This is a genomic window from Labrys neptuniae (assembly GCF_040797145.1).
Classification (GTDB): Bacteria; Pseudomonadota; Alphaproteobacteria; order Rhizobiales; family Labraceae; genus Labrys; species Labrys neptuniae.
Map to the genome: position 1 here is coordinate 57,061 of NZ_JBFNQD010000011.1, position 56,785 is coordinate 113,845.

Annotated in this window: 52 protein-coding genes and 1 pseudogene (2 of these 53 running past the window's edge); 38 read left to right on the forward strand and 15 right to left on the reverse strand. The window is 62.6% G+C overall.

Features of this window, described 5'->3' with window-relative positions; translation table 11 throughout:
- Together ABXS05_RS25465 and ABXS05_RS25470 are read right to left on the reverse strand one after the other, a co-directional pair.
- Positions 1-589 carry the 5' portion of a DeoR/GlpR family DNA-binding transcription regulator gene (locus ABXS05_RS25465; RefSeq protein WP_367625786.1) on the reverse strand. It extends 209 nt beyond the left edge of the window, so only the first 589 of its 798 coding nucleotides appear in the window; its start codon is at positions 587-589; the stop codon falls past the left edge of the window.
- 286 nt (positions 590-875) lie between these two features.
- Complete coding sequence (locus ABXS05_RS25470; RefSeq protein WP_367625787.1) at positions 876-1,757, reverse strand: helix-turn-helix domain-containing protein; 882 nt, start codon at positions 1,755-1,757, stop codon at positions 876-878.
- Between the two features lie 159 nt (positions 1,758-1,916).
- Between ABXS05_RS25470 and ABXS05_RS25475 the strand changes: the two genes are divergently transcribed.
- A complete protein-coding gene (locus ABXS05_RS25475; RefSeq protein WP_367625788.1) occupies positions 1,917-3,233 on the forward strand; it encodes an alpha-glucosidase/alpha-galactosidase in 1,317 nt (438 codons plus the stop codon).
- A gap of 101 nt (positions 3,234-3,334) precedes the next feature.
- On the opposite strand, the gene ABXS05_RS25480 is transcribed toward ABXS05_RS25475, so the two are convergent.
- On the reverse strand, positions 3,335-4,105 hold the full coding sequence (locus ABXS05_RS25480; protein WP_367625789.1) for a FadR/GntR family transcriptional regulator: 771 nt from the start codon (positions 4,103-4,105) through the stop codon (positions 3,335-3,337).
- Positions 4,106-4,376: 271 nt separating this feature from the next.
- On the opposite strand from ABXS05_RS25480, the gene ABXS05_RS25485 reads away from it, so the two are divergent.
- The 8 genes and pseudogenes from ABXS05_RS25485 to ABXS05_RS25520 all read left to right on the forward strand — a co-directional run.
- Positions 4,377-5,357, forward strand: coding sequence for a substrate-binding domain-containing protein (locus ABXS05_RS25485; protein WP_068281742.1), 981 nt, complete (start codon positions 4,377-4,379; stop codon positions 5,355-5,357).
- A 147-nt stretch (positions 5,358-5,504) separates the two neighbouring features.
- Positions 5,505-7,034 carry a sugar ABC transporter ATP-binding protein gene (locus ABXS05_RS25490; protein WP_367625790.1) on the forward strand — a complete coding sequence of 510 codons (1,530 nt, stop codon included), beginning with the start codon at positions 5,505-5,507 and terminating at the stop codon, positions 7,032-7,034.
- A gap of 12 nt (positions 7,035-7,046) precedes the next feature.
- Complete coding sequence (locus ABXS05_RS25495) at positions 7,047-8,054, forward strand: ABC transporter permease (RefSeq protein WP_367625791.1); 1,008 nt, start codon at positions 7,047-7,049, stop codon at positions 8,052-8,054.
- Between the two features lie 3 nt (positions 8,055-8,057).
- A complete protein-coding gene (locus ABXS05_RS25500; protein ID WP_367625792.1) occupies positions 8,058-8,993 on the forward strand; it encodes an aldose 1-epimerase in 936 nt (311 codons plus the stop codon).
- Between the two features lie 15 nt (positions 8,994-9,008).
- Positions 9,009-10,640 (forward strand): GMC family oxidoreductase, encoded by a 1,632-nt coding sequence (locus tag ABXS05_RS25505; RefSeq protein WP_367625793.1) that lies wholly within the window; start codon positions 9,009-9,011, stop codon positions 10,638-10,640.
- 63 nt (positions 10,641-10,703) lie between these two features.
- The gene (gene dgoD / locus ABXS05_RS25510; RefSeq protein ID WP_311939682.1) at positions 10,704-11,852 is read left to right on the forward strand and encodes a galactonate dehydratase; all 1,149 of its coding nucleotides are present in this window, start codon (positions 10,704-10,706) and stop codon (positions 11,850-11,852) included.
- Between the two features lie 14 nt (positions 11,853-11,866).
- Positions 11,867-12,643 carry an SDR family oxidoreductase gene (locus ABXS05_RS25515; RefSeq protein ID WP_367625794.1) on the forward strand — a complete coding sequence of 259 codons (777 nt, stop codon included), beginning with the start codon at positions 11,867-11,869 and terminating at the stop codon, positions 12,641-12,643.
- Positions 12,644-12,731: 88 nt separating this feature from the next.
- A pseudogene (locus ABXS05_RS25520) lies at positions 12,732-12,878 on the forward strand (transposase); the annotation flags it as partial.
- Between the two features lie 21 nt (positions 12,879-12,899).
- On the opposite strand, the gene ABXS05_RS25525 reads toward ABXS05_RS25520, so the two are convergent.
- The 3 genes from ABXS05_RS25525 to ABXS05_RS25535 form a co-directional block, all read right to left on the reverse strand.
- Positions 12,900-13,994, reverse strand: a complete 1,095-nt coding sequence (locus tag ABXS05_RS25525) for a nickel/cobalt efflux transporter (RefSeq protein ID WP_311939678.1) — start codon at positions 13,992-13,994, stop codon at positions 12,900-12,902.
- Positions 13,995-14,006: 12 nt separating this feature from the next.
- Positions 14,007-14,279: a metal/formaldehyde-sensitive transcriptional repressor gene (locus tag ABXS05_RS25530; RefSeq protein ID WP_311939677.1), complete on the reverse strand. Its 273-nt coding sequence runs from the start codon at positions 14,277-14,279 to the stop codon at positions 14,007-14,009.
- A gap of 117 nt (positions 14,280-14,396) precedes the next feature.
- Positions 14,397-14,561 (reverse strand): hypothetical protein, encoded by a 165-nt coding sequence (locus ABXS05_RS25535; RefSeq protein ID WP_367625795.1) that lies wholly within the window; start codon positions 14,559-14,561, stop codon positions 14,397-14,399.
- 266 nt (positions 14,562-14,827) lie between these two features.
- Here ABXS05_RS25535 and ABXS05_RS25540 point away from each other — a divergent pair, with 266 nt between their 5' ends.
- Positions 14,828-15,316, forward strand: a complete 489-nt coding sequence (locus ABXS05_RS25540) for a DUF2721 domain-containing protein (RefSeq protein WP_367625796.1) — start codon at positions 14,828-14,830, stop codon at positions 15,314-15,316.
- A gap of 550 nt (positions 15,317-15,866) precedes the next feature.
- Here the strand turns inward: ABXS05_RS25540 and ABXS05_RS25545 are convergent.
- Positions 15,867-16,793 carry a sugar-binding transcriptional regulator gene (locus ABXS05_RS25545; protein WP_311939673.1) on the reverse strand — a complete coding sequence of 309 codons (927 nt, stop codon included), beginning with the start codon at positions 16,791-16,793 and terminating at the stop codon, positions 15,867-15,869.
- Positions 16,794-17,024: 231 nt separating this feature from the next.
- On the opposite strand from ABXS05_RS25545, the gene ABXS05_RS25550 reads away from it, so the two are divergent.
- Genes ABXS05_RS25550 through ABXS05_RS25560 form a run of 3 tightly spaced genes read left to right on the forward strand, consistent with a single transcriptional unit; the run spans position 17,025 to position 19,368 of the window.
- Positions 17,025-17,939, forward strand: a complete 915-nt coding sequence (locus ABXS05_RS25550) for a tagatose-bisphosphate aldolase (RefSeq protein ID WP_311939671.1) — start codon at positions 17,025-17,027, stop codon at positions 17,937-17,939.
- A gap of 14 nt (positions 17,940-17,953) precedes the next feature.
- Positions 17,954-18,841: an ROK family protein gene (locus ABXS05_RS25555; RefSeq protein WP_311939670.1), complete on the forward strand. Its 888-nt coding sequence runs from the start codon at positions 17,954-17,956 to the stop codon at positions 18,839-18,841.
- An 11-nt stretch (positions 18,842-18,852) separates the two neighbouring features.
- Positions 18,853-19,368, forward strand: coding sequence for a P-loop nucleotide/nucleoside kinase family protein (locus ABXS05_RS25560; RefSeq protein ID WP_367625797.1), 516 nt, complete (start codon positions 18,853-18,855; stop codon positions 19,366-19,368).
- A 4-nt stretch (positions 19,369-19,372) separates the two neighbouring features.
- Here ABXS05_RS25560 and ABXS05_RS25565 read toward each other — a convergent pair whose 3' ends face one another.
- The 5 genes from ABXS05_RS25565 to ABXS05_RS25585 all read right to left on the reverse strand — a co-directional run bounded on the left by ABXS05_RS25565 (position 19,373) and on the right by ABXS05_RS25585 (position 24,421).
- On the reverse strand, positions 19,373-20,146 hold the full coding sequence (locus ABXS05_RS25565) for an SDR family NAD(P)-dependent oxidoreductase (RefSeq protein ID WP_367625798.1): 774 nt from the start codon (positions 20,144-20,146) through the stop codon (positions 19,373-19,375).
- A gap of 38 nt (positions 20,147-20,184) precedes the next feature.
- Entirely contained in the window at positions 20,185-21,288 is a 1,104-nt protein-coding gene (locus ABXS05_RS25570) for an ABC transporter ATP-binding protein (protein WP_367625799.1), read from the reverse strand.
- 29 nt (positions 21,289-21,317) lie between these two features.
- Positions 21,318-22,142, reverse strand: a complete 825-nt coding sequence (locus ABXS05_RS25575; protein WP_367625800.1) for a carbohydrate ABC transporter permease — start codon at positions 22,140-22,142, stop codon at positions 21,318-21,320.
- A 2-nt stretch (positions 22,143-22,144) separates the two neighbouring features.
- Positions 22,145-23,026, reverse strand: a complete 882-nt coding sequence (locus tag ABXS05_RS25580) for a carbohydrate ABC transporter permease (RefSeq protein WP_367625801.1) — start codon at positions 23,024-23,026, stop codon at positions 22,145-22,147.
- Positions 23,027-23,110: 84 nt separating this feature from the next.
- A complete protein-coding gene (locus tag ABXS05_RS25585; RefSeq protein WP_311939659.1) occupies positions 23,111-24,421 on the reverse strand; it encodes an ABC transporter substrate-binding protein in 1,311 nt (436 codons plus the stop codon).
- Positions 24,422-25,202: 781 nt separating this feature from the next.
- Here ABXS05_RS25585 and ABXS05_RS25590 point away from each other — a divergent pair.
- Entirely contained in the window at positions 25,203-25,931 is a 729-nt protein-coding gene (locus ABXS05_RS25590; protein ID WP_367625802.1) for an SDR family oxidoreductase, read from the forward strand.
- Between the two features lie 332 nt (positions 25,932-26,263).
- Here the strand turns inward: ABXS05_RS25590 and ABXS05_RS25595 are convergent, their stop codons facing one another.
- Positions 26,264-26,854, reverse strand: coding sequence for an amino acid synthesis family protein (locus ABXS05_RS25595; RefSeq protein ID WP_367625803.1), 591 nt, complete (start codon positions 26,852-26,854; stop codon positions 26,264-26,266).
- Between the two features lie 192 nt (positions 26,855-27,046).
- On the opposite strand from ABXS05_RS25595, the gene ABXS05_RS25600 reads away from it, so the two are divergent.
- From ABXS05_RS25600 to ABXS05_RS25630, 7 genes are all read left to right on the forward strand, one after another.
- The gene (locus tag ABXS05_RS25600) at positions 27,047-28,852 is read left to right on the forward strand and encodes a helix-turn-helix domain-containing protein (RefSeq protein WP_367625804.1); all 1,806 of its coding nucleotides are present in this window, start codon (positions 27,047-27,049) and stop codon (positions 28,850-28,852) included.
- Positions 28,853-28,961: 109 nt separating this feature from the next.
- On the forward strand, positions 28,962-29,975 hold the full coding sequence (locus ABXS05_RS25605) for a flavin reductase (protein ID WP_367625805.1): 1,014 nt from the start codon (positions 28,962-28,964) through the stop codon (positions 29,973-29,975).
- 4 nt (positions 29,976-29,979) lie between these two features.
- Positions 29,980-31,491 (forward strand): aldehyde dehydrogenase, encoded by a 1,512-nt coding sequence (locus tag ABXS05_RS25610; RefSeq protein ID WP_367625806.1) that lies wholly within the window; start codon positions 29,980-29,982, stop codon positions 31,489-31,491.
- A 48-nt stretch (positions 31,492-31,539) separates the two neighbouring features.
- On the forward strand, positions 31,540-32,622 hold the full coding sequence (locus tag ABXS05_RS25615) for an LLM class flavin-dependent oxidoreductase (RefSeq protein ID WP_311939649.1): 1,083 nt from the start codon (positions 31,540-31,542) through the stop codon (positions 32,620-32,622).
- Complete coding sequence (locus tag ABXS05_RS25620) at positions 32,619-33,431, forward strand: alpha/beta fold hydrolase (RefSeq protein WP_367625807.1); 813 nt, start codon at positions 32,619-32,621, stop codon at positions 33,429-33,431. Before ABXS05_RS25615 ends, ABXS05_RS25620 begins: the two co-directional genes overlap by 4 nt.
- Positions 33,432-33,448: 17 nt before the next feature.
- Positions 33,449-33,853, forward strand: coding sequence for a carboxymuconolactone decarboxylase family protein (locus tag ABXS05_RS25625; RefSeq protein WP_311939645.1), 405 nt, complete (start codon positions 33,449-33,451; stop codon positions 33,851-33,853).
- On the forward strand, positions 33,850-34,164 hold the full coding sequence (locus tag ABXS05_RS25630; protein WP_367625808.1) for an NIPSNAP family protein: 315 nt from the start codon (positions 33,850-33,852) through the stop codon (positions 34,162-34,164). The genes ABXS05_RS25625 and ABXS05_RS25630 overlap by 4 nt, the downstream gene beginning before the upstream one ends.
- A gap of 17 nt (positions 34,165-34,181) precedes the next feature.
- On the opposite strand, the gene ABXS05_RS25635 is transcribed toward ABXS05_RS25630, so the two are convergent.
- Entirely contained in the window at positions 34,182-34,817 is a 636-nt protein-coding gene (locus tag ABXS05_RS25635; protein ID WP_311939640.1) for a cysteine hydrolase family protein, read from the reverse strand.
- Between the two features lie 203 nt (positions 34,818-35,020).
- Between ABXS05_RS25635 and ABXS05_RS25640 the strand changes: the two genes are divergently transcribed.
- Genes ABXS05_RS25640 through proX form a run of 3 tightly spaced genes read left to right on the forward strand, consistent with a single transcriptional unit; the run spans position 35,021 to position 38,248 of the window.
- Positions 35,021-36,217 (forward strand): quaternary amine ABC transporter ATP-binding protein, encoded by a 1,197-nt coding sequence (locus ABXS05_RS25640; RefSeq protein ID WP_311939639.1) that lies wholly within the window; start codon positions 35,021-35,023, stop codon positions 36,215-36,217.
- 4 nt (positions 36,218-36,221) lie between these two features.
- Complete coding sequence (locus ABXS05_RS25645) at positions 36,222-37,214, forward strand: ABC transporter permease (protein ID WP_367625809.1); 993 nt, start codon at positions 36,222-36,224, stop codon at positions 37,212-37,214.
- A complete protein-coding gene (proX, locus tag ABXS05_RS25650; protein WP_311939634.1) occupies positions 37,211-38,248 on the forward strand; it encodes a glycine betaine/L-proline ABC transporter substrate-binding protein ProX in 1,038 nt (345 codons plus the stop codon). Before ABXS05_RS25645 ends, proX begins: the two co-directional genes overlap by 4 nt.
- A gap of 272 nt (positions 38,249-38,520) precedes the next feature.
- On the opposite strand, the gene ABXS05_RS25655 is transcribed toward proX, so the two are convergent.
- The gene (locus ABXS05_RS25655) at positions 38,521-39,324 is read right to left on the reverse strand and encodes an IclR family transcriptional regulator (RefSeq protein WP_149250228.1); all 804 of its coding nucleotides are present in this window, start codon (positions 39,322-39,324) and stop codon (positions 38,521-38,523) included.
- 120 nt (positions 39,325-39,444) lie between these two features.
- Between ABXS05_RS25655 and ABXS05_RS25660 the strand changes: the two genes are divergently transcribed.
- The 14 genes from ABXS05_RS25660 to urtD form a co-directional block, all read left to right on the forward strand.
- Positions 39,445-40,536 carry a succinylglutamate desuccinylase/aspartoacylase family protein gene (locus ABXS05_RS25660; protein ID WP_367625810.1) on the forward strand — a complete coding sequence of 364 codons (1,092 nt, stop codon included), beginning with the start codon at positions 39,445-39,447 and terminating at the stop codon, positions 40,534-40,536.
- Positions 40,526-41,464, forward strand: a complete 939-nt coding sequence (locus tag ABXS05_RS25665; protein WP_367625811.1) for a threonine ammonia-lyase — start codon at positions 40,526-40,528, stop codon at positions 41,462-41,464. The genes ABXS05_RS25660 and ABXS05_RS25665 overlap by 11 nt, the downstream gene beginning before the upstream one ends.
- A 179-nt stretch (positions 41,465-41,643) precedes the next feature.
- Entirely contained in the window at positions 41,644-42,669 is a 1,026-nt protein-coding gene (locus ABXS05_RS25670) for a sugar ABC transporter substrate-binding protein (RefSeq protein ID WP_367625812.1), read from the forward strand.
- A gap of 164 nt (positions 42,670-42,833) precedes the next feature.
- On the forward strand, positions 42,834-45,329 hold the full coding sequence (locus ABXS05_RS25675) for an ATP-binding cassette domain-containing protein (RefSeq protein WP_367625813.1): 2,496 nt from the start codon (positions 42,834-42,836) through the stop codon (positions 45,327-45,329).
- Positions 45,330-45,338: 9 nt separating this feature from the next.
- Positions 45,339-46,316, forward strand: a complete 978-nt coding sequence (locus ABXS05_RS25680) for an ABC transporter permease (RefSeq protein ID WP_367625814.1) — start codon at positions 45,339-45,341, stop codon at positions 46,314-46,316.
- Complete coding sequence (locus ABXS05_RS25685; protein WP_367625815.1) at positions 46,313-47,122, forward strand: creatininase family protein; 810 nt, start codon at positions 46,313-46,315, stop codon at positions 47,120-47,122. Before ABXS05_RS25680 ends, ABXS05_RS25685 begins: the two co-directional genes overlap by 4 nt.
- A complete protein-coding gene (locus tag ABXS05_RS25690; protein WP_367625816.1) occupies positions 47,116-48,645 on the forward strand; it encodes an aldehyde dehydrogenase family protein in 1,530 nt (509 codons plus the stop codon). The genes ABXS05_RS25685 and ABXS05_RS25690 overlap by 7 nt, the downstream gene beginning before the upstream one ends.
- 34 nt (positions 48,646-48,679) lie before the next feature.
- Positions 48,680-50,395 carry a GMC family oxidoreductase gene (locus tag ABXS05_RS25695; RefSeq protein WP_367625817.1) on the forward strand — a complete coding sequence of 572 codons (1,716 nt, stop codon included), beginning with the start codon at positions 48,680-48,682 and terminating at the stop codon, positions 50,393-50,395.
- A 266-nt stretch (positions 50,396-50,661) separates the two neighbouring features.
- On the forward strand, positions 50,662-51,816 hold the full coding sequence (locus tag ABXS05_RS25700) for a transporter substrate-binding domain-containing protein (RefSeq protein ID WP_311939615.1): 1,155 nt from the start codon (positions 50,662-50,664) through the stop codon (positions 51,814-51,816).
- A gap of 12 nt (positions 51,817-51,828) precedes the next feature.
- The gene (locus ABXS05_RS25705) at positions 51,829-52,437 is read left to right on the forward strand and encodes an ANTAR domain-containing response regulator (RefSeq protein ID WP_068290287.1); all 609 of its coding nucleotides are present in this window, start codon (positions 51,829-51,831) and stop codon (positions 52,435-52,437) included.
- A 464-nt stretch (positions 52,438-52,901) separates the two neighbouring features.
- Positions 52,902-54,149 (forward strand): transporter substrate-binding domain-containing protein, encoded by a 1,248-nt coding sequence (locus ABXS05_RS25710; RefSeq protein ID WP_367625818.1) that lies wholly within the window; start codon positions 52,902-52,904, stop codon positions 54,147-54,149.
- 71 nt (positions 54,150-54,220) lie between these two features.
- A complete protein-coding gene (gene urtB, locus ABXS05_RS25715) occupies positions 54,221-55,111 on the forward strand; it encodes an urea ABC transporter permease subunit UrtB (RefSeq protein WP_367625819.1) in 891 nt (296 codons plus the stop codon).
- Positions 55,112-55,136: 25 nt separating this feature from the next.
- A complete protein-coding gene (gene urtC / locus ABXS05_RS25720; protein ID WP_311939607.1) occupies positions 55,137-56,231 on the forward strand; it encodes an urea ABC transporter permease subunit UrtC in 1,095 nt (364 codons plus the stop codon).
- Positions 56,228-56,785, forward strand: the 5' portion of a protein-coding gene (urtD, locus tag ABXS05_RS25725; protein WP_367625820.1) for an urea ABC transporter ATP-binding protein UrtD. The gene runs 240 nt beyond the window's last position; the window shows 558 of its 798 coding nt (coding positions 1-558); its start codon is at positions 56,228-56,230; its stop codon lies beyond the right edge, outside the window. The genes urtC and urtD overlap by 4 nt, the downstream gene beginning before the upstream one ends.

The following is a 56,785-nucleotide window of genomic DNA, read 5'->3' on the forward strand; positions in this document are numbered from 1 at the left end:
GGCTCGCCTCGGCGCTGTCGACACTGTAGATCGTGGCATCCGGGCCGATGGCGCTGACGCCGAGGAAGAGCTGGTCGAACCACAGCCGCTCCAGCATCGCCTCTGCTTCCGGTCCGACCAGGGACGCATTCTCGTTGCGCAACTGACCGCCGATCACGACCACGCGCAGCTTGGGCACATCCAGCAGTTCCTGGGCCACCAGGAGGCCATTGGTGAACACGGTCATCGGTATCGGATTGATGCGCAGGAGCCTTGCGAGCTGGCGCACCGTGGTGCCGGCATCCAGGAAGATGGTCGCGTGCGGGGCGAGTTTTTCATAAGCGGCTGCGGCAAGCGCCCGCTTGGCTGCCAGGTTCCGGCCCTCGCGCGCACTGAAGGCAACCTCGACGCTCGACCCCTCCGCAATGCGGGCTCCGCCATGAGCCCGGTCGATGATGCCCTGCTCCTCGAGGATCTGCAGGTCACGGCGGATGGTGGCGAGCGAGGCGCCAGCGGCATCGGCCAGGGCCTGAATCGTGGAGGGGCCATGCGTGTAGAGATGGCCGCGGATCGCATCGAGGCGTTCCAGTTTGCTCGACCCCTGAGACATGCATTCCCCGCTGCGATGGCAGGTCAAAACCCGCTCTGATAAAATCAATGAATGCCAATAAAACGACAGAGTCAATCATGATTATGATTTTTTATGATTTTATCGAGTCCTGATGGCAATGATCGAAAGCGCTCGGCAACGCTTCTTCGCAGGGCAGGAGCCGTGGCAAGCTTGCTCGGGCCGGTCGTGGAACGCCTCGATCGATGGCGGGAAAGCAGTCGAACGCCGCGGGGTCCGGGCCTCGGCCTGTCGCTCCATGGCTCGGATGGGCTCTTTAGCGTTTTCGTCAGCGCGGGGAGAGCTGGCTGCGGAACTGGCGGGGCGTCACCCCGGTACGGAGCTTGAAGACGTCATAGAACCGGCTGGCCGAGCCGAAGCCGCAGGCATAGGCCACGTCCAGGATCGGCTGGTCCGTGTCGGCCAGCAGATGCAGGGCCCGGCTGAGGCGAAAGCGGACGATATATTCGTTGATGGACATGCCCAGGACCCGTCGGAACGCCGCTGTGGCGGTGGTCTGATGGATTCCGAGCTCTGCGGCGATCGCGGCGATGGAGAGCTCTTCGCCAAAGCGCAGATTGATGATCTCGATCATCCGCTCGGCGTGATCGAGCGACGGAGAGCGGCCTTCGCGGCGCTCGCCGCCCCCGTCGCGCAGGGCGGAATCATCGGCTTCGAGTGGATCGAGCGCCAGGCGGCGCACGCGCAGGCAGGCCTCGTCCAGGAGCAGGCGCTGGCGGGCGGAGTCGGCGGCGGGCCATTCGTCGACCCAGCGCTGGAATGTGGCCGTGTCCGTTGGATCGATCTGCGCTGCTCTCAGGAAGGCACCATGCATGACGGCTTTCCGGATCGAGCCTGCGATGGGCAGCGCCATGAAGTCCTGGAAGGGGATGTAAAGGCAGATCAGCCTGGAGCCCGGCGCGACCTCGATGGCCCGGTGCGGGATCGCGGCCCAAAAGAGCGCAAGCCGCCGCGCTTCCACGGTTTCCTGCCGTCCCTGGAAGAGATAGGTCATTCGTCCTTCCAGCAGCAGGTTGAGCTCCACATGATCGTGCCAATGCGCCGCCGCCATCGCGCCGGCGACATGGCTCTCGACATGGAAGGAGCTGCCGTCGAACAGGTCGGCCCAACCGGCGTGCTCGTCTTGAAAGGCTGGTGATTGCCTCGCCATGGCTCGCGAACTCGATGCTTTGATTCCGGAATAAGTCGTCCGAAAGCCGGAAGACATCCTGTTTTCATGAATGGAATAAAGGCCGCCTTCCAGTCAACCGGCAAGCAGGATCTGCCCTGTGCGTCCCGGTGATGTCCCAACCAGCAAGGATGCCCTCCCTTGACCAAGATCTGTCTCGTCGGTGCCGGAAGCACGGTCTTTGCCCAATCGATCCTGAGTGACGTGCTCAGCAACGGTGTGTTTGCCGATTGCGTGATCAGCCTGCACGACATCGACGGCGAGCGCCTGAAGACCTCCGAGATCGTCGCCCGGCGCATCTGCGAGGGGCTGGACCTGCCGCGCGTGCGCATCGAGGCCACGACCGAGCGGCGCGTCGCGCTCGCCGGCGCGAATTTCGTCATCCTGATGATGCAGGTCGGGGGCTATCGACCCGCGACGGTGGTCGATTTCGACATTCCCAAGCGCTATGGCCTGCGCCAGACCATTGCCGACACGCTGGGCATCGGTGGGATCTTCCGCGGCCTTCGTACCATTCCGGTCCTGGAGGAGATCTGCCGCGACATCGAGGATCTGTGCCCCGATGCGCTCCTGATGAACTATGTCAACCCGATGGCGATCAATTGCTGGGCGATCGGCGAGATCGCGCCGGAGCTGCGCACGGTCGGGCTATGCCACAGCGTGCAGCACACCTCGGCGCATCTCGCCCGCTGCCTCGGCGAGGATATCGGCGATATCGACTATGTCTCAGCCGGCATCAACCATGTCGCCTTCTTCCTGAAATTCAACAAGCGCCACCGGGACGGCAGCACCGAAGATCTCTATCCCCGCCTCAAGGCGCTGGCGGCGGATGGCAAGGTGCCGCCGGACGATCGCATCCGCTTCGACGCGCTGCGGCGCCTCGGCTATTTCGTCACCGAGTCCTCCGAGCATTTCTCTGAATATACGTCGTGGTACATCAAGCGCGGCCGCGACGATCTGATCGAGCGCTACGGCATCCCCCTCGACGAATATATCACCCGCTGCGAGGATCAGATCGCCGGCTGGAACAAGCTGCGCGCCGAGCTCGAGGGTGGAGCGCCCGTGGAGATCTGCCGCAGCAACGAATATGCTGCCGGCATCATCCATGCATTGGTGACGGGCCAGCCCGGGCTGATCTACGGCAATGTCCGCAATCGGGGACTCATCGACAATCTACCGCCCGACTGCGTGGTCGAGGTGCCCTGCCATGTCGACCGCAACGGCATCCAGCCGATCAAGGTCGGTTCTCTCCCACGCCAGCTCGCGGCCGTGATCAGGTTGAGTACCAATGTGCAGGAATTGACGGTGCATGCCGCCCTGGAACGCCGGCGCGAGGCGGTCTACCAGGCCGCATTGCTGGATCCACATACCTCCGCGGAACTGTCGCCGGACCAGATCTGGCATCTGGTCGACGATCTCTTCGCGGCGCATGGCAATCTGCTGCCGGCCTATCGCTGATGTCGAGTCCCCGGAGGAGCCGCCCGACCGGGCTTCACCACCAAGCCCATCAATTCGGTTCTGCCGCCGTTTCCGCGGAGCGCGTCGGAACGTAAACCTTCTTAGGTTGGCGTCTTGGACTTGCGCAGCGCTTCGGTGATCTCGTCACGAGCCACGTCGATCAGCCGCATCATCGCCTGCCGGGCCGCCTCGGGCTCGCGCAACCGGATGGCATCGAACACGGCTCGATGCTTCGTGATGGCATTCTCGTGGGACTGGCTCGCCCGGTTCGTCAGGCGGAAGCTTGCCAGCAGGGCGGCGCGAATGGCGGTGGCGAACTGGCGATAGACCCAGTTGCCGCTGGCATTGATGATGGCGGTGTGGAAATCGAGATCGGCCCGGCTCCAGGCTTCGTTGTCGCGGGAATTGGCCTCGACCATTTCCTCCAGGGCATTGGAAATATGCAGCAAGTCCCGGGCGCCCGCATGGGCGGCTGCGAGCGCCGCGGCCGCCGGCTCCAGCAATTGGCGCGCCTCGATCAGGGAGACGTAGAACCGCTCGTCCGTGCCGAATTTCAGCACGGCGTCGAGCACGAGCGGATCGAGATAGTTCCAGTTCTCGCGCGGCAGCACCGTGGTGCCGGCCCGGGTCCGCGAGCGGATCATGCCCAGGGCGGACAGATACTGCATGGTCTCGCGCAGGCTCGTGCGGCTCACGCCCAACTGCTGTGTCAATTCGGCTTCGTTGGGCAGGGTCGCGTTCTCGGCAAACTCGCCTGAAACGATCTTCTCGACGAATTGCCGCAACAGGGCTTCCCGGACGCTGCGCTTGCCGTGGGCGGCGATCGGATTGCCATTGTCGGTCAGTGCCGAGCCGATCCTGATGTCAGTCACTTCCAGTTCCCCCCACGCCGCGGCTTCGGCACCGGCAAGGCTATGCGAGGCGAGCTGGAAAACAAAATCGCGCCAGACGCAACGCGGCTCGCCTCATCAAGGCCATCCGGCCACACATTTCTGCGCGTCCCGATGCGAGTCGAAAATAAATAGTATTTATCTTGACAATAATACGATTATTTTTATGGTGCCGCAACCAGGCATGCCGCGGCTTGCAGGCTCGATCCGGCGTTGCGGGGCTGGTCAATGATCAAAAGACGGGGAGGAACCGATGAAGCTCTCGAAATTCGCCGCGATGACGACCATTGCTGCCTCCATCTGCGCTGCGGCGGGCAGCGCGATGGCTGAAGGCAAGGATCTGAAGGTTGGCGCCATCTATATGGATGCGCAGGGTTTTTACGCCGGCGTGCGCAAGGGTATTCAGACCGGCGGCGCCGACGCCGGGCGCAAGCTCGACATCATCGAGACCAATGCCCAGGGCGACGTGACCAAGGAAGCCTCTTTCATCGACTCGCTGATTTCGGCCGGCGTCCAGGCCATCATCGTCTCCCCGGTGTCGGCCGATGGTTCCTATCGTGCGATCCGCCGGGCACACGATGCCGGCGTTCCCGTGGTCTGCTACAACACCTGCCTGAACGAGGCCGACATGAAGGAATATGTCTCGGCCTATGCCGTCGGCGATCCCTATGATTTCGGGCACAAGCTGGGCGAGGTCGCGGGCGACTATTTCATCGCGCAGAAGAAGGATGCTCCCAAGATCGCGGTGCTCAACTGCGAATTCGTCGAGGTCTGCGTCACGCGTCGCAAGGGCTTCGAAGAAGCCCTCAAGGCCAAGGTGCCCGGCGCCCAGATCGTGGCCAACCAGGAAGGCGCGATCCTCGACAAGGCCGTCTCGGTCGCGAGCACCATGCTGTCCTCCCATCCCGATCTCGACGCCTTCTTCGGCGAGGCGGGCGGGGCTACGCTCGGCGCTGCGCGCGCGGTCAAGAGCCAGGGGCGCGTCGGCAAGACCGTGGTGTTCGGGGGCGACATGACCACCGAGATCGCCCAGGAACTGGCCGACAACTCCGTCATCAAGGGTGTCGTCGACATTTCCGGCCAGGGGTTGGGCAAGCTCGCCCTCGCCCAGGCGATCAAGTCGATCGACGGCCAGCCGCCGGCGGGCATCAAGGTCGCCTACGACATCGATGTCTACAAGAGCGCAGCGGACGGCCAGGCCTGGCTCAAGGCGCATGCCGACGGCATCCCCTAAAGCGTTTTGCGATTTGGTGGAATCACCAAGAAACGCAAAGACGCGTCAGAACAAGGAGTTAGAGCAATTAAGCGTTCACGCTTGAATGCGCTTTGCTCTAGGGATCGCCTGAGGTCTTCCCGGTTGCGGCCAGGCAAGGATAGCGACATGACGCCAGCCATTTCCCCAGGCCCGTTGGCCGATGCCGAACGGGTTGCCTCCATCCGCAATTGCACCAAGCGCTATCCCGGCGTGCTGGCGCTCGACGACGTCACCTTCGAGGTGGCGGCCGGTGAGGTGAGGGCCCTGCTGGGCAAGAATGGTGCCGGCAAGTCGACTCTGATCCGCTTGCTTACCGGCGCCGAGCTGCCCGACAGCGGCGCGGTCGAGATTGCCGGCCAGGCACTCGGCCAGACCGGCTCCGCCCGCGCGCAGGCCGCCTTTGCCAGCGGTGTGCGTGTGGTCTATCAGGAGCTCAGCCTGGTGCCCGGGATGTCGCTGGCCGAGAATTTGTTCCTCGGCCACTGGCCACGCCAGGGCGGTGTCATCCAGTCGGCGCGGATGGAGGCCGAGGCCGCCGAGGCCATGGCAAGGCTCGGGCTGGACCTGTCGCCCAGGCGGCTCGTCGCCAGCCTTTCGCCGGCCGAGAGGCAATTGCTGGAAATCGCACGCGTGCTGATCGGCAAGCCCCGGCTGGTGATCCTGGACGAACCGACCAGCTCGCTTGCGGCCGCCGAGGCCGAGCGGGTGATGGCGGCGGTGACACGCATCGCGGCGGAAGGCATCGCCGTGATCTATGTCAGCCACCGCATGAACGAAATCCGCCGGGTTGCGCACAGCGCCACGGTGATGCGCGATGGACGGGTGATCGATACCGTCGACGTGAAGGGGGCGGACACGCGCCAGATCGTTCGCCTCATGCTCGGCTCGGAAAGCGGGCCGGCCGCACAGCTGGAGAACCGGGTCGCGGACAACACCCTGCTCGAAGTGACGGATCTCGCTTTGGCGCCGAAACTGTCATCCGTGTCCTTTCGCCTGCGGCAGGGCGAGGTCCTCGGCATTGCCGGGCTCCTGGGATCGGGGCGCACCGAACTGCTGCAGGCCATCATGGGCGTGCGCAGGGCCGACCGCGGCGAGATCCGCGTGGACGGCAAGCCGGTGACGGGCGCGCGCTATCGCCAGATGGTCGAGCGCGGCTTCGGCTACACGCCCGAAAGCCGCAAGGAGGAAGGTATCGTTCCCTTGCTCGGCGTCGACGAAAATACGCTGGTGACGGATCTTGCCGCCGTCAGCCGTCGCGGCGTGCTGTCCTCCAGCCTGATGGCGCAGGCGACCCGCCGGATCATCGAGCATCTCCATGTGAAGACCGCCCGCACCGACACCCCAATCGGCACTTTGTCGGGCGGAAACCAGCAGAAGGTGGTGATCGGCCGCTGGGTGCATGCGCGCAGCCGCGTGCTGCTGCTCGACGAGCCTACCCGCGGCGTGGACGTGGAAGCCAAGTCGCAGATCTACGCCATCATCCGGCAGCTTGCGGCTGAGGGCTGCGGCATCGTTTTCGTCTCCAGCGAGATCGAGGAACTGCCGCTGGTCTGCGATCGCGTCCTCGTGCTGCGCGAGGGCCGGCTCGCCGAAGAATTCACTGCGCCCGAGATCGATCAGGATGCCGTCATGGCCGCCTGCCTCACCGGACACTGACGAGGATACCCGATGTCACAGGACAGAACCGCAGGGGCTGCCGCTTCGAACCGAAGTGCCCGCGCAGGCTTCGATTTCTCTCGCCATATGAACGAACTGAGCCTGTTCGTCGCCATCATCGTGCTCTATGTGGTGTTCACGGCCAGCGCTACGGGCTTCCTGTCGTTCAACAACCAGATCAACATCCTGCGGGATGCCGCGACGATCGGCATTGCCGCCTGGGCTGCGACGCTGATCATCATCGCGGGTGAGATCGATGTGAGCGTCGGCCCGATGGTGGCCTTCGTCTCGGTGGTCCTGGCCTATTTCCTGCAGTGGGGCGTGCCGACAGTGCTGGCCTTCGCCCTGGCCATCGTGGTCGGCGGGCTCCTGGGCTCGATCGCCGGTGTGCTGAGGGCATTCTTCGACGTGCCCTCCTTCGTGGCCACGCTCGGCCTGTGGAGTGCACTGCGCGGCATCGCCCTGTTCATCACCGATGCCCTGCCGGTGTCGATCGGACGCAACGACATCGTCGACGCGCTCGACCGGCCGGTCTTGGGGATTCCGCCCGCCGCGATCATCATGCTCGTGCTCTTCGGCGTCTTCGCCTTCGTCAGCCGCAAGACCGCCTTCGGCCGCAGCGTCTTCACCATTGGCGGCAATGCGCAGGCTGCCTTCCTCAGCGGCATCAATGTCACACGCATCCGCGTCATGCTGTTTGCCATCGGCGGTGCCATGGCCGCGGTGACCGGCATCCTCCTGGTTTCGCGGCTGGGCTCAGGCAATGCCACCGCCGCGAGCGGCCTGGAGTTCGACGTCATTGCCGCCGTCGTCGTGGGCGGTACGTCGCTCTCCGGCGGGCGCGGCTCGATGCTCGGCACGCTGCTGGGCGTGCTCGTCATCACCCTGATCGGCAACGGCCTGGTGCTGCTGGGGATCAATCCCTTCTTCCAGCAGGTGGTGCGCGGCTTGATCATCGTCGTCGCGGTGCTGGCCAATATCCAGGCCATCAAGCGCTCCATGGCGCGAAACAAGGGCTAGAGCATGCCGGTTGTCGATCTCCAGCACGGCTCCCTGCGCGCGCAATTGTCGACCGTGGGCGGGCTCATACTCGGCCTGTGTTGGGAAGAGGAAGGCGTGCGCATTCCTCTCCTGCGCCCGGCGCCCTCGTCGGACGCCGACGCCCTGTCCTCGGCCTGTTACCCGCTGGTGCCCTTCGGCAATCGCGTCAAGGACAACCGCTTTCGCTTCGAGGGACAGGACCATGTCTTGGAACCGAACACGGATTGGGACAGGCATTATCTGCATGGGGAGGGCTGGCAGGCCGATTGGCACATCACCGCGCAGGGGCCGACGAGCCTTGCCATGGTGTTCTCGCATGCAGGAAAGGGCACGCCCTACGCCTACCAGGCCGAGCAGCGTTTCGCCCTCGTCGACGGCGCCTTCGAGATGCGGTTGGCGGTGACCAATCGCGGCAGCGCCCCTCTGCCTTATGGACTGGGATGGCACCCCTATTTCCCCCTGACGCCGGCCACGACGCTGATGGCGAAGGTGAAGGCGCTGTGGACGGAAGTGGAGGAGTGGCTCCCCGGTGAGCCCGTCGCCATTCCCGAGGAGCTCGACTTTTCTGCCCCTCGTGCCATTCCGGATCGGTGGGCCAATAATGGCCTGCAGGGCTGGAACGGCCTTGCCGTGATCACCTGGCCGGAACGGGACATGCAGCTCCGACTCGAGGCCGACCCGGTGTTCAGGCATGCCTTCCTCTTCGTCTCCGATACGCAATTCGATTCCTCCTTCCGGCGGGACTATTTCTGCTTCGAGCCGATGTCGCACCTGGCCAATGGCCATAACCTGCCTGACCTGGGAGATCTGACGGTTCTCGGGCCCGGAGAGACATTGGCCGGTAGCGTCCGGCTTCGACCGCAACGTCCTTCCGGCCGGCCGCTTCAGCGCGGCGATCATTCCCGTCAACGGGCCTGAGTCCTGGAGTCTGCAATGTCCGACAAGGGGCAGTTCGATTTCATCATCGTCGGGGGTGGCAGCGCGGCCTGTGTCGTCGCCTCCCATCTCGTTGGGCAGGCCAAGGCGCGCGTGCTGCTGATCGAGCGCGGACCGGCGAAGGCCAGCCCGATCATCGACTTTCCGGCCGGCTACATGAAGTTCCTGGCCAAGGATACCTATCTGGCCATGCACAAGACCGCGCCGCAGCCCCAGCTCGACGGGCGCGGGCCGATCGTGCCGCAAGGGCGTGTGCTCGGGGGCGGCAGCACCGTCAACGCCATGGTCTATATGCGCGGCCAACCCGGCGACTATGCGCGCTGGAACGCAGCCGTGACCGCGCCGGGCGCTGTCAATGACGGTGCCTGGTCTTATGAGGACATGCTGGCCTATTTCAAGGCGCAGGAGGACAATGACCATCTGGCCGGTGCCTTCCATGGTGTCGGCGGCCCGCTCAAGGTCTCGCATCTCGGCCATACCAGCCCGATGACTCGGACCTATGTGAAGACGTTGCAGGGCATGGGCATTCCCTACAATCCGGATTTCAACGGCGCTTCCCAGTTCGGTGTCGGCTTCATGCAGCACACCATCGACTGGGCGACCCGCCGTCGCTGCAGCGCCGTGACGGCCTTTCTTGCCCCGGTGATGCGTGATCCCCGCCTGACCATCGTGACCGATGCGACGGTGACAGGGCTCCGCATCGAGCAGGGCCGTGCGGTCGGCGTCGACTATCTGCAGGGCGGGAGCCACCACAAGGCCGACGCCGGTACCGAAGTGATCTTGGCGGCGGGGGCCTACCAGACGCCGAAACTGCTGATGCTTTCGGGCATCGGTCCCGAGGACGAGCTCTCCCGCCATGGCATTGCTGCCAAAGTGGTGCTGCCCGGCGTTGGACGCAATCTCCAGGACCATTACGAGTGTCCGGTCGTCGCCACCACCCGCGGGAGCTTTGGTTATTACCAGCAGGACCGGGGCTGGCCGATGATCAAGGCCGGCCTGCAATATCTGCTGTTCGGCACGGGGCCGGCCTCGACCACCGGCGTGGAAACCTGCGCCTTCTTCGATCCGACCGGGAGCAGTGCCGAACCGACCATCCAGATGTTCTGCGTGCCGACAGTCTATCTCGACAGGGACGTGATGGGCACCGACCCCGGCGATGGTGTCACCATCAATTCGCTGCTGCTGCGTCCCAGGGCGCGCGGCCGCGTGACGCTCGCCAGCGCCGATCCTCTCACGGACCCCATCATCGACACTCAGATCTTCGGCCATCCCGAGGACTTGGCCACGACGATGGCAGGATTCCGCTTTGCGCGGCAGGTGCTGGCCGCCGCCCCGCTGCGCGACTTGATCGACAAGGAGATCTTTCCGGGCCCTGCCGTGACGAGCGACGAGGCGATAGCGGCGCATTGCCGGCGCACGGTCAAGACCGGATATCACCCCGTCGGCACCTGCAGGATGGGCCACGATGCCGATCCCGAGGCGGTTCTCACGCCGGATCTGCGGGTGCGCGGAGTCGCGGGCCTCAGGGTCGTCGACGCCTCGATCATGCCGACCATCGTCAGCGGCAACACCAATGCCGCCGTACTCGCCGCCGCGGGGAAGGCTGCGGACCTCATCCTTCATTCATGACTTACGGCGGGCGGCCGGGGGCGAGGCCCGGGGCCGATCCCATAGAGATCATTGGATAGTGCCATGAAGATCACCAAGCTGACCACCTTCATCGTCCCGCCGCGCTGGATGTTCGTGAAGGTCGAGACCGATGAGGGCCTGTCAGGCTGGGGGGAGGCCGTCGTGGAAGGGCGCGCTCTGACGGTGGAGGCGGCCGTGCACGAATTGGCCGACTACATCGTCGGCAAGGATCCCATGCTGATCGAAGACCATTGGAACGTGCTTTATCGCGGCGGCTTCTATCGCGGCGGCGCGGTTCACATGAGCGCGCTCGCCGGCATCGACCAGGCCTTGTGGGACATCAAGGGGAGAGCGCTGGGACAGCCGATCCATGCGCTGCTGGGCGGCCAATGCCGCGACAAGATCAAGGTCTATTCCTGGATCGGCGGCGACCGCCCGGCTGACATCGCCCGCAATGCCAGGGAAGCGGTGGCACGCGGTTTCAAGGCGATCAAGCTCAACGGTTCGGAAGAGATGCAGATCGTCGACACGCATGACAAGATCGACCGGGCGGTGGCGACCATCGCCACCGTGCGCGAGGCGATCGGGCCCCATATCGGCATCGGCGTCGATTTCCATGGCCGCGTCCATCGCCCGATGGCCAAGGTGCTGGCCAAGGAGCTTGACCCCTACAAGCTCCTGTTCATCGAGGAGCCCGTGCTGTCCGAACACAAGGAGGCTCTCAAGGAGATCGCCAATCATTGTTCCACCCCGATCGCACTCGGTGAACGGCTCTATTCGCGTTGGGACTTCAAGGGCGTGCTGGCGGACGGCTATGTCGACATTCTCCAGCCCGACCTGTCGCATGCGGGAGGCATCAGCGAGTGCCGCAAGATCGCAACCATGGCGGAGGCCTATGACGTGGCGCTTGCGCCGCACTGCCCGCTGGGTCCGATCGCACTCGCGGCCTGCCTGCAGGTCGATGCCGTCAGCTACAATGCCTTCATCCAGGAGCAGAGCCTTGGCATCCATTACAACCAGGGCAACGACATTCTCGACTACATCTCCAACAAGGAGGTGTTCCATTATGAGGACGGCTTCGTCTCCATCCCGCAGGGGCCGGGCCTGGGGGTCGACGTCAACGAGGACTATGTGATCGAGCGGGCCCGGGAGGGGCATCGCTGGCGCAACCCAGTCTGGCGCCATGAGGATGGCAGCCTGGCCGAATGGTAGGGGGCATGGGCGGGATGACGGGTCGGCTTACAGGCAAGCGTATTCTGGTGACGGGTGCCGCCCAGGGCATCGGGTTGGCGATGGTCCGGGCTTTCCTGGACGAAGGGGCAGGCGTTTTCCTGATCGATCGGGACGAGGCGCTTCTTGCCGGTGTCGGTAACGAATTGACGGGGCAGGGCGCGCCGATCGCTCACCGGGCCGTGGATATCACCGACGAGCAGGGTATTGCGCGTGCCGTTTCACAGGCCGCCTCGACGATCGGCGAGATCAACGCCCTCGTCAACAATGCCGGCATCAATGTTTTTGCCGAGCCGTTGCAGACGACGGACGAAGAGTGGCAGCAATGCTTCGACATCAACCTCAAGGGAGCCTGGAACTGCTGCAAGGCGGTCCTGCCAGGGATGATTGCAGGCGATGGCGGCGTCATTCTGAACATTGCCTCGACGCACGCCTTCACCATCATTCCCCATACCTTCCCCTATCCCCTGGCCAAGCACGCCTTGCTCGGCATGACCAAGTCGCTGGCGCTGGAATATGCCGGGCGCAACGTGCGGGTGAACGCGCTCGCGCCTGGCTATGTCTCCACCCAGAAAGTGATCGACTACTGGAACAGCTTCCCCGATCCCGAGGCCGCCAAGGCGCAGACGCTGAAGCTGCATCCGGGTGGGCGTATCGCCACGCCTGAGGAAATCGCGCTTGCCGCGGTGTTCATGATCTCGGACGAATGCCCGTTCATGAACGCAGCCTGCCTGACCATCGATGGCGGCCTCAGCGTCCAGCAGCATCCCTGAGCAAAGAGCTTCCAACGGTATCGTTTGGGTTCCGGTGAGGGCGCATCCCTGCGGCTGATCTACTCCCAGGAAACAGGACCGTTTTGAGCTGGAGTTTTCCGCGGCCGAATCCCTAGGCTGGGAGGAGCGGAGGACAACGAAGGCAAGCAGGTTTTCGGAGACCCAGAAGGCGTTCATTCTCAAGCAGGGTACCGATGGTGTGACGGTGGCGGAGATCTGCCGTCGGGCTGGGATCAGAAGACAGATCCGCTTGGATTCACGCCGGCAAAGCGTGCAAGCCCGACCAGGCCATGTAGAGACCCACACAGAATATCACGGCGGCCGAGGCATAAGGTGCGCGCGTGGCAAAGGCCGAGAACCCGGACCAGCGCTTTTCGACATGCCGGATGCTCAGCGCTGCCAGCACACCGGCGGAAACCATGGTGACGGCGAGCCCGATGCTGAAGCAAAGGACCAGCAGGAAGCCCAGGGAGAGCTGCTTGAGCTGAATACACAGCAGCAACACGGTGATGGCAGCCGGGCAGGGGATGAGCCCGCCTGTCAGGCCAAACATCACGATTTGCCCCGTGGTTACAGTACGACCGGCGAAGCGACGACGAATATCCTCGGCATGGGCGCGCGCATGGGCGTCCTCCTCTGCGCCAAGATCCGTGTGCTCATGCCCATGGTCATGCTCATGCTCGGTGAATTCCAGGGGAAAGCTGTGCAGGTGATCCCCATGCCCCAGATTGAGGGCGGCGGAAAAGGCGTGCGGCTCCGGGATTTCCTCGGTGCTTTCGAGATAGGCGCCGCGATCGGCCATTTGAAAGACCTGGCGCGCACCATCCGGACGGATGGTTTCGACGGAGACCTCATGGGCGGGAAATCGCTCGCCCTTTTCGAAGCTCAGCCGCCAGCGCGGCGGCACGCCGTCCTCGAACACCTCGAGGGTGACCGTGCCATGGCCGATGTTGATGTGCCGCACCTCCTCACCATGGTGGTGATGATCGTGATCGTGGCTATGGTGCTGCTCGCGCCAGGTGCGCCAGAACATCCAGGCGGCGATGAGGACGATCAGGATCGCCGAAGCCACCTGGAAATAGGGCTCCGTTGCCTCGCTGCTCCAATTGCGCCCGAAATATTGTCCGAGCAGCGCGACCGCCCAGACGACGGCGGTATGGGAGATTGTCGCCGACAGGCCGAGCAAGACAGCCTGAGTCACGGTACCTCCGACCGCAATGATGAAAGCCGCCATCATCGTCTTGGAATGTCCCGGCTCTAGGCCGTGCAACGCTCCCAGAAGGATGGCACTGGGGATGAACAGCCAAAGGTTCGTGGAACCTTGCTGAAGCATGTCGGAGATCGAAACCACGTTCGGGTCTTTCTATTTGATATAGGTCCGCAAGACCTCGATCAATTCGGCCGCTCCCTGCGCCTGGCTGGAGTTTTCCTTGTCCGGATCCACGATGTGATGGCGGATATGGTCTTCCATGACCTCGGCGGTCAGACCATTCACCGCGCCACGCATGGATGCGACCAGCATCAGCACATCCGCGCAGCCCAGTTCCTGTTCGAGCGCTCGTTCGAGCGCCTCAGCCTGGCCCTTGATACGGCGAACCCTGGCGATGAGCCGGGTTTTTTCCTTGATCGTATGCATGGCGAACCCCAGCAAAAATATGATAGGGGGGTACCCTATAAGAGAGCCCAACGCAAGCCCGGTGTTGAGCAAGACGGGCTGGCACCGTCCAAAGGCGCCCACGCCCGAGTAGGGCAGTCACTTGTCGAACCTCGCTGCGGCAGCGATGGCATGGCTGTTGTCCTGATGCTGGCGCCTGCGGAAGAGCTCGCAGCTCCACCAGCCCGTATACCCGGCGGCCTTATCCGCATCGACCCCGCCTTTTAGATCGAGAATGCTGCTTCCCGTGCGAACATCGCCCAAGGCGGTTTCATTCAGGATGTTGGCGGCATAGGGCAGGGGAATCGCATGGATGCACGCCGTAGATGAGATCCTTGTCCAGCCGGGCGATCCGATCCGGGAGGCGCCTGCAGTGAAGACATGCCAGAAAGGAGCAAAAAGCCTCGGTCAGGCGGATTCGAAGGAAGTGATTGAGGCAGCAATAGACCTATTATCGATTGCTGCGTAGTTTGCCAAAGTCCGCCTTTCGCGACCTTGGGACATTTTACTTCAGAACAGGATGCAGAGCTATGTCGTCGGATTTCTATATATGGCTTAGCGACGCTGCATTGAGAATCACTAGCGTACGCTTCTCCCTGATCGCGCCACAGGCGTTGGCACCGGCTTTTCTACTGCTTGCAGTTGCCGCCTTTCTGACTCTTTTGATGAACCGCCTTTGGCGTGTCAGCGATCGCATCCGTGAGCTCGAGGAAAAGAAGCTGGCGCATCTCGACGGGCAGGATCGCGCTCTCCTGGCCAAGTGGCTGGCCCGGCGGGGGCGCCTGCTTTATCGCGGCATCCGCTCGATCGTCGCTGCTGGCATCTGTGTGGCAACAGTGATTCTGATCGTATTCTTCAACGCCCTGGTTGGTATGCAGCGCGAATGGGGGGCTTCCCTCCTGTTCGTCATATCGATCGTGCTGTTTGCGCACGCACTGATATGCCTGTTCCGCGAAATCAACGTCGCCATCAAGGATTTCGACAGACGTTACCGACATTCGGCGTTTTTCGAATCTTAGAATTGTCTCCCCCGAGACCAAGCTCCGATGATCGGAACTTCATTATTTACGATCATGAATTGCATCGAGCTCATATTACATGAGATTTGGCTCAAATTATTTCACAAATTCTTGTAATAAATGCAACTTGATCGAAGTATTTGCGACTCACGGCCGCCTCTTTGCGAAAAAGAAGCTCCCTGCTTCGGGGAAGGGAGCTCGAGCCGGGTCGCCTCGCAGAGGCATCTGCATCACAGGCCATGGTTCGGACCGAAAGCGACGTCGGTAGCAATGCTGCCTCTTGGCAGCTTCGTGGCCGTCCGCGCCGCTCTCGGTTTTCTCGCCGGCCAGCCATTGCTCCAGAAGTTCCGGATTTTCGTGGATACGCTTCTTGGCCGCACCTATAGGTTCCGCGCCACCCGCCTCTATTTAGGACCGGAAATCGACCCCGGTGTTCCCTGGACCTGGCAATGGGAGAAGCGGAGCCGATAGCTCCGGCCCATCGTTAAGAAAAAGAAGCCAAGCTTCCGCTGCAATAGCGTGCTTCTAGGCTCGTGGGGTTTCCTCTCCTTCATGCTTGCAGTTCGCCGAGGATGGCCTCGGCGGTGGCTACATCCGTGACGACTGCATTGATCAGTTTTGCTCTGACCGCGCCGATGACTGCCTTCGCCTTTGCGGGTGATACGGCAACGCCGATGACGAGTGGCACGGCCCGCATTTGGGCCGGCGAAACGGCGATCAGGCTGTTGTTGCCATCCCATGGCAATATGGTGCCGTCCTCGTCGAAATAATGCCGGATGACATCCCCCGCGACATGGGTGAGGGCCCGTTCGCTGGACGTAACGGTGCCGGCATGGATGGGGTCGACGGTATGCGGCAGTCCAACCCCCACCAGGGCAACGTCGATATGGTCCCAAAGGGTAATGAGCTCGCGGACGGCAGGATCGCTCACAAAGGCATCGCGATACTGAGGGGCCGGCAAATAGGGCGCAAAGATGAATTTTGGTTCGCCACCAAGCTGTTCGGCCGCCTGGCGCACGAACTCGTTGATCTGGAAATGTGGCGCTGCTTGCTGGATACCGCCCGTTGCAGGCACCGTGATCACGCCGGGAATACGCGGCAGACCGGCTCGGATCACGCCGCGCACCGCTCGGCCCCAACCAATGGCGAGAACAGAGCCATCCTTCAGCCCCGCTTCCTTGAGAAGCGTGCCGACCGGCTGGGCAAGCGAATCCAGCAAGCCAATTTCAACGGTGTCCACCACGGCGGCTTGCTTGAGGCCGAGAGCGTTAATCAAGTCGCGCCTGATCTCCTCTGGCGCAACGAAGTCGCGAATCTCGATGCGCACGATCCCTTCCTCCCGCGCTCTTCGAAGCAAGCGGGAGATGGTGGCGGTCGAGAGTTGCAGGCGCCGTGCGATCTCGACTTGTGAGAGATCCGATTCATAGTGCAGGCGCGCCACCAGATGCAGCGTCTTACGCGTGGCCGACCCATCCATGGAAGCATTCTCAGACAGGTTGCAATTCCTTTCAGAAATATGTTACACGTCACTTTGTGAAACAAGAGGCATCGCGTTCTTTCAGGCAGGACACGAGCCGTGCAGCATATTTGCGTCTTGTTCAACGCAAATCGATCAGAGCCGCAGGTCTCTTACGTCGTTGCAAGCGTAAGGGCATGGTCAAACGCGTCCGGCGCTCGGCCGTGAGCACAGATATTAGGAGAGGGTCTCATGACCAGGATGACGACGTCGGAGCTTCGCGGTTACCAGCAGATCTGCGCCCCCAATGGAATGATGATGGTTATTGCCTGCGACCAGCGTGGCGGCATGCGCTCCTTGTTGGCGAACGACCCGGCCGAACAGGCCAAGATCAGTGACGCGACGCTGGGCGAAACCAAATCCGACATCGTCCAATATCTGGCGAGTGCGGCTTCCTGCGTGCTGCTCGATCCGATCTGTGCCGTCCCCAAGGTGGTGGATGACGGCGTACTTGCCCGCGATGTGGCCCTCCTGATCGGCCTCGATGCGTCTGGGTTCGACAAGACGCCGGAAGGCTATCGCTTGTCGCGCCTGGTTCCTGGAATCGATGCCCGCCATGTGCGCGCGATGGGGGGCACGGGCGGCAAGATCATGGTGTATCTTCGTGCGGATCGGCCCGAGGCCAATATCCATAACATCGACATTCTGCGCCGTTGCATTGAGGACTTCGCGCGTGAAGATCTCCTGCTGGTGGTCGAATTCCTGACCTATGAACTGCCGGGTGAAAGCCGCGAGGACTATGTCGCCAAGGTGCCCGAACTGGTTCTGGAGGGAACCAGGATCTGTCTGGACTGCGGCTCGAAGGTCTTGAAGCTGCCCTATCCGGGCACGGCGGAAGCTTGTGCCGGCGTCACTCGTCTCGCCGGTGCGGTACCATGGGCGGTTTTGTCGGCAGGCGTCGATCACTCGACCTTCCTTGGTCAAGTCGAGACGGCCATGAGAAACGGGGCTTCGGGAGTCATTGCCGGTCGTGCCCTGTGGAAGGACTGCATCTCGCTCGACCGCAAGGAGACGGCCGACCGTCTCTCGACAATTGCGGTCCCGCGCCTGCGCGAAATTCAGGCTGTGGTCGCCCGCTACGCCGGCAAAGCCGCGCAAGCTGCCTGACGGGCCAGCCTGTCATGCATAAGCCCCCTTTGGCGATCGGCATCGATATTGGCGGAACCAATGTGCGGGCTGCTTGCATCGATGCATCCGGACAGATCCTGGAGCGCCTCGTTGAAAGGACATTGCGAGATCCGACGGCGCTGACCTCCCGCCTCATTGCCCTGATTAGGGCCCTCGACAGGCCTGGCATTACAGCGGTTGGCATCGGTGTTCCCGGGCGAGTCGATGCGCGCCGCAATCAGGTGCTCTCGGGCGGATATGTCGACCTGTCCACCATACCGCTTGCCGAAGCGATCGAGCGCGAGACCGGCAAAAGCGCCTTCATCGACAATGATTGCAACATGGCGCTTGTCGGCGAGATTGCCGCGGGCGCCGCCCGCGACTGTCGCCATGTGGCGATGCTGACGATTGGCACCGGTATCGGCGGCGCAGTGGTGCTGGACGGGACCGTGATGCGGGGGCAGCGCAGCGCCGGCCAACTTGGCCATGTGACAGTCGATCTTGGCGGCACCGTCTGCAATTGTGGCCGGATCGGTTGCGTCGAGACCACCAGTTCCGGCACGGCTCTCGGCCGCCATATCGCCGCCGCCGGACTCGCGGTTGGAACGAGCGCGGACGAGGTTCTTGCTCTCGCGCGCAGCGGAGACGCGAGGGCAACAGGGGTGATCGAGGCTTGGGCGGTGCCGCTCAGGGCTGCGATCGACAGCATTGTCGCCAGCGTGGATCCCGAACTCTTCCTGCTCGGCGGCGGGTTGGGCGCAACGGCATGCGCGGCATTGGAATGGGCCCCGGCCCTGTCGCCATGGTATCAATGCCCGGTCAGGCCTGCCGTTTTGGGCGATGACGCCGGTGTCATTGGTGCAGCATTGGCTGGAATGAAGGATGATCTGTTTTCGCCATGAAGAAGGCTATCTTGGTCAATGGCGTGCCGGCGACCGGCAAGAGTAGCGTTGCCCGCTTTGTAGCGGACGCACGCGGATGGCCAATCCTTGCGCTGGATAGCGTGAAGGAGCCTTTTTTCGACCATCTCGGCGTCGGGGATCGCGAGTTCAATCGCAAGTTGGGACGAGCGAGCTATCAGGCGATATGGTCGATCGTGAGAGATGCTCCCGATGGCATGATCTTCATCGTCGATGCCTGGTTCGGTTTTCAGCCCCGCGATGTGCTGGAGGCCCATCTTGTTCGCGCAGGGGTCGGCAGCACGGCGGAAGTATGGTGCCATGCACCGCCGGAAATCCTCGTCGAACGCTATCGCCAACGGCTCGATATGCGCCATGCTGGACATCCGGGCGAAGCCTTCCTGCCCGAACTTGATGCGCTTGCCAGGCGGGCGGAGCCATTGCAGCGCGGCCCGATCTTCGACGTCGATACCACGCAACCGCTCGATCACGAACGGCTGCTTGGCTGGATTGACGAAGTCGTCGGGTGAAGCATCACCAGATCGTGTAGCCACAATCCACCACGAGGGTCGTTCCCGTGATGGCACTGGAGGCGTCCGAAGCAAGAAACAGGATGGCCGAGGCGATTTCGTCCGGTCTTGCCACGCGCTTCATCGGCGTCATTTCCATCCAGGTCGGAAAGCGCTCGGGGTCAGTGAAGCTGGTGTTCGACATCGGCGTGTCGACATAAGTTGGTGCAACGGAATTCACGCGTACGCCCCGCTCGGCCCATTCACCGCCAAGGGACTTGGATAGATGATGCACGGCCGCTTTGGCTGCGTTGTAATGGGCCTGCCGCTGGGGCTTGTTGGAGATCAGGCCCGACATCGAGCCCAGCGTGACGATCGAGCCAAAGCCCCGCTCGAGCATCGGCTTGGCGAATTCCCGGCATGACCAGTAGACGCCATTGAGATCGACGTCGATGATCCGGTTCCAGATCTCGTCCGGAATGGCTTCGCCGGGCGTGTCAGGCCAGGCAATGCCTGCATTGGCGATGAGAATGTCGACACCGCCATGCTTGCTGTTGGCTTGGGCTGCTGCTTGGGCGACCTCGCCAGGCTTGGTGACGTCCAAGACCACGCAGTCAACCTTGTGTCCGGCTTCGTCGAGATGGGCGCGAGCACTGGCCAGCAGCTCTGCATTGTAATCGGAGATCACCACCGTCGCTCCGGCTTCCAGCAAGGCTTCGGCCGACGCCAGGCCAATGCCGCGGCCGCCGCCGGTGATGAAAGCGGTCCGGCCTTCGAGGCCGTATTTATCAAGGTACATCAGTGCATTCCTGAGAGCATGGGGATCATCACCCCACCCTATGCGGCGAGGGGATTTCTGCGCAGTGAAGGCAGCGCGGTGCCGTCCTGCCGAAAAAGATGGGCCGTGGCAGGCTTAAAAGTGATTGCAACGCGGTCATGTACCCTCGAGGTATCGGCACCATCGGCTTGAACGATGAAGAGGTTGTCGGGTGTGACCTGAACGTAGAGGAAGGTTTGGCCGCCCAGACGCTCGACAACCATCACCTCACCAGAGAGCTGTCCGCCCTCCGATCTTGTTAGATGTTCGGGTCTGATACCGAGCGTTAGCGTCTCGCCGCTGGCAACACTGCCGCCCGAGGCGGGCACGGTGAGGGCCGCGCCGCCCGGCAACGCCACTTTGACGCCGTCTGCCGAGACGCCGTCGACCGCTACCTCGATGAAATTCATCGTGGGCGAACCGATGAAACCGGCCACGAAGCGATTATGTGGGTGATGGTAGAGTTCCAGCGGCGTGCCTACCTGCTCGATCACACCGTCACGCAACACGACGATCTTGTCGGCCAAAGTCATGGCCTCTACCTGGTCATGGGTCACATAGATCATGGTGACGCCGAGGTCTTCATGCAGGCGCGCCAATTCGATGCGCATCTGTACCCGAAGGGCTGCGTCGAGGTTCGAAAGTGGCTCGTCGAACAGGAAGACCTTGGGCTGGCGCACCATGGCGCGGCCGATGGCGACCCGTTGGCGCTGACCGCCGGAGAGCTGGCGCGGCTTGCGGTCGAGAAGGTGGTCGAGATGCAGGAGGCGAGCCACGGCAAGGACCTTGGCATCCCGCTCGGTCTTGGCAACGCCGGCCAGGCGCAGCGCAAAATCCATGTTCTCGCGAACATTCATGTGCGGATAAAGGGCGTAGGTCTGGAAGACCATGGCGAGACCGCGCTCATCCGGCGGCACATCGTTGACGCGTGCTCCATCGATGGACAGGTCGCCGGCGGAAATCTCCTCCAGCCCGGCAATCAGGCGGAGCAGGGTTGACTTGCCGCACCCGGACGGCCCGACGAACACGCAGAATTCCTTGTCGGCGATATGAAGGTCGACGCCCTTGATGACGTCGACGGCGCCGAAGGACTTCCGGATGCCCTTGAGGCGGAGTTCTGCCATGTCGTGTCCTCACAAAGGGAAATTGGGGGTCATTTCACGGCGCCGAAGGTGAGGCCGCGAACAAGCTGGCGCTGCGTCATCCAGCCGAAGATCAGAATTGGCGCCACCGCCAGGGTCGAGGCTGCCGATAGCTTGGCCCAGAACAGGCCTTCGGGGCTGGAGAAGGAGGCGATGAAGGCGGTCAGCGGCCCCGCCTGCGAGGCGGTGAGATTGAGGCTCCAGAATGCCTCGTTCCAGCACAGGATGATCGAGAGAAGAGCGGTGGAAGCAATGCCGGGCAGGGTCAGCGGTAGAAGGAGATGGCGGATCTGCGCGCCGACACGAGCGCCGTCCATGCGGCCCGCTTCCAGGATCTCATGCGGCACGTCCTTGAAGAAGGAATAGAGCATCCACACCACGATGGGCAGGTTCGACAGGGTGAAGAGGATGACGAGGCCTATGCGGGTGTCGAGCAGGCCGGTGTCGCGAAAGAGCAGATACATCGGCACCAGCACGCCGACTGCGGGCATCATTTTCGTCGACAGCATCCAGAGCAGGAGGTCCTTGGTCCGACTGGTTGGAAAAAAGGCGGCTGCATAGGCTGCCGGCACGGCCAGCGCGAGAGAGATTGCCGTAGCGCCGAGTGATTCCAGGATGCTGTTGAGCGCGTAGGCGAAGTAGTTCGCGCGTGCATTGACCTCGACGAAATTCTCGAGCGTCGGCCGGAAGAACAATTCGGGTGGGCCGACGGCGTCGATCTCCGTCTTGAAGGCCGCCAGCAGCATCCAGAAGATCGGGAAGAACATCACGAGTGCCCCGAGCCAGCCGACGATGCCGGCCAGCACCACCCGCCTTCTTGATCCACGCATTGCCATGCTCAGGTCTCCAGGTTGCGGGCGACGGTGCGCACCAGGAAGGCGGCGACGATGTTGGCGAGCACGATGGCGATGACGCCACCGGCGGAGGCACCGCCCACATCCCATTGCAGCAAGGCCTTGAGATAGATGAAGTAGGTCAGATTGGTGGTCGCATTGCCCGGCCCGCCCGAGGTGGTGACCAAAATCTCGGCAAAGACGGACAGCAGGAAGATCGTCTCGATCATCACCACCACCGAGATCGGTCTCAAAAGGTGCGGCAGGACGATGAACCAGAACATGGTGGGGCCCTTGGCCCCGTCCATCCGCGCTGCTTCCATCTGTTCGCGGTCGAGCGACTGCATGGCCGTGATGAGGATGAGGGTGGCAAAGGGAATCCATTGCCAGGCTACAATCATGATGACGGACAGCATCGGAACCTGGCTGAACCAGTCCATCACGCCAAGCCCGAGTGATCGCGTGATCCAGGCGAACAACCCGTTGACGGGATGCATCAGCAGGTTTTTCCAGATCAGTGCCGCCACGGTTGGCATGACGAAAAAGGGAGCGATGACCAGGAGGCGGGCGATATTGCGTCCCGGGAACTCGACATCATAGACGACGGCGAAAAGCACGCCGAAGATCACGGTCGCCGCCAGCACCGAGCCGACCAGGATGATCGTGTTGACGATCGAGATCCAAAGCGTCTTGTTCAGCAGCAGGAACTTGTAGTTGTTGATGCCGGCAAAGCCTGTGATCAGCGGGTTTTGCAGGTTGTAGCGCTGGAAGGAAAACCACAGCGTCATCACCAGCGGGACGATCATCCAGAGCAGCAGGACACTGACTGCCGGAGCCAGGAGAGGGCCGGTGCGCACAGCCCGCCGGCTTGTGGATGTCTGGAACATGGGCCCTCGTGGCTTTGGTTGAAGGCATGCGGATAGAAGGGCTCCGGGCGGGGAGAGCGCCCGGAGCCCTGGCAGGACAGGCGGTTACTGGATGTAGCCGGCCTGTTGCATGGTTTGAGTGACCTCGTCCTGTGCTGCACCCAGGGCAGCATCTTCCGTCTGCTGTCCGGCGAGGATGGACGCGATGGCCTGGCCGACCGAGGTGCCGATGGCCTGGAACTCAGGGATCGCAACGAACTGGATTCCCTTGTACGGAACCGGTTCCTTGGTGGCATTCGTGGGATCGGCGGTCAGGATCGCCTTGAGGACCATGCCGGCGAAGGGCGCAGCCTTCTTGTACTCCGGATTGTCGTAGGTCGACTGGCGGGTGCCGGGCGGTGCGGCAACCCAGCCGGCGGTCTCGCCGACCCGCTTCACATACTCCTTGGACGTCGCCCATTTCACGAAGGATTTGGCCGTGTCGAGGTTCTTGGTGGAAGAAGGAACGGCCAACGACCAGGCCCAGAACCAGCCATTGCCTTTTGGCGATACGTTGACGGGCGGCTGGGCGAAGGCCAGGACATCCCCGACCTTGGATGTCGCCTTGTTGTAGAGTCGTCCGGCCGCCGACGTCGCATCGACCCAGATTGCGCATTTTCCGCTTGCGAACAGGGCCTGGTTTTCGTTGAATCCATTGGATGTCGCGCCGGGCGGGCCGTCGCGCTTCAGAAGATCCACATAGAAGCCGATCGCCTTCTTCCATGGATCGGATGTCAGCTGCGGCTTCCACTCCATGTCGAACCAGCGACCGCCGAAGGTGTTCACGATGGTCGTGATCAGGCCCATATTCTCGCCCCAGCCGGGCTTGCCGCGAAGGCAAATACCATACTGCTCTTTCGACTTGTCGGTGAGCTTGTCGGCGAATTGTGCGATCTGGTCCCAGGTCGGCTGCTCGGGCATCGTCAGCCCGGCTTTTTCGAACAGGTCCTTGCGGTAGAGTGTGAAAGAACTCTCCGCATAGAAGGGCAGGGCGTAAAGCTTGCCATCGACCGACAAGCCATTGCGCAACGGCTCGAACACGTCCTTGTAGTCATAGTCGTCGCCAAGATCGTTCAATGATGCGAGCCAGCCGGCCTTGCCCCAGATCGGCGTCTCATAGGCACCGATGGTGACGATATCGAATTGGCCTGCCTTGGTGGCGATGTCCGTGGTCACGCGCTGGCGCAGCACGTTTTCTTCCAGCACAACCCAGTTGACCTTGTTGCCTGTGGCCTTCTCCCACTCAGACGACAGTTTTTGCATGATGATCATGTCGTCATTATTGACGGTTGCAACCGTGATGGTTTCAGCCCGCGCGGCAACACCCGCCAGCAAGAGCGCTGTTAGCGACAGGCCGATCTTGGCCAAGAATCTCATGGGTTCCTCCATTGGCGACAATCTGTTTGATTGTTGTTGTCGTGTAGCGCGCGTCGGGCCTCTCGGTCGGCGTCGGTCGCACCGCTACGATCACGTCCGAGCGTGATGGCCCCTTTTGGGGACATCACGGCTTGCACTGCGTTCGCAGTTGAGCAGTCGTTGCGAACGCAGGATATGTAACATATTTCCGAAATAAATTGCAACGAGCAAGATTCATAAGATCGCCTCCGATGGCGCCGGCCTGACGACCTGGCTCTGGCCCGCCATCTGTCTCTTCAGAGAAGCCAGCCGAGCGGGCCGATGTTTCCTGGTGTCGGGCTGGCGCTTGCCCAGTCAGCGGTCAGGACGGCAGCCGGTCTAAATCAACGCTCCAAGCATGCCCGTGCTTCCCAGGCGCAGGCGATCTGTGTAATGTGTTGCTGAAAAAAATTTCATAGACTATTTGGACTTTGGGAGCCCTCTTGATTGTCGTGCAGGACCCGTCCCGATGCGGATCGCCGGATCGAATGGGTCCGTCACGTAGCTGGGAGTTTCAATTATGAAGGACCTGGATAAAGGGCAATTTTTCTTCGCTGGAACCGTGTTAATCGCAAGTGGAGTCAATGTAGAGTATGAAGATTTATGTCTTGATCGGAAAGATTTCGAATATCTTCCTTTGATCCTGTCCTGAAAACATTCGTAATGCCGTCGATGGGCCTGATCTTCAAGAGGTGGTGAGCCGCATCGAGCAAGCGCCCAGCACTTTTCTAAAAATAAACTATCCGCTCTCCAGGAGGTAACATTGTCTATTGAACTGCAAGGAAAGACGGCTGTCGTCACGGGTGCTGCTTCGGGCATCGGGCTGGCGACATGCGAAGCTCTGATGAAGGCGGGCGTCACAGTGGTCATGGTCGATCGCAACGCCGCAGCGCTGGATAAGTTGGTGGCAAGTTCGAATGGAAAGGCCATTGCCCAGGTAACAGATCTTCTGGACGCCGCCAGTTGTGCCGCGATGATTCCGGAAGTCATCGCCAAAGTTGGCAGGATCGACATCCTCTATTGCAATGCAGGTACTTATATCGGCGGCGATCTGGTGGACACCGATGCATTGACCATCGACAGAATGCTCAATCTCAACGTGAATGCCGTGATGAAGAACGTTCATGCTGTCCTGCCGCATATGATCGAACAGGGCGGTGGCGATATCATCGTGACGTCGTCGCTAGCAGGGCACTCCGCGATCAAGCACGAGCCGGTCTATTCGGCCTCCAAATGGGCAATCACATGCTTTACCCAGACCGTGCGGCGACAGGTCAACAAGCACGGCATTCGAGTATCGCAGGTTTCGCCAGGACCGGTGATCTCGGCATTGCTGTCGGATTGGGAGCCGGATCGGCTGCAGGCCGCAAAAGACGCCGGTGCGTTGATCGAGCCTTCCGAAGTGGCAGAGGCGGTTGTCTATATACTCAGCCGCCCCCGCAACGTCACAATTCATGACATGATAGTGTTGCCGACAAACGTTGATGCCTAGAGTAAAAGGGCTTTTCTTCGAAGCGCCATTTTACTCTAACTCTTTGTTCCGTCGCGTGTTCTTAATCGAAAAGTCTGTCAACTTTTCTGGAAAACGCTTTGGGTATCCAAGGCTGCCTTGGATCAATGGAGGGTGGCTCTTCCACGACATGGAAGCACACCTTCAAACCGGCTTCTTGGCTCTTGAGGCAGCGATTAGACGCTGAATTGCTGCTTCAAGCGTTGCCGACGGCTCGCTGTGCCGCCACGGCATTGGGCGGATGTCTCAACGAGCTCGAGCGGTGACTTGTTGCCGGATCGAGCCATGGGCCCGAATTCCGCGACATCCCATCCTTACGATTTCGGCGGCGTGACCCCCATCTCCTCCATGTCCTTGAAGCGGTCGCCGATCCGTGGATGCATGCGGCCGCCATCGGCGGCGCCGATCGCAATCAGGATCTCGCCGCGGTCCGGCGCGTCGCTGACCGAGAAATTCAGGGTGATGAAGTGCGAACGCTGGCCCACCGTTGTCTTATGGGTCATGGGCAGGGACACCTGGGCGCCGGCCGGTCCACGCGTGTTGGTGAAGCTCAGATAGCTGGTCCCGCCGGCCGCTTCACGGAAGACGTTGCCGAAGCGCAGCGTATGGATCAGGGCCGAGCCATGCTCGATCTCACCGGCCAGGCCGACGATGGCCGACTTGCCATAAGCCTCGATCCGGTCTTTGGGGCACAATTCGAGCAGGCGAGGAACCAGCGCACCCGCCAGCTTCGGTGCCACGTCGAGGACCACCGGGCGCAGATCCTCCACGAATTCAAGTCCTTCCCAGGGGTTCTTGATGATGGCTGCCACTGCGCTCGCCAATATCGGCCTGGGGCCGGCCTTGCCACCTTCGATGAACACCTCTTCGGCGTGGCGAACGATCTTTCGGATTTCCAGACTCATGATATTCCTTCGTCACTCGGCTCTGGCCGGAGGGCTTTGCATCACGGCAGCCGCCTCCGGCATGGCACAGGACGCTACAGGCTTGTTCAAGAGCTCTCCTCCTATGAAGCGGAGGAGATTGCCGCATTGAAATCCTTCGACAGTGATGATGGGGTCCGCTAGTTGAGCCTCAACGGAACTCGGGAGGGTCTGATGAACGTCATCGATCGGCCGCTGTCGCGCACGCTCAGGGATATCGCCAGCCTGATCAATTCCGGTGGTGATCTCGGCACCACGCTGCTGCATCTCGTCAAGGCGGGCTGCTACAATACCGTCTGGTCCATGGGCGGTGTCATGAGTGTCGACGAAGGCAGTGGTGACGCCGTTGTCCTAGCCCGGCACGATCCCAATCGGCTCGGCACGCTGTATCGCGACCGCTGGACCCTCGCCACCAGCCCCTCCCTCATCGCACTGACCACCAACGAGCCCGTGATCATCCGTGATGCGCAGGTGGCATCGGAGTTTCCGGGATATCAGGAGGAGGCCATTGAGCGTGGCTACCATACCGTCGTGGTGCTGCCGCTCGGCTGCCGCGACATGGAGGGGCGGGCCATGGTCCTGTCGGTCAAGTCGCGCAGCATCGTCGAGCCCTCGGATGCAGACCTCGCCTTTCTGGAGACGATTGCCCATCTCGGTGCCATCGCCGTCGATCGATCCAACCGGCTGCAGGCCGAGCGCCGCGCCGCTGAACGTCTGCAGAATGTGCTCGCCGCCCATTCTGCCCTGATGCAGAAGGTCCTGTCGGACGGATCGGTTGCTTCGGCGGCTGCTCTGGTCGAGACCTTCATGCACCATCCCACGGTCGTGGTCGACCTGACGGCAAATCTCGTCGTCACGGGACGTTCGCCCAAGCCCGAGACATTCGACGACGAACGGTGGCGCGAGGAGGTGAATGCCGGGGTCAATCGCCAGCTCCTGCGCATTGCCCGCGAAGTCGCCGGTAACACGCGCTCCGAACATGCCAAGCTCTATCTCAATGTCTGCGGGCAGCATCTCAACCTGCCGGCCATGGTCGAACCGCTCAGGGTCGATGAGAGAATGGTTGGCGCCTTGGTCGTCTTTTCTCGCGGTGCCGATTTCGGCGATCTCGATCATCTGCTGCTCGAGAGCGCTAAATCAGCCTTGAGCGTGCAGATGATGCGCAGCCATCTGCGCTTCCAGACGGAGTCGAAGACGGCCAGCGAACTGTTCGCCGAGATCGTCTCCGGCGACTGGCGCAATCCGGATGATCTGGTTGCTCGTGCCCGCCGCCTCGACATCGACATGGCGGCGCCGGCCAGGCTCATCGCCATCGGCCTGCCTCGCCAGGCCGGCATGGACGACGGCGCGCTGGAGGAACTGCATCGCTCCATTGCCAGGCTGGCAGCGCAACAGGGCCAAACCGCCACGGTGGCCAATCTCGACGGCATTATCCTGTGCCGCGTGCCGGGCGGAGCCCGCGACAGTGAGAACACTGCCAAGTTGCTGGTGCGCAAAATCATCGATGAAACCCAGTGGCTGCTGGGCTGCAAGCCGATCGTGGTGATCGGCAGGACCTGCAGCGGCCTGCAGGAACATCGGCAGATCTGGCAGGAATGCGCGCGCATGATCCGGCTCGGGATACGATTCAACCGCACCGGTTTGTTGGCTTCCCAGGACTTTGGTCCCTTCCCGTTGTTGCTCTCGGCCGCCGACACCGACGAGGTTCGCGCGTTTCTCAATGTCACCATCGGTGCCGTATCCCGTCATGATGCCGAGCATGGCACCGGATACATCCCGACCCTGGCTGCCTATCTGGAGAGCGGCTGTCGCAGCCAGGCATGCGCCGATGCGATGGGCCTTCACGTGACCACGCTGCGCTATCGCCTCGGCCGCATCCAGGAACTGTTCGGAATCGAAATCGACACACCCGAGCGGCGATTTGCGCTGGAACTGGCCCTGCGGCTGAACGAGACCCTGTCGCAGGATGCGCTCATGTGACCCGCTGCTTCTTCACCTAGGAGGATGAGGGAACTCTCTCCTGCGGAACGCAGGAAGAAGCCCTCGCCCGCCGTCCCTATCCTTTCCGGAAGCTGGAAAGGCAGGGCGCATGGTGACCACGACTGAACAAGAGCAAAGCCCGATCGATCCCGTCGAATTGCGCAGGGCATTCGGCACCTTCGTGACCGGTGTGACGGTCGTGACGACGCGCGAGGCGGATGGAACGCCGCGCGGCATGACCGCCAACTCCTTCACCTCGGTGTCGCTCGATCCGCCGCTCTTGCTCGTATGCATAGGAAAGAAAGCGAGCAGCTTTCCCGTCTTCAGCGACGCCGAGCATTTCGCGGTCAACGTCCTGCACGAGCACCAGAAGGATGTCGCGAGCGTTTTCGCTTCGAAGTCGGCGACCAAATTCGACGCGATCAACCACGATACAGTCCATACCGGTACGCCGGTCCTCACCGACAGTCTCACCTGGTTCGACTGCACCGTTCACGATCGCGTCGATGCCGGCGATCACATGATCCTGATCGGACATGTGCGCGCCTTCGGCACCAGCCCGGTCGCGCCGCTTGGTTTCTGCCGGGGCAGCTATGTCACCGTCGAGCACCCGATGCCCCAGGGCTGGACACCCTCGCATCGCATGATGATCGGCTATCTCGTCGAGCATGAGGGGCGCATCCTGCTGCGCGATGACGGCAGGGGCGGCTGGGAACTCCCAACGGCCAGGTACCGCAAGCCGGGCAACGAAGTCGCCCTTGACGACAAGGGGGCCGTCGCCCTCCTGACCGAGGAGGCATTCCTCTATTCGGTGTTCGATGTCGCCGACCGTGAGCCGGGCTACATCGTCTACCGGGGTGAATTGGCCGCCACCCTGCGGACGCTGCCCGAACTGCCGCAGTCGCTGACGTTCTTCGCCGCGGAAGATCTTCCCTGGGATCGGATCCCGGTGCGGCAGATCAGGGCCATGCTGCGCCGCTATCTGCAGGAGCGCAGCGAGGCCCGCTTCGGCATCTATGTCGACTCCAGCGCCGGAGGCCGCGTGGCGATGATCGACGGCGCGCCGCGCCCCTGGCGTGCGCCGAACGGCGTGACCGCCGATACCCTGATCACGAAAGGCTGATACGATGGAACTGACGCTGAAGGCGATCGAAGGGTCGCGCCAGGACCTGTATATCGCAGGCGAGCGTGTGGCACCGAGTTCGGGCCGCTACCTACCAAGCTATGATCCGACCACGGCCGAGCCCTGGTACATGGCAGCCGACGGTAACGCCGAGGATGTCGACGCCGCAGTCCAGGCCGCGAAGAAGGCCTTCAGGGATCCGGCCTGGCGCCGCATCACCCAAACCGAGCGTGGCAGGATGCTGCGCAGGCTTGCAGACCTCATCGCCGAGAACGCCGACGAACTGGCGGCGATCGAGATGCGCGACAATGGCAAGCTGCTCAAGGAAATGCGCGCCCAGATGCGCGCAGCACCCGACACTTATCTCTACTTTGCCGGCATGGCCGACAAGCTGCATGGCGAGACAATTCCCGTCAACAAGCTCGACATGCTGAATTTCACGCTGCGCGAGCCGATCGGCGTGATTGGCATGATCTCGCCCTGGAACTCGCCGCTCATGCTGCTGAGCGGTACTTTGGCGCCGTGCCTGGCGATCGGCAACACCATCGTCGCCAAGCCTTCCGAGCATACGTCGGCTTCGACATTGGCGCTGGCCGAACTGATCGACCGCGCCGGCTTTCCCCCCGGTGTCTTCAACGTGGTGACAGGCGGTGGTGCCACCGCGGGCGAGGCCCTGACCCTGCATCCCGACGTCGCCAAGATCACCTTCACCGGAAGCACCGCGACGGGACGGCGCATCGCCGCCAATGCCGCAGGCCGGCTTGTCTCCACCCAGATGGAACTCGGCGGCAAATCACCCCATGTCGTGTTCGGCGACGTCGATCTCGACCGGACCGTCAACGGCGTGGTCGCCGGCGTCTTTGCCGCGGCGGGCCAGACCTGCATCGCCGGATCGCGCTGCTTCGTGGAGGCAGCTATCTATGATGAGTTCCTCGAGCGGCTTGTCGAGCGGACGTCGCGCATCCGCATCGGCAACCCGGCCGTGGAGGACACCGAACTCGGGCCCTTGGCGCTGGAGGCCCAGCTTGCCAAGGTCGAGCAATATGTCGGCTATGGCGTCGCGGATGGGGCCCGCCTGGCGATCGGCGGTCGTCGTCCTCAGGACGAAGCACTTGCCAAGGGCTGGTACTACGAACCCACGGTGCTGGCAGAGGCCCGCAACGACATGCGCTTCATGCGCGACGAAATCTTCGGCCCGGTCGTCGGCGTCGTGCCGTTCCGCGACGAGGCCGAACTGCTCGCGCTCGCCAACGACACCAATTACGGCCTCGCAGCGGGCATCTGGACGCGCGATATCGATCGAGCCATGCGCTTTGCCCGCAATGTCGATGCCGGCACGGTGTGGATCAATACCTATCGCTCCGCTGCTTACATGTCGCCCTCCGGCGGCTTCAAGGAAAGCGGCTACGGCAAGCGCGGCGGCTTCGAGGTCATGCGCGAGTTCTCCCGCCTGAAGAACGTCGTCCTCGATTATTCCGGCGCCACCCAGGACCCGTTTGTCATCCGCCTGCGCTGACGGCCTTCGCGCATCGACGCGGCCGCATTATCTGAAGAGGTATTCGTCATGAAGTTTTCCATCGCCCTGGCCATGGAGCGGTTCAGCCCCGACAAGCCCATGCAGCAAGTGGTCAACGAGACACTCGAGCTCGTGCGCATGGCCGATGCCGGGGGCTTCGAGACGGTCTGGTCCGCCGAGCATCACACGATCGAGTTCACGATTGCTCCCAATCCATTCCAGATCCTGACCTGGTGGGGCGCCCATACCGAGCGGATTCGCCTGGGAACGGCTACTGTGGTGGCGCCATATTGGAACCCTCTGCGCCTGGCCGGCGAGGCGGCGCTCTGCGATCACCTCACGGGAGGCAGGCTGGAATTCGGCATTGCCCGCGGCGCCTATCAGTATGAGTTCGACCGCATGGCCGGTGGCATTCCCCAGCAGGAAGGGGTTGCCTACATGCAGGAGCTCTTGCCGGCGGTACAAAAGCTATGGGCGGGCGACTATGCCCATGAGGGCAAGTACTACAAGTTCCCGCTTGCGACCTCCGTGCCCAAGCCTTTGCAGCAGCCGTCTCCCCCGATCTGGGTGGCTGCGCGCGACCCCGGCACCTTCGACTGGGCCGTGCGCAACGGCTATAACATCCTGTCGACGCCGCTGTCGCGGCCGATGGCCGAGGTTGGTATCCTGGCCGACAAGTTCAACAAGGCCGTCTCCGACCATTCGAATGTGGCGCGTCCCCGTTTCATGATGTTGCGCCGGAGCTGTGTTTACGCTCGCCCGGAGGAGTGGGAAGTGCCGGTGCGTGCCAGCATCGACTATGGCCGCGCCTTCGAAAACCTGTTCCAGAATATCGGCACGGTGACCAACGGCTTCCCCAAGGCGGTGCCCTATGAGACGGTTGCCAATCGCAGCGAATACGATCCGCAGGCGATCCGCGACAACCTCCTGTTCGGCACGCCTGACGAGGTGATCGAGAAGCTGTTGGTCTATGAGGCCGCCGGCGTTGACCAGTTCTGCCTCGGCCTGGCCTTCAACCTGCCGATCGAGGTGCAGAAGAAGTCGCTGGACCTGTTCACCCGCGAGGTCATGCCGGTTTTTGCGGCGCGCGAACGCGACGCCGCGAAGCAGCGGGCACGGGCAATTGCATGATGATGAAGCTGGCATCCACGACGATCGACACCACACTCGACATCGATGGCGTCGCTATTCGCTACCGGCTCGAGGGGGAGGGAACGCGGCCCCTCGTCCTCGTGCACGGGGTTGGTTCCTATCTCGAGGCCTGGGACGGCGTTGTGGAGCGCCTTGCGCCGCATTTTCGCATCCTGCGCTTCGACCTGCGCGGCCACGGTGGCTCGGCGCGGGTAAAGGGGCGCTACGAGATTGATGATTTCGTGCGCGAGCTGCTCGCTTTGGCCGACAATGCCGGCTTCGGCAGGTTCGCGCTCGCCGGTTTTTCGCTGGGTGGCCTGATCGCCCAGCGTGCAGCACTTGATCATCCTGGACGTATCGAGAGCCTCATGCTGCTCGCCACCGTTGCCGGTCGCAACGAGGATGAGAAGGAACGTGTGCTCAACCGCCTGCGCTTGCTTCAGACCAAGGAACCGGGCTCGCATTATGACAATTCTGTCGGCCGCTGGTTCAGCGAGGCATTCCAGCACGCCAATCCGGACCTGATGGCGAGGCTGCGCCAGCGCAATGCGGCCAATGATCCCGATTGCTATGCGGCGGCTTATCGAGTGCTCGCTGAAAGCGATTTCGGCGACGAAATCGGTGCAATTGCCTGCCCCACGCTGATTGCGACGGGGGAGGAGGACCAGGGCTCCAATCCGCGCATGGCCAGGCTCATGCATGAGCGCATTGCCAACGCACGGCTGGACATCCTGTCCGGCAAGCGTCATTCGATCCTGATCGAGGCACCGGCCGAGGTCGCTCGGCTGATGCGAAGTTTCCTTTCTTGATGGGTCGGGAGTTGGACATGGACAAGGATCTTCGGGCGCAGGGCGAAAAGGTGCGCCGGACCGTTCTTGGCGACGGCTATGTGGATGCGGCACGCGCGAATGCCGATGAATTTTCTGCGCCATTCCAGGATGTCCTCAACGAATATTGCTGGGGCCAGTGCTGGACCGACGACAGTCTGTCGTTGTCCCAGCGCAGCTTGCTGAACCTGGGCATGCTGGCGGCGTTGGGCAGGATGCATGAATTCAAGGTGCATTTCCGCGGCGCGATCCGCAACGGTTTGACCGACAAGGAATTGCGGGCCGCACTGATCCAGATCGCCGTTTACTGCGGCGTGCCGGCGGGCGTGGAAGCCTTCCGCGTTGCCCGCACCGTACGTCAGGAGATGGCAGCGGAGGCCGGGGAGGCACCGGAAGAAACATGATCGTCGAAGAGCGTATCTACAAGATCAAGCCGGGCAAGCTCTCGCGCTATCTCCAACTGGTGCGGGAGGAAGGCCTTGCCATTCAGCAGCCGATCCTCGGCAACCTCATCGGCTATTTCCAGACCGAGATCGGGCCGTTGAATCACGTCGTGCATCTGTGGGGCTATCAGGACTTGAACGACCGAGCCGAGCGGCGTCGCCGGCTGGCCGCCGATCCCGCCTGGCAGGCTTTTACGGCGAAGTTGACGGAGACGATCGACACGTTGGAAAACCGTATTCTGATACCGACGGGTTTCTCACCGCTGCGCTAGCCTGGATGTTCGAGAGGTTACGTCGTTGCCTGCATTCCGAACGTTTCCAGGACTTCAGCGCTGTTCATGACCCAGCCATAGTTGCGGGCAAAAGCATCGAGTGTCGCTTGGTGGCTCGGCGGGTGATTTGACGACACCGCATCGCTGACCAGGATCGTGGGGTATCCATGGTGCACCGCGTGTCGGGCACTATCCTCGACGCACATCTCGGTCACAGTTCCCGTAAAGACCAGACCGTCGATGCCGCGTTCACGCAGCCGAGCGTCCAGATCGGTTTCGTGGAAGGCGCTGAAATAGACCTTGTCGATAACCGGCTCACCGGCGTGGGGCGGCAGTTCATCGATGACGGCGGCTGCGTCGCGCGTGCCGTCCACATCGCCATAGCTACGCTGGAAGCCTGGCACACAGGCCCTGGTCGGCGCATCGAGCAGGCCAAGCCAATCGAGCTTGGCTGCGAGCGGCCTGTAACGCATGTCGGCGACATAGCGGGTGAAGACCACCGGGCGACCGCGGTTGCGGAAGCCAGCCAGCAAGGCTCGGATCGGCGCAATCGTGCCGCGGGCAGCAGGCACTTCCATGGGAGCTCCCATGCGAACGAAGTCGTTTTGCATGTCCACGACCACAAGGGCTGGATTGGTCAGTGACGCGAGCACGTATTTCCTCCCGACGATGTCCCAAAACTAATTACGATGGTACCGCGCAACCGCGCATGCTGCCTTTCCTAGGATACACAGGCAAGCTGCTCCTCCGACGCGATGGAAGACGATCCTCGGTGCGGGCCTTTTACTGGCTGGAATGGCGGCATGCAGCATTGGCCAAAACTTTGCGCAAGGCCTGCAGGGGAACGGAGAACGACGTGACGGACCGCATAGCGATCAGAAATCTGTACAAGATTTTCGGCAACGCGCCGGATCGTGCCCTGGACCTTTTGAAGTCGGGTGAGACCAAGGAAACGGTGCTGGCCAGAACAGGGCAGGTCGTGGGGCTGTGTGACGTGTCGATCTCGGTGCCTGTCGGATCGATCTACATGATCATGGGTCTGTCCGGTTCCGGCAAGTCGACGCTCGCGCGATGCATCAACCGACTGATCGAGCCGGATGCGGGCACGATCACGATCGATGGCGAGCCGGTCACCGGGACGAGCGAGGCCCGTCTGCGTGAAATCCGCAGAACCCGGGTTTCCATGGTGTTCCAGCACTTCGCGCTGCTGCCCAACCGCACCGTCATCGAGAATGCCGAGTTTGGCCTCAAATTGCGTGGAGTTGGCGCAGGCGAGCGCCGCAGGAAGGCGCTCGAGGTCCTGGATGTCGTCGGGTTGTCGGCCTGGGCCAATCACTTGCCCAAGGCGCTCAGCGGCGGCATGCGCCAGCGCGTCGGTCTCGCGCGAGCGCTGGCCACGGAGGCCGACGTGCTGATCATGGACGAGGCCTTCAGCGCCCTTGATCCCCTCATCCGCAGCGAGATGCAGGACGAATTGCTGCGTCTGCAACGCACGCTCAAAAAAACGATCCTCTTCATCACCCATGATTTCCAGGAAGCTCTCAAATTGGGCAGCCGCGTCGCGATCATGGCCGATGGCATGGTGATGCGCGAAGGAACGCCGCAGGAGATCGTGCTCGATCCAAGACATCCTTATGTTGCGGCCTTCACCCGCGATATCGACCGGGCCCGGCTGTTCGACGCCGCCTCCGTCATGGAGCCTTGCCAGCCCCTGGCCCTGAACGGATGCCATGAAACAGCGGACATGGCTGGCCAGAGCGGCACCACATTCGTTGTCGACGAGCGCCATCGCATCGCCGGCGTGATCGACGGTACCCGTATCGGCGATTTGCGTCGTGGCATGGATGTAAGGAAATTGCTGACGCAGGATTACGAAGCGGTTCGCCATACTGCCCGCCTGGCCGACATTGCCGGCATCTACCGGGCCGATCGGCCCATTGCCGTCGTGGATGACGATGGCCAGTTCCTCGGCCGGGTCGACCCGGTGCGGATTCTCGGACGCATCGCAACGCCTGCCGCTGCGCCCGCGCAGTCCCGGATGACGGGAGGCTGACCCCATGTTCGATGTCCAAAACCTCTACGTCATCCCGCTCGATCAGTGGATCCAGGACGGCGTCCGCTGGCTGGCACTGCACTTCCGTCCCTTGTTCCAGACGATCAAATGGCCGGTCGAGACGCTGCTCAACGCGATCAATGGACTGCTGCATCTGATCCCGTTTCCGATCCTGTCCGTACTGTTTGCTTTGGTTGCGTGGCGCGTCGCTTCGCGTGGCGTCGGTATCTTCACGCTCGTTTCGTTCGTGTTCATCGCCTTCATCGGTTTGTGGTCCGATGCCATGACGACGCTGTCCCTGATCGCCACCGCGATCGTGATCTGTGTGATCATCGGCATTCCGTTCGGGGTTCTGTGCGCGCGCAGCGATCGCACCTGGGCGGTGGTTCGTCCAATTCTGGACGTGATGCAGACGACTCCGAGCTTCGTCTATCTCGTGCCTGTGGTCATGCTGTTCGGTGTCGGCACAATTGCAGGCGGTGTCGCCGTGATCGTGGCAGCGGTGCCACCGTTGATCCGCTTCACCAATCTGGGAATCCGCATGGTCGATGCCGAGATGGTCGAGGCCGGCCGGGCGTTCGGCGCCACCGATCGCCAACTTCTGTGGGAGGTCCAGCTGCCCCTGGCGATGCCGACGATCCTGGGGGGCCTGAACCAGACGGTGCTGACGGCGATGGTGATGTCGGTGATCGTGGCGATGATCGGTGCCGAAGGGCTGGGACTGGTGGTGCTGCAGGGGCTTGGCCGCCTCGATGTCGGCATGGCGGCCGTCGGCGGTATCGCCATCGTGCTGCTTGCCATGGTGCTCGACCGCATGACACAGGGCCTCGCCCGTCAAGACAGGGCGACTGAGGGTGGAAGCCTGCGGGCGACGCTGTCGCGGCTGTTGCGCCCCATCACGCCGTCGCGGGCCCGCCCGCATCCAGCTCATCGACCAGACAAACCGGTTCTGTCTCAAAAAAGGCCGGCAGCATCTCCAGAAGAGGAAACCGTATGATCGTGTTGCGCACCACATGGAAAGGCGTTGCCTGCGCTGCGGCATTGTTCTCGGCCTTGATCGCCGGACCGGCATTGGCTCAGGGCAGCCCTGGCGAAGGCAAGACCATTCGCTTCGTGTCCTCCGACAGCCTCGGCGCGAACTATGTTCAGGATCAGATCCTGATCGCCGGCCTCGAAAAGCTCGGCTATGAGGTCAAACTGTCCACGATGAACATGTCGGCGATCCTGCAGGCCATTTCGCAAGGCGACCTCGACATGACCGGCGACATCAACTGGCCGCAGGCCCAGCCGGCCATCGAGAAGGTCGCCGACGCTGCCGAACTGATCAGTGACGGCACGATCATCGGGGGCGGCATCAATGGCTATATGATCGACAAGAAGACCGCTGAAGCCCACAACATCACCAATGTCTCCCAATTGAAGGACCCGAAAATCGCGGCGCTGTTCGACAGCGACGGCGATGGCAAGGCCAATCTGATCAATTGCGACCCGGCCTGGAAATGTGGCGACGTCGTCGATTTCCAGGTCAAGGAATTCGGCCTGAGCGATACTGTGCGCTCGATCCGTGCAAAGTATGAACCGCTGATTGCCGAGGCATTCGCCAGAGCCGACCGGGGCGAACCGATCCTGCTCTACACCTGGAGCCCGTCCTGGATCGTCTACCGTTTGAAGCCGGCCAAGGACGTGGTCTGGCTGCCGATACCCTACGACGCCCTGCCGCCGGGCGTGAACAAGCCGAAAACGCATGAGGTGCCGGATGTCGCAGGCTGCGCCGGCGGTCAGAACCCGTGCCGGATGGCTGTCGGCCCATGGAACTGGCGCACCCTTGCCAACAAGGAATTCCTGGCCGCCAATCCGGCAGTCGGAAAGTTCGTTGCGCAGGCAAAGTGGCCGCTGAATACATGGAGCGAGTGGGAGGGGGCCCTGGGCAAGGGTGCCAAGACAAATGCGGACATGAAGAAGATCGCCGGCGAATGGATTGCTGCCAATCAGGGCGAGTTCGACCGCTGGATCAGCGCCGCGACCAAGTGAGCCACCTCGCTCGCCGGGAGGGGGCGATTGGCCGCTCCCGGCGGGTAGGCCCGATGCGACCGGGTTGGTCGCGTTCGGCCGGATCACGATGGTATGAGGGCGGGGCTTTCGCAACCAGTTGGATGGAAGACCCCATCATGGCGCGGCTTCTCGTTGACCCGGAGGGCGGAATATGCCCTTCCGTTTGTTCCACGGGCTCACGCGCGGGCCGAGCCAGCGAAAAGCGCTTCTGCAAGCGACGAATCGAGAACCGGCGAGCGAGGAGGACGGCATCAGACAGGATGCTGAACACGCAGCCGGGGCGAGAGTTTTGCCGAGATGCGACTGCAGGAGGCCTGCAATACCCCAAGCGTGGTTTCGTGCCGAGCCTGGTTGTCGTGGGCGTGCCGGTTGACATAGGCGATGATGATGGACGCGGCGGCGAAGCCGTCGGCACCGAAAATTGGGCAGCATATATCCGTGATGCCGACGAAATCCCGGCTTGAGCGCAGTTCGTGCCCTCGGGCACGAATGGCGGCAAGATTGGCTTCCAATGCGGCACGATCGATCGGGACGGCACTGCGCCCCTGGCTTTCCTCGATGACCTTCCTGGCGACGGCAGGTGGCTGAAAGGCGAGCACGACCTGGCCGGAGGTCGAATCCGTCGCAAGGCGTCCATAACCAAGGCGCAGCGTGAAGGACATGTCGTCGCCGCCGGGCACCGCGGCGATGACGACGGTCAGGCCGTGATTGACGACCACCAGATGAGGCGATTGCTGGCATTCCAGCGCAATGGCCGCCAGTTCCGGCATGGCTGCCGTCAAGAGGTCCTGCTGGCGCGGCGTATGCAGCCCCAGCTTGAACAGACGATCGGTCAGGTAGAAGGCATCGGTTTCCGGGTCGCGCTCGATATAGCCGCGCTCCTGGAGGGCCACCAGCATGCGAAAGATCTCGTTTTTCGACCGGCCGAGCCCATCCGCGATCTCCTTCATCGTCAAGGGCACCCCAGCCTCCGCCAGAAGTTCCAGAACCTCGAGTCCCTTGGTCAGTGCCGGTGCGGAATAGGCGGGCTTTTCCCGGTCTTCGATGCTGCTCATGCGCGATTCCCTCAATGGGCGCAGACCATAGAGAATTCTCTCGGCTTGCGCCTATGGTTTTATATTCAAACTTGACATCATATATAAAACCATCATCATCTGGGCGAAAGGGAGAAGCCCATGACGGATTTGATGGCCGGGACTTCGGAGCCGACCCGCCGAAAGCCGGTGAGCCCGCGCAGAAACAGTGTGTTCACGACCGTCGACCTGGAACAGCCCGGCAAGCAGATCGGCTATTTCTGCGTGCCCCAGTCTCCCCACGACGACGCCTGGGGCGCAGTCCAGGTGCCGCTGGCCGTCATCAAGAATGGCAGCGGGCCGACGGTGCTCATCGAGGCGGGCAATCACGGCGACGAATATGAAGGTCCCCTGGCGCTCGGCGAATTGCTGCGCGACATCGAACCCTCGGAAGTCTCGGGTCGCATCATCGCCATACCCGCGATCAATATCCGTGCCGTCGAAGCTGGAACGCGCACCTCGCCAGTTGACGGGCTGAACTTCAATCGCTGCTTTCCCGGCGATTTCGACGGTACCCTCACCAGGCAGATCGCGGCCTATGTCCATGATTGCCTGATGCCGCTCGCCGACTACTTCCTCGACCTGCATTCGGGCGGGTCCTCGCTGATGATCCTGCCGAGCGCCATCATCGAGCCGTCGCCGACGCCCGAGGGACACCGGCTCAACATCGAGGCGACGCTCGCCTTCGGCGCTCCCACCGTGGTCATGGTCGACAATCTGGGCGAGACGCGCACGGCGACCGCCGCCGCCAATCTGCAGGGCCTCGTCGTCATCGGCACCGAAATGGCCGGCGGAGGCCTGGTCAGCCAGGACGCCCTTGCCATCTGCCGGCGCGGCATTCGCAATGTCCTCAAACATGCCGGCGTCCTGAAGGGGCCGCCCGAACTGCCCCAAGGGGCCAATAAGCGCGTGCTCAAGGTGCCCGGCAGCCGGGGTTATATCCTGGCCGACGATGACGGTGTGTTCGAGCCGATCGGCCAATTGGGTACGATTGCCAGGAAAGGCGAGCTTGCCGGCCGCATCCATTTCCCGCGCTCGCCGGCCCGCGAGCCTGTCGAGCTTCGCTACGCCATTGACGGCGTTGTCTTCGCCAAGCGCCAGCCGGGCCGGGTCAGGCCGGGCAATTGCTGCTTCGTCATCGCCGACGAATATCCCGAGGCGCTTGCAATGAAGGGGCGAGCCGATGAGCGTTGAGGCGATCAAGGCCGCCGTCGAGCGCGTCAGGCCCCATATCCGCAGGACGCCCGTTCTCAGGCTCGAGCATTGCTCCGACGCCACCATTCCGAGCGGCACCCATCTCAAGCTCGAGTGCCTGCAAGTCAGCGGCTCGTTCAAGATCCGCGGCGCCGTCAATCGGGTCAAATCGCTGTCCGCCCATGCGATCGCCAAGGGTCTTGTCGCGGCCTCCGGCGGCAATCATGGCCTGGCCACCGCCTATATGGCCCGCCAGAGCGGCGTGCCGGCCACCATCTTCCTGCCGACCAATGCCAGCCCGCTCAAGGAGCAGAAGCTGCGCAAACTGGGCGCCGAGGTGCGCTATGCCGGCGCCGTATGGGACGAGGCCCACCAGGCCGCGACGGCCCATGCCCGGGAGAGCGGCGCCTTCTACATGCACCCCTTCGCCGACGATGCCATCGTTTCGGGGCAGGGCACCATCGGCGTCGAAATGCTGGAGCAGATTCCGGACGCCGATCTCTACATCATCGCCATCGGTGGTGGCGGCCTCATCGCCGGGGTGTCGCAGGTCGTCAAGGCGATGAAGCCGAAGGCCCGCATCGTCGGCGTGGAGCCGGTGGGTTCGCCGACCCTCCATGCCTGTTTCGCTGCCGGCCATGTCGTGCGTCTGCCGCAAGTGACCACGCGCGTCGCCACCATGGCCTGCGGCCGCACGGATGAGAGCATCTACGAGATCGCACGGCGCCATGTCGATGACATCGTCCTGGTCAGCGACGAGGCGATGCAACGCGCTGCCGAGCTTCTCTGGTTCGAGTTCGGCATCGCCGCGGATCTAAGCGGCGCGGCCTCGCTGGCGGCGCTGATGGCCGGTGCTGTCAGGCCCAAACCCGGCGAACGCGTCGCCGGGTTGGTCTGCGGCGCGGGCGTGGACGGGCTTTCCGCCTGAGGGAGGATTTTGCACGACCGGCGCAATGCTGCGCCGCATCTCATGCCGCCGGGAACGCCTCGCAGGAAGGCGGCGCACGGCCAAGGCAAACAAGAAGCACGTTCAAACAAGAAGTACGTCCAAACAAGAAGCACGTAAAAGTCCAGACCAAAGGCCATCCAGGCAAAGGAGGAGTTCATATGCGTAGCATCTTCAAGACATCGGCGGCGCTGCTCGCGTTCGCGCTTGCCATGCCGTCTTTGGCGCAGGCCAAGGACAAGGTCCTCGGCGTCGCCGCCATCGACCTGCAAAACTCCTTCTATGTGCGCATGAAGGAGGCGGGCGACGTCGCTGCCAAGGATTATGGCGTGCGCTCCACCTGGCAGAGCGCGGAAGGAAGCCTCGAGAAGGAAGTGGCCATCATCGAGAACTTCATCAACCAGGGCGTCAGCGCCATTCTGGTCGACCCGCTCGACAAGAACGCCCTGGTACCGGTGATCAAGAAGGCGCTCGCAGCCGGTATCCCCGTTGTCACCATGGGCAACAAGGTGGAGGCGGACGGCAACTATTCCACTCTCTATCCCGACTATGAGAACATGGCGATGGTGGCCCGTGCCATCGGTGTCTCGCTCGGCGGGGAGGGCGAGATCGCCCTGCTCGTCGGCTCGCGCGGCAATTTCGTGTCCGACACCCGCGAAAAGGGCTTCGTCGAAACCCTGGCCAAGGAATATCCCAAGATCAAGATCGTCGGCGTCGAGCCGACCAATTGGGATGCCGCCAAGGCGACGAACGCTGCGCAGACCTGGCTGACGACCTATCCCGACCTCAAGGCGATCGCCTGCATCTCCGACAGCCTGTGCCTGGCGGCGGATTCGGTCGCCAGTTCGATGGGTTCGAACCTGATCTATGGCGGCTATGACGGCGATGCCGAGATGAAGGAGCTGATCGACAGCGGCAAGATGGTGCTCGATGTCCTCACCGGCGCCAATCGCGTCGGCTACTGGAACATCGCGGTCGCGACCCGTCTGGCCAATGGCGAGAAGCTGCCGAAGGATCTCTATATGCCGACCTATTTCGTCACCTCCGACGAAACCGCGAAGAAGCTCAAGGCAGCCGGGTTGAACTTCGAGCATATCAACACCGACAAGCAGGCCATCGAGGCCAAGAACTACACCGAGCAACTCGGTCCCAAGGTGCCGGTCTCGGCCATGACGGTCGGAAAATAGGCCGAACGCCACCTGCCGGCACGGCCGATCCGTGCCGGCAGCCGCCTGCCTGTGTGCGGTAGCGCGCCTCGCCGCGCCGCAGATGACGACCGGCCCAGTCCCTATTGGGGGAAATCATGTCCCAGCTGAGATTATCGAGCCTTTTCAGGCGGAACGAGCCGGTATTGATCCTCGTTTTCGTGCTCGCGGTCGTCGTGTTCGGCTGGATCGATCCGCGTTTCCTGACGGCTGGCAATTTCGTCAGCATCGCTCAGCAGAGTTCGGTGATTGCCCTGATCGCCTTCGCGATGACCGCCGTCATCATCGCACGCGGCATCGATATTTCGGTGGGCAGCACGCTGGCTTTTGCCGGCGTGGCCGCCGGCCTCGTCCATGCCGCTTCCGGATCGGCCGTGCTGACGCTGGCGACGGCGATCGCAAGCGGCGCACTCATCGGTCTCCTCAACGGCATCCTGATCGGGTTCGCCGGTATTTCGCCGTTCATGGCCACGCTTGCCACCATGGCTTTCGCCCGTGGCCTTTCGCTCAGCCTGTCCAGGGCATCGAGCATCACCATCGCCGATCCTGTCGTGCTCTATGCCGGACGGGAGACGTTCGGGTTGCTGCCGGTGTCCGTCGTCATCGCCCTGGTCGTTCTGCTGGCCTGGTGGTTCGTGCTCAAGCGCACCGTCTACGGGCGCTGGATCTATGCGGTTGGCGGCAATGCCGAGGCCGCCCGTGCCTCGATGGTGCCGGTCGGCCCGGTCCGCATCTCCGTCTATCTCATCGCCGGCGCGACGGCGGGGCTCGGCGCCATCCTCACCATTGGCCGCCTCGGCTCCGCCCAGCCTCTGGCGGGCACGGGCCTGGAATTCACCGCGATCACCGCCGCCATCATCGGCGGCACGAAACTGTCGGGTGGCAAAGGCTCGATCTGGGGAACGGCGCTCGGCGCCATGCTGCTCGGGGTGATCAATACCGGCCTGTCCTTCCTGCAGGTGCCGCAGATCGTCATCTACTACATCACCGCGGCGCTGATCCTGGCGGCTGTGCTGGCCAGCCAGCCCGAGAGCGTGACCTCCCTGTTTTCCAACTTACGGCGCACGGCACCGAAGAGGACCGATGGCGCACTCGCCACGTCGCCCGCCGGCGGGGGCAGTGCCCACAGCATTGTCCTGCGCGGGATCGGCAAGCTGTTTCCGGGCGTCAAGGCGCTCGACGGCGTGTCCTTTACTGTCTCGTCCGGCGAGGTGGTCGCGCTCGCCGGCGAGAACGGGGCCGGCAAGTCCACCCTGGTGAGGTGCATCTCCGGGATCTATCGCCCCGACGAGGGCGAGATCGTCATCGACGGCAAGACGGTCGACTTTCATTCCTCCAACGAGGCGCGCGACATCAGTGTCATCCATCAGCATTTCAGCCTGTCGCCCGACCTGACGGTGGAGGAGAACCTGTTCGTCGGCCGCGAGCCGCGCACGCGCCTGGGCCTGCTCGACCGGGCACGGATGCGCCGCGAAGCCCAGGCCGTCATGGACGAGTTCTCGCTCGACATTGCGGTCGACGCCGAACTTCGCACGCTGTCCGTGGGTCGGCAGCAAATGGTGGAGATCGCGCGCGCAGTCTTGTCCGATGCCTGGTTCATGGTGATGGACGAGCCGACCAGCGCGCTCTCCAACCGCGAGCGCGACCAGCTCTATGGGCTGATCGACAGGCTCAAGGCCCGCGGCGCCGGCATCCTCTACATCTCCCATAAGATGGAGGAGATCTTCAATCTGTGCAGCCGTGTCCTGGTGCTGCGCGACGGCAAGTTCATCGGCGAGCGCCGCACCGCCGAAACGAGCGAGGCCGAGATCGTCGCGATGATGGTGGGACGCGACGTTGGCGACGTCTTCCTCCATCGCCAGGCCGATATCGGCGAAAGGGCCATCGAGGTCGAGGCGCTATCCGACGGCAAGCGGCTCAAATCCGCTTCACTCAACGTGCATCGCGGCGAGATCGTCGCACTGGCCGGCCTGATGGGCAGCGGCCGCTCGGAAGTGCTGCGCCTGATCGCGGGCATGGGCGCGCCGCAAACCGGGGCGATCACCATCTTCGGCAAGCCCCAGCGGGGAGGGGACCTCAAGGCCGCCAATCGCGCGGGCATCGTCTACATTCCCGAGGACCGCCATCTGGAAGGGTTCGTCGGCACCATGTCGGTCAGCGACAACCTTTCGCTGGCCTGGATCCGGGGCCATAGCCGCCTCGGCATTCTCTCCCCGGCGCGGATCGCCGCGCTGACGCGCGAGCTGATCGGCTCGCTGGGCGTGCGCCCGGCACAGCCTGGGAAGGCGACGATCGAGCTTTCCGGCGGCAACCAGCAGAAAGTCGTGATCGGCAAATGGCTGGCGACCAAACCCAGGATCATCCTGCTCGACGAACCGACGCGCGGCGTCGACGTCGGTGCCAAATCCGAGCTGCACCGCCTCATCGCCAGGCTCAAGCAAGAGGGCGCTGCCATCCTGATGGTGTCGAGCGAACTGCCGGAGGTGCTGGGCGTCGCCGATCGCATCGTGGTCATGCGCCAAGGCCATTCGGTCGGCGAACTCGCGCGCGGGGCGAGCGAAGAACAGGTCATGGCGCTGGCATTCGGCGATCGTGCGACGGCCAAACCGGCCGGTCCCCTGGCAAACATCCGGCAGCGATAGGAGCGGCACATGACGATCGCGATGAGGAAAGGCATGTTGCCGCGCATTCTCGATCTTTCCCCGCTGATCCTGCTGGCGGGATTGACCATCGTCTTCGGCTCGCTGGATCCCAGGGTGGTGTCCGGCCAGAGCCTGATCAACATCGTATCGCAAGCCACGCCCGTGGCCGTGCTGGCACTCGGCGCGATGATCGTGCTGCTGACGGGCGGCATCGATCTGTCGGCCGGCATCGGCGTCGCCTTTTGCGCCGTGCTGGTCGCGAGCCTCATCGACATGGGAACGGGGCTGGCGGGCTCCTTGGCGATCGGGCTGTGCGCCATGCTCCTGGTGGGGCTGGCGAACGGCCTGGTGATCGCGCTTCTGCGCATACCGCCCTTCGTGACGACGCTGGCCTCCATGGTGGCCCTGCAGGGCGCCACGCTGGCCGTCGCCTCCAAGGGCGTGCTGGTGGTTCGAGAGCCCGTGCTCAAATTCGTCGGCGTCGAACGCTCCTTCGGCCTGCCCCACGTCATCTTCGCCACGGTGATCATCGTGCTTCTGGCCATGGTGCTGATGCGCCGCAGCCGCTTCGGCCTGCGCACCTATGCGCTCGGTTCCGATCCGGCCGCGGCCGAACTGGCAGGCATCCCGGTCGCGCGGCACACCATCCTGGTCTACGCCGCCTCGGGCCTGTTCGCGTTCCTCACGGCCGTCATCATGATCAGCCGCGTGCCGGTGGTCACGCCCAATATCGGCGGCACCTCGCTGCTGCTGGATGCGATCGCTGCGGCTGTCCTCGGCGGGACGAGCATATTCGGTGGCCGCGGCACGGTCTGGGGCGCGGTCGTCGGGGCGCTGATCGTCAGCCTCCTCACCACTGCCTTACGTATTTTCGGGACCGACCCGTCCAGCCTGGAGCTCTACAAGGGCGCGATCATCATGCTGGCGCTGCTGGCCGACGCGGCCATGACCCACGCCAAGGCCCGCCTCATGGAGATTGCCCGATGACGATACCTCTTCCCGGACAGGATGGCCCGGGGTCATCCGCCTTTGCCGCCATGACCAGCCCCGATGTGCGGGCGCTGGCAGCCTCGCAGTCTTCGCGCCCCGTCGCGCTGCTGCCGACCGGCGCCGTCGAACAGCACGGCCCGCATCTGCCGCTCGGCGTCGACATCTGGCTGGCGAGCGCGGTGGCGCGGGCTGTCGCCGAAGGGCAAGCGGGCATGCGGGTTTGCGAGCCCTTCGCCTATGGCTCGTCCCAGCACCACCGCGCCTTTCCCGGCACGATGAGCCTCAGTCCGCAGACCTTCATCGCGGTCCTGGCCGATCTCGGCGAATGCCTGTGGAACGATGGCTTCCTGCCCGTCATCCTCAATGGGCATGGCGGCAACAGGGCCGCCATCCAGGTCGCGGTGACCACGCTGGGTCAGCACGGCGTGGTGTCCGCTGGCTTTTCCTATTTCGATCTGATTGCCGACATTGCCACGGAGGTGTTGTCCGACGCCGCCGGCGGAACGGGCCATGCCTGCGCACTCGAAACCTCGCTGATGATGCATGTGCTGCCGCAAACCGTGCGCGAGGATCTTATCCCCGCCGGGACGACACCGCCGAGCTGGCCCGACCCGCATCTTTTCGCGGCCCCCGCCATCACCGTATGGCGCCCCTTCGAGGCCATCCGGGACAATGGCGTGATCGGCACGCCGTCGCAGGCCTCGCCCTCGGCCGGCGCGCGTCTGTTCGAGGCCGCCGTCAGCCGCAGCCGCGAGGCCGTTCTCGCCATCCAGTCCAACTATGGTCAAAGGAGTTCATGGTGACCGTTCAGTTCAGATCTTCCCTCGAGGGGCCTCATCTGCGCGGCATGGCCATCGTGAGCGAACCCGAACAAGGTCTACGACTGGGTACAAATCGTATCGGATCGACCTGGACAGCCGGCAGTTCCGGCCGGTTCCTGAAGATCGACAGTCCGGCAACCGGCGAAGCGCTGGGCTATCTGGCACTCTCCACCCGCCAGGATGTCTCCCGGGCCGTGCAGGCGGCGGACGGCGCGCGCGAAGCCATGCGCCGGATGGGCGTCTTCGCCCGGGCGGCTCTCTGCCTGAAGATTGCCGAGGAAATCGAGCGGCGGGGCGATGAGCTGGCGCGCCTGCTCTGCCTCGAACAGGGCAAGCCCTACCATACCGAGGCCAAGGCGGAGGTCGCGGGTGCTGCCCTCGGCTTTCGCAACGCCGCCGAGCAGATGAAATGGCTGGAGACGTCGGCCTTTCCCGTCGCCGATCCCCACAAACGCGCCTTCAGCTTCCTGCAGCCCAAGGGCGTCTTCGCCATCATAACGCCCTGGAATTTTCCTCTCGCACTGCCCTGCCTCTATTATCTCGGTCCCGCGATCGCCACCGGTAATACGGTGGTCTGGGTGCCCGCTCCCACCACCTCGCTGATCGCGGTGGCTTTGATGGAGTGCCTGATCGAGGCTGGCCTGCCGGATGGGGCGGTCAATCTTGTGCTGGGCGATGGCGCCGAAGTCGGCGACGAGGCCGTGATCCATCCCGGCACCCACGCTGTTGGCTTCACCGGCAGTTCGGCCACGGGCGCGCGGATCGCAAGCCGCGGCGCGGGAAAGCCGCTGCTGTTGGAAATGGGCGGCAATGGCCCCACCATCGTCTTGCCCGATGCCGATATCGACAGGGCGGCCGCCAGGGTCGGGGCCGGCTGTTTTGCCAATGCCGGGCAGATCTGCACCGCGACCGAACGGATCCTCGTGCATCGATCCGTGCATGACCGCTTCATCGACGGCCTGGTCAAGGCGGCGGCGGCCGTGCGCATGGGCGACCCCTTCCATCCCGCGACCACCATGGGGCCTCTGAACAATGCCGCAGGCCTCGATAAGATGCTGAGTCATATGGATGATGCCCTGGCGCGCAAGGCCCAGGTGGTGACCGGCGGCAGGATCGCTGCCGGCATGCCGACAAATCTCTATTTCGAGCCGACGGTGGTTACCGGGCTGGGGCGCGAAAGCCTGCTCAATATCGAGGAATCCTTCGGTCCGGTGGCGCCGGTGCTGGCCTTCGACACCGACGAGGAGGCGCTGGAGCTTGCCGCCTCCAGCCCGTTCGGGCTCTCGGCCGCCGTCTTCACCAGCACCATCGCCAAGGCGTTCTTCTATACCGAAAGCCTCAGGGTCGGCATCGTCAACGTCAACGAGAAGAGCTGCTACTGGGAACCCCATATCCCGGCGGGCGGCGCGGCGGGAACGCAAAGCGGCCTGGGCCGGACCGGCGGGCGGCACACGCTCATGGAGATGTGCGACCTCAAGACGATGACGATCGACCTCGCCCAATAGAACCTCAGCCAGGATCTGCAACAGGAGCATCGCCATGACCGCCGCCGAGCCGGACAGGGTGGACTATGTCATTGTCGGCGGCGGGTCGGCGGGTTGCGTGCTTGCCGCCAGGCTGACCGAGGATCCGGCCGTCCGCGTGATCCTTCTGGAGGCGGGCATGGATGCGGCGCGCCCGGAGGACTTTCCCGATCTTGCCTCGCCCTATCCCGGCATTGCCTACTGCAATCCGCGCTACACCTGGGACGGCCTCAAGGCATCCTTGCCCTATGGCGGTTCCAACCGGCCGGAAAGCAAGAGCACCCGCTATGAACAGGCCCGGGTCCTGGGTGGCGGGTCGGCCATCAACGGCATCGGCGCCAATCGCGGCGCCCCGTTCGATTATGACGAATGGCGGGACATGGGCCTGGAAGGATGGTCGTGGCAGGCCTGCTTTCCCTATTTCAAGAAGCTCGAGCGGGACCTCGATTTCGACAATCATTTTCACGGCAGGAGCGGTCCGTTTCCAATCCGTCGGCGCGGCGAGGAGATCTGGACGCCCTTCACCCGTGCCATGCTGGCGGTCTGCAAGGCGCGCGGCATTGCCTTCCTGCCGGACCAGAACGGCGCTTGGGAGGAGGGCACTTTTGAAATGGCCGTCAACATGGACGAGCAGCGCCGTCGCGTCAGCACGGCCTGGGCCTATCTGACGCCGCAGGTCAGGGCGCGCCCCAATCTGGAAATCCGTACCCACACCACCGCCTCCCGCATCGTCCTGGCCGATGGCAAGGCCGTTGGTGTGATCGCCGTGCGGGGAGGCGCCAGCCAGATCGTGCAGGCGAACCGGGTGGTGCTGAGCGCCGGCGCGCTGTCCTCGCCCGCCGTCCTCATGCGCTCGGGCATCGGTCCGGCCCCCCATCTGGGCGATTGCGGCATTGAGGCCCTGCATCACCTGCCCGGCGTCGGCCAGAACCTGATGGAGCATCCCTCGGCCGGTATCGTGCCCTTTCTCAGGCCGGCCGCACGCCAGCGGGGCGTGCCCGACTACCACATTCCCATCGGCTATCGCTTCTCCTCCGGCCTGGAGGGATGTCCGCCGGGCGACATGCATATGAACTTCGTCACCCGCGCAGCCTGGCATGCCGTGGGCCGCCAGCTCGGTTCCGTCTTCTTCTGGGTGAACAAGTCCTATTCGCGTGGCCAGCTCCTGCTCGATCCCGCATCCCCGGACGGTCCGCCGCGCATCGATTTCCGCATGCTTTCCGACCGGCGCGACCTCGTACGCCTGGCCGATGCCTTCGAGCGCGCCGTGAGCCTGGCGCTCGACCCGGCGGTGAATTCGGTGGTCTCCGGTGTTTATGCCGGCGGCATGTCGGAGATCGGCAAGCGTTTTTCCAAACCGAGCGCGCGCGGCGCCGTCATCACTGGGATCGGAGCGGTGGGCCTCGATCTGATCGGCCGGCTGCGCGAGAAGGTGTTTCCCCATATGCTGTCGAACTACGACGATCCCCTCAGGCTGGTCGGCAACCGTGGCGAGCTCGAGGCCTATATCGCCGAAACCGTCGGCGGCGTCTGGCATCCGTCCGGCACGTGCCGCATGGGTCCCGACGGGGACAGGATGGCGGTGACGGATGCCACGGGACAGGTGCGTGGGTTGCAAGGATTGTTCGTCTGCGATGCATCGCTGATGCCCACGATTCCCTGTGCGAACACGAACCTCCCGACGATCATGATGGCGGAAAAGATCGCCGACGCTCACAAAGGCGCTGCCTGAGAGCATAAACACGCTCCTCTGAAATGGAGGAACCCTCAGGCTGCGGCCAAGGTTGACGATCGATCTGCGACAAGGCCTCGGCACAAGACGCTCGGCATCGCCACTTTGGCGCCCCTCCATGCCGCCACGCGCTGCTGACGCATTGCACTCGCAACCTTGCAAGTATACTCCTATAGCCGGAGAAACAGTGGCGTTTCCCGCTCTCGCCTGTGTCGACCGGCCCGACAGGCGTATTCCTGTCTGTGCTCCGTTCTCAGGTGATAGTTGTGACCAATGACGATTGGAAAATCGGCGTTCTATTTTCCAAGAGCGGCGTAACAGCTGCCGCGGAAATAGCCGAAGCAAATGCGACGCTCCTGGCCACCGAAGAAATCAACGCTGCGGGAGGTGTGCTTGGGCGAAGAATTGCGCCGACATTCTACGATCCTGAATGTTCGGCGCGTCGATATCGCGAACTGGCTGTTCGGCTCCTGACCGAAGATCGGATCCGGGTCATCTTCGGTTGCTATATGTCGACGGCACGAAAGGCCGTTCTTCCGGAGATCGAGGCCTATCGCGGATTATTATTCTATCCTACATTTTATGAAGGATTTGAATATTCCAACAATTGCTTCTACACGGGTTCATCGTCAAATCAGAATGCTGTCCAATTGGCGCAATATCTGATCGAGAATTACGGCAAGAGATTTCTGCTGGTTGGTTCAAACTATGTTTTTCCATATGAATATAATCGTGTCGTAAGCGACCTGGTTACCTTGGCAGACGGAACGATTCTAGATGAGATCTATGTTCCGGTTGAAGCGGTTCGAAAGGATTTCGACAAGGTCATCAAACGTATAAAGGAGCTCAAGCCGGACGTGCTGGTGTCCAACGTCGTCGGCACGGGGGCGGTGCTTCTGTATCAGGCCTATCGGGAAGCGGGTTTCGACCCCAGTGCGATGCCCATTGCCAGCCTGGCGACCACAGAGGCGGAGGTGGCCCTGATGCCGTCGGGATTGGCCGCAGGGCACCTGACGGCAGCGTCGTTTTTCGAGACTTTGGACACGCCGGCCGCCAGGCGCTTCGTCACGGCCTTCAAACAGCGTTTCGGCGAGGATGCGCCGGTGACTGCCAGCGCGGAAGCCGCGTATTTTCAGACATATCTCTATGCAGCGGCGCTTGAACGGGCCGGGACCGACAATCCCGACGCCCTTGTGCGCCATCTGGCGGGCTTGGAATTCGACGCGCCACAGGGGCGGATTCGTATCGACCCCGACAACCATCATACAGAACTGTGGGCGCGTATCGGCAGGCTCAATCCGCAAGGCAAATTCGACGTCATCTGGGAGTCGGAGGCACGGGTAAGGCCGGACCCTTATTTCGTTACCGCAGCGCATGACGGCTGGGCCAGCGGTCTGACCCCCGCGCGTCGCAAGGCCTGATGGGAGCAGGCGATGACAGCCCATCTGCTCAAGGATCTCAAGGGCCTGCGCGTGCAGGTCATACATCCACCCGATGCCCAGGGCGTGGCGCTGGTCGAACATCTGCGCCGCATCGGCTGCAGCTGTGAAACGACATGGCCGCTGCCTCAGGCCGTCAGCGCGACCGCAGTCGTCGTGTTGGTCTCCATCGAACAAGAAAACCGGGACAAGATTCTGCGCCTTTTCAGGCCTGTCGAACCCTCGGACCCTGCTGTCTTGGCCGTCGTGTCGTTCGAAGATCCGAGCACGCTCCAGGTGGTGCTCGAATGCGGTGCACTGGCCGTGATCGAGCGGCCCATTCGTCCCTTTGGATTGCTCACCAACCTGATCATCGCCCGTTCGCTGTGGATGGAGCGCCAAAGCGCGGCCAAGCGGATCCGCAAGCTCGAACGCAAACTCGCCGGCAACAACCGGATCCTGAGAGCCAAGACCATTCTTATGGAAACACAGGGGCTCAGCGAACCGGAAGCCTATGAAAGCATACGCAAACAGGCGATGGGCAAACGTGTGGCGATGGACGATGTCGCCACCGCAATTATCAATGCTTATGAGCTCTTGACGTTCAAGGAAAGTCGTGCCTAGTATGAAACTTAGTTGACGTCCGGTGAAACGGCGTCACTCTCGGCGATCGACAGTGTAGTCTTCGCCATTTGGCTGTGCAGCCCGCAAACTCCTGTTCGGAGTTGGCGGGTTTTTTGTTTTGGTTAGGCCGACAAGGCTGTTGGCCTCCCTGTCTTGCAGTATCGGCGACACTGAGCATGCGCGAGCCGGCGCGTGCGAGGCAATGCTTTTACTCTCTATCCGAAAACCTTTGTCCAGACCTTGTCGCCTGGGGCTCGTGCGCGCCCATGCGGCAGGACCCACATCGAAAAGAAGGAGCCCGGTTCATCATCTTTCGACTGCAGCCCTCCTGCTGAGCTGGTGAGGCTGGACCGCAACGGTCAGGGCGTGCTCGGCGCGCTCGCGAGACTTCCGAATGATCCTGCACGGCCGCGAGGGGCGGCTCGAAGACAAGGACGCGCCCATCGAGGCGCAGAGGAGGGGTAATGAACGACAAGACAAGGCGTGCCTTTCTCCAGGCAAGCGGATTCGCGGCCATGGGATTGGCAGCACCAGCCATCCTGCGTCTGGGCGATCGCGCCTGGGCAGCCGAAGAGGTGCCGGTCGGCATCATGTATTCGCTCACCGGCACGACGGCGATCGTCGAGAAATCGATGAATCAATGTGCCCAGATGGCAATTGCCGAGATCAATGCCAAAGGAGGCGTGCTCGGCAAGCAATTGCGCCCCGTGATCGAAGATCCTGCTTCCGAGCCGCGCACCTATAGTGAAAAAGCGCGCAAATTGGTGATGGAAGACCAGGTGCCGGTCATTTTCGGCTGCTACACCACCGCCAGCCGCAAGGCGGTGCTGCCCGTGGTCGAGCGCCGCAAAAGCCTGCTGGTATGGCCGACCTGGTACGAGGGAGAAGAGTGCTCCAAGAACGTACTCTATGCCGGATCGGCGGTCCCAAATCAGCAACTCGAGAATTCGCTGCCCTGGCTGAAGAAGAAGCTTGGACGTAGCAAGCTGTTCATCGTCGGTTCCGACTATGCCTTTCCGCGGGGCATGGCCAAGACTTCGAAAACAATCTGCCAGAAGATCGGCATGGAGGTCGTCGGCGACGAATATCTGCCGCTCGGCCACACCGAATGGGCATCGATGGTGTCCAAGATCGGGGCGAGCGGCGCGGATGTGATCTTTTCCAATGTCGTCGGGGATTCGATCGTCGCCTTCTATCGCGAGCTGCGCAACCAGGGCTATAGTTTCGACAAGCTGCCCTTGTGCTCGTCGACCACGACAGAGGTCGAGATCAAGGCCATGGGGCCGGAATATGCCCTCGGCAGCTACGTATCCCTGCCCTATTTCCAGACCGTCGAAACGCCGCAGAACCAGGCTTTCGTGAAGGCGTTCAAGGCCTATGCCGGCGCCGATGCCGTAACCCATGCCGCAATGGAGGCGGTCTATATCGGCGTTCACATGTGGGCGATGGCGGCCGAGAAGGCGGGTGAATTCACGGCCAAGGGGGTGGTTTCGGCCGTCGGCGGAATGTCCTTCGACGCCCCGCAAGGCAAGGTCACGATCGACCCGCAGAACCTCCACAGCTACCTGACGCCCCGCATCGGCAAGACACGGGCCGATGGATTGCTCGACATCGTCGACCAATATCCCGAGCCGCTGCTGCCGCTGCCCTATTCCAGCGTCGGGGAAAGCGCGGAGAAACGCCTCTGCACCACGAGCGGCGCTTCGCTCTAACGCGTCATCGGTCGGACTCCAGGCCGCTGCAGGCACTGCACGGCCACCGGCCACTTGCGATCGGGTTTGAGATGGAAACCTTCGTCATCGGGCTGAGTATCGGATCGATCCTGTTCATGGTCGCACTCGGTCTTGCGATCATTTACGGGACCATGAAAGTCATCAATCTCGCCCATGGCGAGATGGTGATGATCGGTGCCTACGTCACCGTGCTGGCGACCCGTCATCTGGGCTTGAATATCTATCTGTGCCTGCCCTTGGCGTTCCTGGTCACGGCGATGTTCGGCCTGGCGATCGAACGCTCGGTCGTCAGCCGTCTCTACGGACGTTTGCTCGACACCTTGCTGGCGACCTGGGGCATTGCCCTCATTCTGCAGCAGCTCGTCCGCATCCATTTCGGGTTGGCCCTGTTCGGTATCAAGATCGATGGGCTCGGAGCGGACCTGCAAAACGTCCCGGTACCGGTCGAGCTGCAACAGACCTGGCATCTGCTGGGAGCGAACATTCCGGTCTATCGGGCATTTGTCTTCGGGATCGCCGTCCTGCTTGGGGCTGCGACCTGGTGGCTCCTTTACCGCACGCGCTTTGGTAGCCAGCTAAGAGCCGTATCGGTGGCCAGGAACACGGCTGCCGCTTGCGGCGTGAACGACAAGAAGGTCAATGCCCTTGCCTTCGCCTATGGCTGCGGTCTTGCGGGTGTAGCAGGTGTTCTCGTCTCCGGGTTCAAGACAGTGTCGCCGGACATGGGAACTTCCTATGTCGTCGACGCCTTTCTCGTGGTGGTCGCCGGAGGCGTGGGCCAGCTGCTGGGCACCTTCGCCGCTGCCGGAATACTTGGCGAGGTTCAGAGCTTCGTCGCCACCTGGCTCAATGATGTGTATGGCCGCACCGTTCTGTTTGCCGTGGTCATCCTCATCCTGCTGTTCAAGCCGCAAGGCCTGTTCGTGACCAAGAGCCGCTGACACTCCCAAAGACATGGATGAGCGTATGACATATCGAAGCACTTCCATTGCCGCCTACATAGTGTTCTTTGCGGTGGTGTTCGCCCTCCCGTTCTTCCTCAACAGCTTCTGGACCAACCGGGTTGCGACCTATCTCGTCTATGCAATCTGTGCCGTCGGGATAAGTCTGGCCTGGGGCTATACGGGAATACTCAGCCTGGGCCAGGGCCTGTTCTTTGGAATGGGCGCCTATATGCTTGCCATGTCGCTCACGCTGGCGGTGCCCGAAAACAACCCGGTGCCGGATCTGATGCTGCTCAATATGCAGCCGGACGCCGTGCGCGATCTTTGCTGCGTCACCCCGGGCTCCTTCCTGTGGATTCCCTTCAGATGGGTCGCGGTCGGCATGATCGCGGGATTGCTGGTGCCCTGTGCCCTGGCCGCGGGACTTGGCTATGTCATGTTCAAGCGGCGCACGACGGGCGTCTATGTCAGCATCATCACCCTGGCGTTCGCGCTGATCGGGCAACTGCTCGTGATCAACAATCAGCCCTTGACCGGCGGCTTCAACGGCCTTGCCAGCTTTGCCCCGCTGACGATTGCCGGTTTTGAATTCGACCCTTACGGACCCAGCGTCTATTACGCCGTTGCCGGCATTCTGTTTCTCGTCGTGCTCGGGCTTCGCCTGCTTCTTTCCGCTCGCATCGGACAGGTTCTCAAGGCGATCCGCGAGGACGAGGCCCGGGCCCGCTATCTGGGCTATGACGTCGAGAGCTACAAATTATTCGTGTTCTGCCTCTCGGCCACCATAGCAGGGCTGGCAGGCATGTTGTTCACCCTGACGGCGGAGTTCGCCTCACCCTCCCTGATGGCGACGTCGTTCAGCATCTCCATGGTGATCTGGGCTGCGACCGGCGGGCGGGCGTCCCTGCTGGGCGCCTGTATCGGGGCTTTGCTGGTGAATTTCGTCGGCTCCTATGCCAGCGAGAATGCCGTCCTCCAGCCGGTTTGGCCGATCATCCTGGGCGGGCTGTTCGTTTTCGTGGTGCTGGTGATGCCCAACGGCATCGTGGGCCTCATCAAAGCGTGGTTCGAACGCACCCCGCGTGACAATTCCTCACGACGGGAGGCCTACCCATGAACGCCGTGACCAGGATAGAGGCCGCACGACCGCAGGCAGCGACTCCGCCCATTCTGACGACCCGCAATCTCACCGTCCGCTTCGACGACTTTCCGGCCGTGAGCAATGTCGACCTGTCGATCGAAGATGGTGAACTCAGGGTCATCATCGGTGCGAACGGTGCCGGCAAATCGACGCTGCTCGATCTGCTGTGCGGAAAGGTGCTGCCGTCGGAAGGCGAGATCTGGCTGCGCGACCGCAACATCACCGGCATCGGCGAGGCGGCGATTGCGCGTGGCGGCGTCGGCCGGAAGTTCCAGACACCTGCCGTCTTCAAGGAGATGACGGTGCTCGAGAATTTGCAGATCGCAAGCAACCGCTACGTCAAGGTTCGCGACAATCTGTTCCGGCGCTTCTCGCGGGGGCCGACCGACCGGGAATTGGCGGTCGCCGAACGGACGGGGCTGTCATCCTTCATGAAGCGCAAGGCCGGGGAATTGTCCCACGGCCAATTGCAATGGCTGGAGCTGGCCATGGTCCTCAGCCAGGATCCCAAGGTCATTCTTCTCGACGAA

Excerpts from the sequence above, each read along its gene's own strand:
- ABXS05_RS25470 (WP_367625787.1), bottom strand. The coding sequence starts at position 1,757 with ATGGCGAGGCAATCACCAGCCTTTCAAGACGAGCACGCCGGTTGGGCC.
- ABXS05_RS25485 (WP_068281742.1), top strand. The coding sequence starts at position 4,377 with ATGAAGCTCTCGAAATTCGCCGCGATGACGACCATTGCTGCCTCCATC.
- ABXS05_RS25490 (WP_367625790.1), top strand. The coding sequence starts at position 5,505 with ATGACGCCAGCCATTTCCCCAGGCCCGTTGGCCGATGCCGAACGGGTT.
- ABXS05_RS25495 (WP_367625791.1), top strand. The coding sequence starts at position 7,047 with ATGTCACAGGACAGAACCGCAGGGGCTGCCGCTTCGAACCGAAGTGCC.
- ABXS05_RS25500 (WP_367625792.1), top strand. The coding sequence starts at position 8,058 with ATGCCGGTTGTCGATCTCCAGCACGGCTCCCTGCGCGCGCAATTGTCG.
- ABXS05_RS25505 (WP_367625793.1), top strand. The coding sequence starts at position 9,009 with ATGTCCGACAAGGGGCAGTTCGATTTCATCATCGTCGGGGGTGGCAGC.
- dgoD (WP_311939682.1), top strand. The coding sequence starts at position 10,704 with ATGAAGATCACCAAGCTGACCACCTTCATCGTCCCGCCGCGCTGGATG.
- ABXS05_RS25515 (WP_367625794.1), top strand. The coding sequence starts at position 11,867 with ATGACGGGTCGGCTTACAGGCAAGCGTATTCTGGTGACGGGTGCCGCC.
- ABXS05_RS25530 (WP_311939677.1), bottom strand. The coding sequence starts at position 14,279 with ATGCATACGATCAAGGAAAAAACCCGGCTCATCGCCAGGGTTCGCCGT.
- ABXS05_RS25540 (WP_367625796.1), top strand. The coding sequence starts at position 14,828 with ATGTCGTCGGATTTCTATATATGGCTTAGCGACGCTGCATTGAGAATC.
- ABXS05_RS25545 (WP_311939673.1), bottom strand. The coding sequence starts at position 16,793 with ATGGATGGGTCGGCCACGCGTAAGACGCTGCATCTGGTGGCGCGCCTG.
- ABXS05_RS25550 (WP_311939671.1), top strand. The coding sequence starts at position 17,025 with ATGACCAGGATGACGACGTCGGAGCTTCGCGGTTACCAGCAGATCTGC.
- ABXS05_RS25555 (WP_311939670.1), top strand. The coding sequence starts at position 17,954 with ATGCATAAGCCCCCTTTGGCGATCGGCATCGATATTGGCGGAACCAAT.
- ABXS05_RS25565 (WP_367625798.1), bottom strand. The coding sequence starts at position 20,146 with ATGTACCTTGATAAATACGGCCTCGAAGGCCGGACCGCTTTCATCACC.
- ABXS05_RS25570 (WP_367625799.1), bottom strand. The coding sequence starts at position 21,288 with ATGGCAGAACTCCGCCTCAAGGGCATCCGGAAGTCCTTCGGCGCCGTC.
- ABXS05_RS25575 (WP_367625800.1), bottom strand. The coding sequence starts at position 22,142 with ATGGCAATGCGTGGATCAAGAAGGCGGGTGGTGCTGGCCGGCATCGTC.
- ABXS05_RS25580 (WP_367625801.1), bottom strand. The coding sequence starts at position 23,026 with ATGTTCCAGACATCCACAAGCCGGCGGGCTGTGCGCACCGGCCCTCTC.
- ABXS05_RS25585 (WP_311939659.1), bottom strand. The coding sequence starts at position 24,421 with ATGAGATTCTTGGCCAAGATCGGCCTGTCGCTAACAGCGCTCTTGCTG.
- ABXS05_RS25595 (WP_367625803.1), bottom strand. The coding sequence starts at position 26,854 with ATGAGTCTGGAAATCCGAAAGATCGTTCGCCACGCCGAAGAGGTGTTC.
- ABXS05_RS25600 (WP_367625804.1), top strand. The coding sequence starts at position 27,047 with ATGAACGTCATCGATCGGCCGCTGTCGCGCACGCTCAGGGATATCGCC.
- ABXS05_RS25605 (WP_367625805.1), top strand. The coding sequence starts at position 28,962 with ATGGTGACCACGACTGAACAAGAGCAAAGCCCGATCGATCCCGTCGAA.
- ABXS05_RS25610 (WP_367625806.1), top strand. The coding sequence starts at position 29,980 with ATGGAACTGACGCTGAAGGCGATCGAAGGGTCGCGCCAGGACCTGTAT.
- ABXS05_RS25615 (WP_311939649.1), top strand. The coding sequence starts at position 31,540 with ATGAAGTTTTCCATCGCCCTGGCCATGGAGCGGTTCAGCCCCGACAAG.
- ABXS05_RS25620 (WP_367625807.1), top strand. The coding sequence starts at position 32,619 with ATGATGATGAAGCTGGCATCCACGACGATCGACACCACACTCGACATC.
- ABXS05_RS25625 (WP_311939645.1), top strand. The coding sequence starts at position 33,449 with ATGGACAAGGATCTTCGGGCGCAGGGCGAAAAGGTGCGCCGGACCGTT.
- ABXS05_RS25630 (WP_367625808.1), top strand. The coding sequence starts at position 33,850 with ATGATCGTCGAAGAGCGTATCTACAAGATCAAGCCGGGCAAGCTCTCG.
- ABXS05_RS25645 (WP_367625809.1), top strand. The coding sequence starts at position 36,222 with ATGTTCGATGTCCAAAACCTCTACGTCATCCCGCTCGATCAGTGGATC.
- proX (WP_311939634.1), top strand. The coding sequence starts at position 37,211 with ATGATCGTGTTGCGCACCACATGGAAAGGCGTTGCCTGCGCTGCGGCA.
- ABXS05_RS25655 (WP_149250228.1), bottom strand. The coding sequence starts at position 39,324 with ATGAGCAGCATCGAAGACCGGGAAAAGCCCGCCTATTCCGCACCGGCA.
- ABXS05_RS25660 (WP_367625810.1), top strand. The coding sequence starts at position 39,445 with ATGACGGATTTGATGGCCGGGACTTCGGAGCCGACCCGCCGAAAGCCG.
- ABXS05_RS25665 (WP_367625811.1), top strand. The coding sequence starts at position 40,526 with ATGAGCGTTGAGGCGATCAAGGCCGCCGTCGAGCGCGTCAGGCCCCAT.
- ABXS05_RS25670 (WP_367625812.1), top strand. The coding sequence starts at position 41,644 with ATGCGTAGCATCTTCAAGACATCGGCGGCGCTGCTCGCGTTCGCGCTT.
- ABXS05_RS25680 (WP_367625814.1), top strand. The coding sequence starts at position 45,339 with ATGACGATCGCGATGAGGAAAGGCATGTTGCCGCGCATTCTCGATCTT.
- ABXS05_RS25685 (WP_367625815.1), top strand. The coding sequence starts at position 46,313 with ATGACGATACCTCTTCCCGGACAGGATGGCCCGGGGTCATCCGCCTTT.
- ABXS05_RS25690 (WP_367625816.1), top strand. The coding sequence starts at position 47,116 with ATGGTGACCGTTCAGTTCAGATCTTCCCTCGAGGGGCCTCATCTGCGC.
- ABXS05_RS25695 (WP_367625817.1), top strand. The coding sequence starts at position 48,680 with ATGACCGCCGCCGAGCCGGACAGGGTGGACTATGTCATTGTCGGCGGC.
- ABXS05_RS25705 (WP_068290287.1), top strand. The coding sequence starts at position 51,829 with ATGACAGCCCATCTGCTCAAGGATCTCAAGGGCCTGCGCGTGCAGGTC.
- ABXS05_RS25710 (WP_367625818.1), top strand. The coding sequence starts at position 52,902 with ATGAACGACAAGACAAGGCGTGCCTTTCTCCAGGCAAGCGGATTCGCG.
- urtB (WP_367625819.1), top strand. The coding sequence starts at position 54,221 with ATGGAAACCTTCGTCATCGGGCTGAGTATCGGATCGATCCTGTTCATG.
- urtC (WP_311939607.1), top strand. The coding sequence starts at position 55,137 with ATGACATATCGAAGCACTTCCATTGCCGCCTACATAGTGTTCTTTGCG.